The sequence below is a fragment of the Bartonella sp. HY038 genome, from assembly GCF_014117425.1.
GTDB lineage: Bacteria > Pseudomonadota > Alphaproteobacteria > Rhizobiales > Rhizobiaceae > HY038.
The window spans coordinates 807400-865070 of record NZ_CP059725.1; the positions used below are offsets into that span (position 1 = coordinate 807400).

The 57671-nt window shown below is 40.5% G+C and carries 55 protein-coding genes and 1 pseudogene (2 of these 56 only partly in view); 32 read left to right on the forward strand and 24 right to left on the reverse strand.

Features of this window, described 5'->3' with window-relative positions; all coding sequences use genetic code 11:
• Nucleotides 1-312 carry the 3' portion of an MliC family protein gene (locus H3299_RS03345; protein WP_182418907.1) on the forward strand. The gene continues 141 nt to the left of window position 1, outside the view, so 312 of the gene's 453 nt are visible here — the last part of the coding sequence; its start codon lies off the left edge, out of view; its stop codon occupies nucleotides 310-312.
• Nucleotides 313-540: 228 nt separating this feature from the next.
• Here the strand turns inward: H3299_RS03345 and H3299_RS03350 are convergent, their stop codons facing one another.
• A complete protein-coding gene (locus H3299_RS03350) occupies nucleotides 541-1035 on the reverse strand; it encodes a thermonuclease family protein (RefSeq protein WP_182418908.1) in 495 nt (164 codons plus the stop codon).
• 252 nt (nucleotides 1036-1287) lie between these two features.
• Entirely contained in the window at nucleotides 1288-3075 is a 1788-nt protein-coding gene (locus H3299_RS03355) for a glucan ABC transporter ATP-binding protein/ permease (protein WP_182418909.1), read from the reverse strand.
• Between the two features lie 567 nt (nucleotides 3076-3642).
• Between H3299_RS03355 and H3299_RS03360 the strand changes: the two genes are divergently transcribed.
• The 5 genes from H3299_RS03360 to H3299_RS03380 all read left to right on the forward strand — a co-directional run bounded on the left by H3299_RS03360 (nucleotide 3643) and on the right by H3299_RS03380 (nucleotide 6609).
• Nucleotides 3643-4632: an RluA family pseudouridine synthase gene (locus H3299_RS03360; RefSeq protein WP_182418910.1), complete on the forward strand. Its 990-nt coding sequence runs from the start codon at nucleotides 3643-3645 to the stop codon at nucleotides 4630-4632.
• Nucleotides 4632-5306, forward strand: coding sequence for an HAD-IA family hydrolase (locus tag H3299_RS03365; protein WP_182418911.1), 675 nt, complete (start codon nucleotides 4632-4634; stop codon nucleotides 5304-5306). Before H3299_RS03360 ends, H3299_RS03365 begins: the two co-directional genes overlap by 1 nt.
• Before the next feature lie 61 nt (nucleotides 5307-5367).
• Nucleotides 5368-6153 (forward strand): ATP12 family chaperone protein, encoded by a 786-nt coding sequence (locus H3299_RS03370; RefSeq protein WP_182418912.1) that lies wholly within the window; start codon nucleotides 5368-5370, stop codon nucleotides 6151-6153.
• Nucleotides 6154-6317: 164 nt separating this feature from the next.
• On the forward strand, nucleotides 6318-6464 hold the full coding sequence (locus H3299_RS03375) for a hypothetical protein (RefSeq protein ID WP_182418913.1): 147 nt from the start codon (nucleotides 6318-6320) through the stop codon (nucleotides 6462-6464).
• Nucleotides 6436-6609, forward strand: coding sequence for a hypothetical protein (locus tag H3299_RS03380; RefSeq protein ID WP_182418914.1), 174 nt, complete (start codon nucleotides 6436-6438; stop codon nucleotides 6607-6609). The genes H3299_RS03375 and H3299_RS03380 overlap by 29 nt, the downstream gene beginning before the upstream one ends.
• A gap of 12 nt (nucleotides 6610-6621) precedes the next feature.
• Here H3299_RS03380 and H3299_RS03385 read toward each other — a convergent pair whose 3' ends face one another.
• From H3299_RS03385 to H3299_RS03405, 5 genes are all read right to left on the reverse strand, one after another.
• The gene (locus H3299_RS03385) at nucleotides 6622-7239 is read right to left on the reverse strand and encodes a MarC family protein (protein ID WP_182418915.1); all 618 of its coding nucleotides are present in this window, start codon (nucleotides 7237-7239) and stop codon (nucleotides 6622-6624) included.
• A gap of 98 nt (nucleotides 7240-7337) precedes the next feature.
• On the reverse strand, nucleotides 7338-9311 hold the full coding sequence (gene fhuB / locus H3299_RS03390) for a Fe(3+)-hydroxamate ABC transporter permease FhuB (RefSeq protein WP_182418916.1): 1974 nt from the start codon (nucleotides 9309-9311) through the stop codon (nucleotides 7338-7340).
• A complete protein-coding gene (locus H3299_RS03395) occupies nucleotides 9298-10206 on the reverse strand; it encodes an ABC transporter substrate-binding protein (RefSeq protein WP_182418917.1) in 909 nt (302 codons plus the stop codon). Before H3299_RS03395 ends, fhuB begins: the two co-directional genes overlap by 14 nt.
• A gap of 73 nt (nucleotides 10207-10279) precedes the next feature.
• On the reverse strand, nucleotides 10280-12415 hold the full coding sequence (locus H3299_RS03400; RefSeq protein WP_182418918.1) for a TonB-dependent siderophore receptor: 2136 nt from the start codon (nucleotides 12413-12415) through the stop codon (nucleotides 10280-10282).
• A gap of 308 nt (nucleotides 12416-12723) precedes the next feature.
• The gene (locus H3299_RS03405) at nucleotides 12724-13596 is read right to left on the reverse strand and encodes an AraC family transcriptional regulator (protein ID WP_182418919.1); all 873 of its coding nucleotides are present in this window, start codon (nucleotides 13594-13596) and stop codon (nucleotides 12724-12726) included.
• A 296-nt stretch (nucleotides 13597-13892) separates the two neighbouring features.
• Here H3299_RS03405 and H3299_RS03410 point away from each other — a divergent pair, with 296 nt between their 5' ends.
• The 8 genes from H3299_RS03410 (at nucleotide 13893) to H3299_RS03445 (ending at nucleotide 23004) form a co-directional block, all read left to right on the forward strand.
• Complete coding sequence (locus H3299_RS03410) at nucleotides 13893-14672, forward strand: ATP-binding cassette domain-containing protein (RefSeq protein ID WP_182418920.1); 780 nt, start codon at nucleotides 13893-13895, stop codon at nucleotides 14670-14672.
• Between the two features lie 391 nt (nucleotides 14673-15063).
• Nucleotides 15064-17874 carry a DNA gyrase subunit A gene (gene gyrA / locus H3299_RS03415; RefSeq protein WP_256434230.1) on the forward strand — a complete coding sequence of 937 codons (2811 nt, stop codon included), beginning with the start codon at nucleotides 15064-15066 and terminating at the stop codon, nucleotides 17872-17874.
• Between the two features lie 254 nt (nucleotides 17875-18128).
• Nucleotides 18129-18626, forward strand: a complete 498-nt coding sequence (gene coaD / locus H3299_RS03420; RefSeq protein ID WP_182418922.1) for a pantetheine-phosphate adenylyltransferase — start codon at nucleotides 18129-18131, stop codon at nucleotides 18624-18626.
• Between the two features lie 154 nt (nucleotides 18627-18780).
• Complete coding sequence (locus tag H3299_RS03425) at nucleotides 18781-19341, forward strand: peptidylprolyl isomerase (protein ID WP_246708198.1); 561 nt, start codon at nucleotides 18781-18783, stop codon at nucleotides 19339-19341.
• A gap of 147 nt (nucleotides 19342-19488) precedes the next feature.
• Nucleotides 19489-19998 (forward strand): peptidylprolyl isomerase, encoded by a 510-nt coding sequence (locus tag H3299_RS03430; protein WP_182418924.1) that lies wholly within the window; start codon nucleotides 19489-19491, stop codon nucleotides 19996-19998.
• A gap of 160 nt (nucleotides 19999-20158) precedes the next feature.
• Nucleotides 20159-21241 carry a tRNA preQ1(34) S-adenosylmethionine ribosyltransferase-isomerase QueA gene (gene queA, locus H3299_RS03435; RefSeq protein ID WP_182418925.1) on the forward strand — a complete coding sequence of 361 codons (1083 nt, stop codon included), beginning with the start codon at nucleotides 20159-20161 and terminating at the stop codon, nucleotides 21239-21241.
• A 1-nt stretch (nucleotide 21242) separates the two neighbouring features.
• Nucleotides 21243-22373, forward strand: coding sequence for a tRNA guanosine(34) transglycosylase Tgt (tgt, locus tag H3299_RS03440; protein ID WP_182418926.1), 1131 nt, complete (start codon nucleotides 21243-21245; stop codon nucleotides 22371-22373).
• A gap of 148 nt (nucleotides 22374-22521) precedes the next feature.
• Entirely contained in the window at nucleotides 22522-23004 is a 483-nt protein-coding gene (locus H3299_RS03445) for a heme-binding protein (RefSeq protein WP_182418927.1), read from the forward strand.
• 150 nt (nucleotides 23005-23154) lie between these two features.
• On the opposite strand, the gene H3299_RS03450 is transcribed toward H3299_RS03445, so the two are convergent.
• Nucleotides 23155-24144 (reverse strand): hypothetical protein, encoded by a 990-nt coding sequence (locus H3299_RS03450; RefSeq protein ID WP_182418928.1) that lies wholly within the window; start codon nucleotides 24142-24144, stop codon nucleotides 23155-23157.
• 558 nt (nucleotides 24145-24702) lie between these two features.
• Here H3299_RS03450 and H3299_RS03455 point away from each other — a divergent pair.
• Nucleotides 24703-25689 (forward strand): LLM class flavin-dependent oxidoreductase, encoded by a 987-nt coding sequence (locus H3299_RS03455; RefSeq protein WP_182418929.1) that lies wholly within the window; start codon nucleotides 24703-24705, stop codon nucleotides 25687-25689.
• Nucleotides 25690-25813: 124 nt separating this feature from the next.
• Here the strand turns inward: H3299_RS03455 and H3299_RS03460 are convergent, their stop codons facing one another.
• Complete coding sequence (locus H3299_RS03460; RefSeq protein WP_182418930.1) at nucleotides 25814-27442, reverse strand: hypothetical protein; 1629 nt, start codon at nucleotides 27440-27442, stop codon at nucleotides 25814-25816.
• A 126-nt stretch (nucleotides 27443-27568) separates the two neighbouring features.
• Nucleotides 27569-28042, reverse strand: coding sequence for a PACE efflux transporter (locus H3299_RS03465; RefSeq protein ID WP_210276134.1), 474 nt, complete (start codon nucleotides 28040-28042; stop codon nucleotides 27569-27571).
• A gap of 172 nt (nucleotides 28043-28214) precedes the next feature.
• Between H3299_RS03465 and H3299_RS03470 the strand changes: the two genes are divergently transcribed.
• The 5 genes from H3299_RS03470 to H3299_RS03490 all read left to right on the forward strand — a co-directional run bounded on the left by H3299_RS03470 (nucleotide 28215) and on the right by H3299_RS03490 (nucleotide 32767).
• The gene (locus tag H3299_RS03470; protein WP_182418931.1) at nucleotides 28215-29711 is read left to right on the forward strand and encodes a CoA-acylating methylmalonate-semialdehyde dehydrogenase; all 1497 of its coding nucleotides are present in this window, start codon (nucleotides 28215-28217) and stop codon (nucleotides 29709-29711) included.
• Nucleotides 29712-29848: 137 nt separating this feature from the next.
• Nucleotides 29849-30190: a DUF1491 family protein gene (locus H3299_RS03475; protein ID WP_182419622.1), complete on the forward strand. Its 342-nt coding sequence runs from the start codon at nucleotides 29849-29851 to the stop codon at nucleotides 30188-30190.
• Nucleotides 30191-30385: 195 nt separating this feature from the next.
• Complete coding sequence (locus H3299_RS03480) at nucleotides 30386-30931, forward strand: hypothetical protein (RefSeq protein ID WP_182418932.1); 546 nt, start codon at nucleotides 30386-30388, stop codon at nucleotides 30929-30931.
• A gap of 102 nt (nucleotides 30932-31033) precedes the next feature.
• Complete coding sequence (locus H3299_RS03485) at nucleotides 31034-31828, forward strand: tRNA1(Val) (adenine(37)-N6)-methyltransferase (RefSeq protein ID WP_182418933.1); 795 nt, start codon at nucleotides 31034-31036, stop codon at nucleotides 31826-31828.
• An 87-nt stretch (nucleotides 31829-31915) separates the two neighbouring features.
• Nucleotides 31916-32767: a S49 family peptidase gene (locus H3299_RS03490; RefSeq protein WP_182418934.1), complete on the forward strand. Its 852-nt coding sequence runs from the start codon at nucleotides 31916-31918 to the stop codon at nucleotides 32765-32767.
• Nucleotides 32768-33046: 279 nt separating this feature from the next.
• Here H3299_RS03490 and H3299_RS03495 read toward each other — a convergent pair whose 3' ends face one another.
• Nucleotides 33047-33208: a hypothetical protein gene (locus tag H3299_RS03495; protein ID WP_182418935.1), complete on the reverse strand. Its 162-nt coding sequence runs from the start codon at nucleotides 33206-33208 to the stop codon at nucleotides 33047-33049.
• A 949-nt stretch (nucleotides 33209-34157) separates the two neighbouring features.
• Here H3299_RS03495 and H3299_RS03500 point away from each other — a divergent pair.
• Nucleotides 34158-34349 carry a hypothetical protein gene (locus tag H3299_RS03500; RefSeq protein ID WP_182418936.1) on the forward strand — a complete coding sequence of 64 codons (192 nt, stop codon included), beginning with the start codon at nucleotides 34158-34160 and terminating at the stop codon, nucleotides 34347-34349.
• Between the two features lie 117 nt (nucleotides 34350-34466).
• Nucleotides 34467-35432, forward strand: coding sequence for a 4-(cytidine 5'-diphospho)-2-C-methyl-D-erythritol kinase (locus H3299_RS03505; RefSeq protein WP_182418937.1), 966 nt, complete (start codon nucleotides 34467-34469; stop codon nucleotides 35430-35432).
• 106 nt (nucleotides 35433-35538) lie between these two features.
• On the opposite strand, the gene H3299_RS15765 is transcribed toward H3299_RS03505, so the two are convergent.
• Nucleotides 35539-35976 carry a DUF805 domain-containing protein gene (locus H3299_RS15765; RefSeq protein ID WP_182418938.1) on the reverse strand — a complete coding sequence of 146 codons (438 nt, stop codon included), beginning with the start codon at nucleotides 35974-35976 and terminating at the stop codon, nucleotides 35539-35541.
• A 128-nt stretch (nucleotides 35977-36104) separates the two neighbouring features.
• Between H3299_RS15765 and H3299_RS03515 the strand changes: the two genes are divergently transcribed.
• A complete protein-coding gene (locus H3299_RS03515; protein ID WP_182418939.1) occupies nucleotides 36105-36992 on the forward strand; it encodes a DUF4424 family protein in 888 nt (295 codons plus the stop codon).
• A gap of 252 nt (nucleotides 36993-37244) precedes the next feature.
• On the opposite strand, the gene H3299_RS03520 is transcribed toward H3299_RS03515, so the two are convergent.
• Entirely contained in the window at nucleotides 37245-37682 is a 438-nt protein-coding gene (locus H3299_RS03520) for a hypothetical protein (RefSeq protein WP_182418940.1), read from the reverse strand.
• A gap of 538 nt (nucleotides 37683-38220) precedes the next feature.
• On the opposite strand from H3299_RS03520, the gene H3299_RS03525 reads away from it, so the two are divergent.
• From H3299_RS03525 to smpB, 3 genes are all read left to right on the forward strand, one after another.
• Nucleotides 38221-38367, forward strand: coding sequence for a DUF4424 family protein (locus H3299_RS03525; protein WP_182419623.1), 147 nt, complete (start codon nucleotides 38221-38223; stop codon nucleotides 38365-38367).
• Between the two features lie 327 nt (nucleotides 38368-38694).
• Entirely contained in the window at nucleotides 38695-39579 is an 885-nt protein-coding gene (gene dapA / locus H3299_RS03530; protein ID WP_182418941.1) for a 4-hydroxy-tetrahydrodipicolinate synthase, read from the forward strand.
• 20 nt (nucleotides 39580-39599) lie between these two features.
• A complete protein-coding gene (gene smpB / locus H3299_RS03535) occupies nucleotides 39600-40073 on the forward strand; it encodes an SsrA-binding protein SmpB (protein ID WP_182418942.1) in 474 nt (157 codons plus the stop codon).
• Between the two features lie 139 nt (nucleotides 40074-40212).
• Here smpB and H3299_RS03540 read toward each other — a convergent pair whose 3' ends face one another.
• The gene (locus H3299_RS03540) at nucleotides 40213-40731 is read right to left on the reverse strand and encodes a DUF805 domain-containing protein (RefSeq protein WP_182418943.1); all 519 of its coding nucleotides are present in this window, start codon (nucleotides 40729-40731) and stop codon (nucleotides 40213-40215) included.
• A 305-nt stretch (nucleotides 40732-41036) separates the two neighbouring features.
• Here H3299_RS03540 and H3299_RS03545 point away from each other — a divergent pair, with 305 nt between their 5' ends.
• Entirely contained in the window at nucleotides 41037-42422 is a 1386-nt protein-coding gene (locus H3299_RS03545; protein WP_182418944.1) for an MFS transporter, read from the forward strand.
• A 323-nt stretch (nucleotides 42423-42745) separates the two neighbouring features.
• Here the strand turns inward: H3299_RS03545 and H3299_RS03550 are convergent, their stop codons facing one another.
• The gene (locus tag H3299_RS03550; protein WP_182418945.1) at nucleotides 42746-42967 is read right to left on the reverse strand and encodes a DUF2007 domain-containing protein; all 222 of its coding nucleotides are present in this window, start codon (nucleotides 42965-42967) and stop codon (nucleotides 42746-42748) included.
• Between the two features lie 189 nt (nucleotides 42968-43156).
• On the opposite strand from H3299_RS03550, the gene H3299_RS03555 reads away from it, so the two are divergent.
• The 5 genes from H3299_RS03555 (at nucleotide 43157) to H3299_RS03575 (ending at nucleotide 51110) form a co-directional block, all read left to right on the forward strand.
• Nucleotides 43157-44137 carry a polyprenyl synthetase family protein gene (locus tag H3299_RS03555; protein ID WP_182418946.1) on the forward strand — a complete coding sequence of 327 codons (981 nt, stop codon included), beginning with the start codon at nucleotides 43157-43159 and terminating at the stop codon, nucleotides 44135-44137.
• A gap of 354 nt (nucleotides 44138-44491) precedes the next feature.
• On the forward strand, nucleotides 44492-46360 hold the full coding sequence (locus H3299_RS03560) for a tetratricopeptide repeat protein (RefSeq protein WP_182418947.1): 1869 nt from the start codon (nucleotides 44492-44494) through the stop codon (nucleotides 46358-46360).
• Nucleotides 46361-46597: 237 nt separating this feature from the next.
• Complete coding sequence (locus H3299_RS03565) at nucleotides 46598-47569, forward strand: glycine--tRNA ligase subunit alpha (RefSeq protein ID WP_182419624.1); 972 nt, start codon at nucleotides 46598-46600, stop codon at nucleotides 47567-47569.
• Nucleotides 47569-49851 (forward strand): glycine--tRNA ligase subunit beta, encoded by a 2283-nt coding sequence (gene glyS, locus H3299_RS03570; RefSeq protein WP_182418948.1) that lies wholly within the window; start codon nucleotides 47569-47571, stop codon nucleotides 49849-49851. The genes H3299_RS03565 and glyS overlap by 1 nt, the downstream gene beginning before the upstream one ends.
• Before the next feature lie 188 nt (nucleotides 49852-50039).
• The gene (locus H3299_RS03575) at nucleotides 50040-51110 is read left to right on the forward strand and encodes a S9 family peptidase (protein WP_182418949.1); all 1071 of its coding nucleotides are present in this window, start codon (nucleotides 50040-50042) and stop codon (nucleotides 51108-51110) included.
• A 78-nt stretch (nucleotides 51111-51188) separates the two neighbouring features.
• Here H3299_RS03575 and H3299_RS03580 read toward each other — a convergent pair whose 3' ends face one another.
• The 9 genes and pseudogenes from H3299_RS03580 to H3299_RS03620 all read right to left on the reverse strand — a co-directional run.
• Complete coding sequence (locus H3299_RS03580; protein ID WP_182418950.1) at nucleotides 51189-51743, reverse strand: copper chaperone PCu(A)C; 555 nt, start codon at nucleotides 51741-51743, stop codon at nucleotides 51189-51191.
• Nucleotides 51744-51771: 28 nt separating this feature from the next.
• Nucleotides 51772-52251, reverse strand: a complete 480-nt coding sequence (locus tag H3299_RS03585) for a hypothetical protein (protein WP_182418951.1) — start codon at nucleotides 52249-52251, stop codon at nucleotides 51772-51774.
• A gap of 89 nt (nucleotides 52252-52340) precedes the next feature.
• Entirely contained in the window at nucleotides 52341-53189 is an 849-nt protein-coding gene (gene panC, locus H3299_RS03590; RefSeq protein WP_182418952.1) for a pantoate--beta-alanine ligase, read from the reverse strand.
• 85 nt (nucleotides 53190-53274) lie between these two features.
• On the reverse strand, nucleotides 53275-54006 hold the full coding sequence (gene recO, locus H3299_RS03595) for a DNA repair protein RecO (protein ID WP_182418953.1): 732 nt from the start codon (nucleotides 54004-54006) through the stop codon (nucleotides 53275-53277).
• Nucleotides 54007-54167: 161 nt separating this feature from the next.
• Nucleotides 54168-55079 (reverse strand): GTPase Era, encoded by a 912-nt coding sequence (gene era, locus H3299_RS03600; RefSeq protein ID WP_182418954.1) that lies wholly within the window; start codon nucleotides 55077-55079, stop codon nucleotides 54168-54170.
• 8 nt (nucleotides 55080-55087) lie between these two features.
• Nucleotides 55088-55787: pseudogene (gene rnc / locus H3299_RS03605) on the reverse strand (ribonuclease III).
• Nucleotides 55788-55808: 21 nt separating this feature from the next.
• Nucleotides 55809-56648 carry a signal peptidase I gene (lepB, locus tag H3299_RS03610; protein ID WP_182418955.1) on the reverse strand — a complete coding sequence of 280 codons (840 nt, stop codon included), beginning with the start codon at nucleotides 56646-56648 and terminating at the stop codon, nucleotides 55809-55811.
• Nucleotides 56649-56829: 181 nt separating this feature from the next.
• Entirely contained in the window at nucleotides 56830-57249 is a 420-nt protein-coding gene (gene acpS, locus H3299_RS03615) for a holo-ACP synthase (protein ID WP_182418956.1), read from the reverse strand.
• Nucleotides 57246-57671 carry the 3' portion of a DUF2062 domain-containing protein gene (locus H3299_RS03620; RefSeq protein ID WP_182418957.1) on the reverse strand. The gene runs 177 nt beyond the window's last position, so the window shows 426 of its 603 coding nt (coding positions 178-603); its start codon lies beyond the right edge, outside the window — the gene reads right to left on this strand; it ends in the stop codon at nucleotides 57246-57248. The genes acpS and H3299_RS03620 overlap by 4 nt, the downstream gene beginning before the upstream one ends.

Genomic DNA, 57671 nt, shown 5'->3' on the forward strand with positions numbered 1-57671 from the left:
CCATCTGGTTTTGCCATTTCTGTGACTGGAAGCGATGACTTTTCGTCGGAAAAAGTAAAATATAAGTGCGGCGATCAAGATGTGGTAGCAACTTATATCAATGCGAATGATATCTCCCTTGTGCAGCTTGATTTTAGCGATAAAACGATTGTTGCTGCTAATGTCCTTGCTGCCAGCGGTGCTAAATATGCTGGGGATCAATTTATCTGGTGGGAAGATCAAGGCGAAGTGAGCCTTTATAATATCATTGATGATCCAGAGCAGAAAAAGCCAATTGCGTGCCTTGAGGATGCAAATGAAACGGGCGAGTAAATTGTTTCTAATAGGCTAATGTCTTTTATAAAACGACTTTGTTCAATTTTGAGTAAAGTCGTTTTTACATTATTTATAAGTTTGTATTTACCCCTTAAATATTTTAGTGTTTTTCCAATTAAAGAAAGAGCTTTTTTGCTTTTATAACAATATGTTATTTTAAATTGTTTTATTAATGGTTAAAATAATGTTAAAGTAAATTATTATTTTATTAAGTTTTGGTCTCTTTTAATTGATTTTATTAGATTTTTTATTCCATCGCCACTGCCAAGGCTCTAAAAAACTTCCTGCCCACATTCCTGATTTTTTCTGTTTGGCTTTTTCTTGGGCATTGCTATAATATCCTTGTGAATAGCGGGGCCAATCAAGTGCTTGGCCATTGGAAACCATGTAGTCGCCAAGATCTCTATTGTCAGCTCTCACACATTTAGCAACAAAACGCTTATATCTATCCTTATATTGTACATTACATTGTATAGGTTGCGATTTATCAAGCCAATCAGCTAAAGCAAAGGATGCCTTTTGCCCACAACGGTAATTTTGGCCTTTATTATCTATACATAATTGCTTGCTTTCAGGGGCATCAATTCCCCATATGCGAATGCGCGTGTTGTGAATAATAATGGTGTCGCCATCAATTACAAATGCGCGTCCAGTTATAATATCATTTGCAAATGTTGGGGAACTTAACAGTAAAAATAATGAACAGAGAAAAATACGCATAATGCAGCTCGACCTAACTGAATAATGCCGAACAATTACACTTATTGATATATATGTATATAATAAAATATTAAATTATAGAATTATTGATTGAAAGGAATTTTTAGCCTTGTAATAAGGAAATTTAATGCCAGTTAAATTAAAATTTTTGAACTGAATCATTTAAATAGCTCTACAAAAAAGGGAGCACTGAGGCTCCCTTTTTTGAAATAATTTTGAATGTCGGCTTTAATTTGCTTGAGGGTGAAAATCTTAAGCAACTTCGCGGTTTGGAAACTTTGTAACATTGCCCGAATAATTATCTGGCATTTCTTGTTCTATAGTTAAGCCGCCCGCACGTAGTAATTGGGTGAAGCGACCACCTTTTAGTGAAAGCTCGCGGAACGAGCCTTGTTCAATAATGCGTCCCTGATCCATGAAAAGAACAAGATCAGCATTGCGTACAGTTGATAGGCGGTGAGCAATCACAAAAGTTGTGCGGTCACGGCTAACCTGATCAATTGCATCTTTAACTTTAGCTTCGGTTTCAACGTCTAAGGCACTTGTTGCTTCATCCAGTACCAAAATAGGTGCATTCTTTAAAACAGCGCGGGCAATTGCAAGGCGTTGACGCTCACCACCTGAAAGACGTGAGCCACGTTCACCAACTTTGGCCTGATAGCCATTGCCCTTTACCAAAATAAAATCATGGGCAGCAGCGCTTTTAGCGGCATCTTCAATTTCTTTAACGCTCGCACCTTGCTTACCAATACCGATGTTTTCAAGGATTGAACGATTAAATAGCCCAGCATCTTGGAAAACAGTGGCAAGACATTTACGCAATGAATCGCGTGATATTTTACGCGTATCAGTACCATCGATAGAAATATTACCAACAGCTGGATCATATACCCGTTGTAAAAGGTTGATCAAAGTGGTTTTACCTGCCCCTGTTGGACCAACGATGGCAACGGTCTGTCCAGCTTTTGCTTCAAAGCAAACATCATAAACGCCCTGGCCGGAATTCGCAAATTCGAAGGTTACATGATCAAACTTAACGGAGCCTTTTACATTTTCCAATGCTGGTAGATTTTGTGGCTCTGCTTGGGCAATGGTTGAATCTTCCATTTCATAGAATTCATCAAGCTTAGCGCGTGAAGATACCGCAAGGTTGATAAAGGCAGTGATTTGGTCAAGACGACCAATCATCAATTGTGCAAAGCCAACAAAGGCAACAACATTGCCAACAACCATTTGGCCGCGTGATACAAGTACTGCGCCAAGTAGAAGTACAACTACCATAGAAATAGTGGACGCCATACGATTTAAGCCACTTGCTAAAGCCCACCAATTTAAAACGGGATATTGGGCGCCAAGTAAACTCTCAGTATGCTGACGCAATGCTTTAGATTCTGCTTGAATGCGGTTATAGCCCTGAACAACCGATACGTTGGAGATTGAATCTGAAACATGTTCAAATAATGTATGGTGGTGATGTTCAATAGCTTCTTGGCCATCCTTGGTCTTTTTCATAACCAAGCGCGCAATCATGACATATACAACGCCGAGCACAGCAAGCACCATAGTCAAACGCCAATCCATTGATAACGCAGTTGGTACCAACATAACTAGAACAACAATAGTTGAAAGATGTTGGCGCATAAATTCAAGCCAAATGGCAGAAAGTGAATCTGTTGCGCGAATAAGTGTATGCAAAGCGCTAGAGGTACCGCGCCCCTGATGCCAAGATAGCGGCATAGCAATGATGCGCTCATAGGATTTGGTTAAAGTATCAAGGCGTAAGCGATGAGCCAAGCGGTCGGCTCCGCGCGCAACGAGTACATAAGCAACAATATTAAAAATACCAAAGCCAACCCATAGGCTAAGATTGGTGAAAACATCACCCTTATCAGCAATAGCACCGATGATGCGGCCAAACAAAATAGGTTCGGCGATAACAATTATCGACAAAATCACATTGGCTAGACAAATCGATATAGCCGATTTTTTTTCTCCGCCAAGATAGGAAAGCGCACGCATATAAGTTTGAAATATTGACACGGTATTCGTGCTCCATAAAATATAGCTAGAAATTAAATTCTCTTTGCCTTATTTCATGCCCTAATGACTAATATGTGTCAGGGAAAGCCACTTTTGGAATCGCATTGTAACCAGTCGTGATAATTAGTTTTTTTAAAAATGTTAAAATTTATTTAAAAAAAACTATCGATCGAACAGAAAGTTCTCGAATTTTTAAAATTAGTGGGATGATGAAACTTTATCATTTTGATAACATATTGTTATTTAGTGATTTTTATTGTTTTAGTCGCGTGCTAATGTGCTTAACTAATCGATTTAAATGCAAATTTAGCTAGATGAAAAGTACGGTTTTGTTCTTGAAATCGGTAAGGCATGGATACAATTAAAAACAAAATGTGATTTATAAGTTTTCACCAAACTATCAGGATGACGGTGCTTTTTGATGGATAGGCGTTACTTTGATGATGGTGATTCTAGAAAATTTAGCTAAAAGATGCGGAAAAGCAAATATATATTGCATTTGATAGTGGTAATATTGCATTAAGGTGCAAAGAAGATACGACTGCCATTGGGCAAGGAGATAAGGGCATGACCGGACAGAAAACGGTTGAGTTAAAAACTGTTGAAAATGATGAAGCGGGCATGCGGCTTGATCGTTGGTTTAAGGTTCATTATCCTGGCTTGGGTTTTGGTGCGTTGCAAAAGCTTTTGCGTTCTGGGCAAATCCGCTTGGATGGCGGGCGGGTTAAATCTGATACCCGTCTTAATGCTGGGCAAACCATGCGTGTGCCGCCATTAAGTGTTGACGAAAAAGCCTCTGGCCCGTTAACTGGTAAAACCATACGCGGCCAAAATGATGGCGATGTTTTAGCGCAAATGCTCATTTATGAAGATCCAAAGGTTTATGTATTTAATAAACCATCTGGACTTGCAGTGCAGGGCGGCTCAGGTGTTGCACGCCATGTTGATGGCATGCTTGAGGCTTGGCGCAATAAAAAGGGTGAAAAGCCACGCCTTGTTCACCGTATTGACCGTGATACCTCTGGGGTTTTGGTTGTTGCCCGTACACGTAGTGCCGCTCAAAGCTTAACGGCAGCTTTTCGTGAGCGTGAAACTAAGAAGACCTATTGGGCGATTGTGCGTGGTGTGCCACGCCGCCGCCAAGATAAGATTTCAACTTGGCTGGTGCGTGAAACAACTCCCGATGGCGACCGTATGCGGGTTTGCGAACATGGCGAGCCTGATTCCGATCACGCGGTTTCTTATTACCGAGTTATTGAAACGGTAGGCCGCGATATTTCATGGTTGGAGATGGAGCCATTTACGGGGCGTACGCACCAATTGCGCGTGCATGCGGCTTTTATGGATAATCCGATTTTAGGCGATTCAAAATATTTTTATGCGGATCAAAATTGGGTTTTCCCAGGTGGTATTCAAAACCGGTTGCATCTTCATGCGCGCCGTATTCGTATTCCAAATCCTGCTGGTGGCATGATTGACGTTAGCGCGCCATTGCCACCCCATATGGTACAGACATTCAATCTTCTTGGGCTTGATGAAGAAGATGGTAATGAATAATGCCAAATGATTTACGCCTTGTGCTTTTTGATTGTGATGGCACTTTAATTGACAGTTTCTCAACCATCAAAAATTGCATGGTGAATGCTTTTGAGGATTTTAATTTTCCTGTACCAAGTGATGCAGCTATAAAATCAATCATCGGGCTATCGCTGCCAATTGCTATTGCAAGATTGGCGCAAGGGGTTGATTTGTCTAGTAATGTAACAGTTCCAACCGATGAGATGACGGCTTGTTACAAACAGCATTTCAATCGCTTGCGCGATGACAATCGGGTATATGAGCCTTTATATTCAGGCATTAGCGAATTGTTAAAACAGCTGTCATCTATGGATGATATTATCCTTGGCATGGTAACCGGCAAATCACGGCGCGGCGTTGATATGGTGATGGCTGAGCAAGGATTTGACTGCTTTGTTGCTAGCCGCTGCGCCGATGAATGTCCATCAAAGCCGCATCCTGCGATGGTGCTTGAATGTTGTGATGAAACTGGTGTTACACCAGAATGCACCCTTGTTGTCGGCGATGCCATTTATGATATGCAAATGGCAAAGGCAGCAGGCGCCAAAGCGATAGGTGTTGACTGGGGCTATCACAAGGCTGAGCAATTGCTAAAGGCTGGTGCAGATTCATTGTTGAAGCAACCATTGGACTTGCTGAAATTGCTATCATAAAAATAGTACTTTTGATATAAAGTGCTTATGAGCTAGATGACCAAAATATAGGAATAAAATTATGCGTAATGTTTTTACCGACATAGAGCCTTGGGATGATGAAAAAGACCCGATGGTATCAGCTCAGGAGAAAATGAAACATAAATTGCCCAAGCGTTTTTATGAAAAAGCTGAAAGCTTGGCAAGCGAAAATGGCGTTGAAATACGTCTTGATGGTCGTTCGGTCAAAACGCCCGCCCGTAAAATTTTAGAGCTTCCAAACCAAGCATTGGCAGATTTAATTGTGCAAGAATTTAATGCGCAGGTTGATGTAATTGATCCAGCCAAAATGCCAATCACTCGTCTTGCTAATACGGTTATCGATGGCATAGCCGAAGATAGTGAGCCGGTAGTTGAAGATCTATTACGCTTTGGTCTTTCTGATTTACTTTTTTACCGTGCATCCGCGCCAGTAGAATTGGTGGAGCGGCAACAAAAATTATGGGATCCTATACTTGATTGGGCAGAAACACGCTTAACCACCCGCTTTACTTTAGGTGAGGGGGTAATGTTTATTCCCCAGTCTGATAATTCAAGTTGGGCAATTCGCAGCTATTTACAAAATTATTTTGCTAAGCCTTTCGAATTGGCAGCTCTTCATATGTTGACAACTTTGTCTGGTTCAGCATTGATTGCTTTTGCGATAAATGATGGTCATTTAACTGTCGAAAATGGTTGGAGGATTGCTCATCTCGATGAAGATTGGACCAATGAGCAATGGGGTGAGGATGAAGAAGCGATGATGCGGCGCTCTAACCGAGAAGCCGAATTTTATGCTGCATCTGCAGTGCTTACGGCATTAAAATAAAATCTGACTTTAGGGACCTTTGTATTAGAGCTTTTTTTAGAAAAGTGTGAAGCGGTTTTCGGCCAAAAACGCGGTGTAAACAATGGATTAGAGCGCCGATCTGATCTAATCAGATCGAAATGCGCTCTAATTTTAAAAGTTCAATAAGTTTTGGGGAGAAATTTATGAAAGCTATTTTTTATGATGCTTTTATGCAAAGGCCACAAATAGCCAATTTACCTGATCCAACACCACATGATAATAGTGTGGTTATTGCCGTTAAAGCAACGGGGGTTTGTCGCCTTGATTGGCATGCAGGCTTGGCGTTATGATGCTATGCTTGATATGATTTTGGCTGGAACGATCAAACCACAACAACTCACTGGTCACTTTATCACCTTAGAACAAGGTATTGATGCCTTGAGATCTATGGATAAATCAAACAATATTGGTATGAGCATTATCAATAGCTTTTAATTGTTTTTAAGTTCATAAAAACAGCGATTTTATACCATCGGCCACTAATTGTACCGCAAGGGCTGCGAGGAGTAGTCCAAACAAGCGTGTAACAATGGAGCGACCAGCAACACCAATTAAATGGTCAATTGCTGGTGAAAGCCGCATGAAAAAATAACAGCATATAACTGCGATAAAAAGCACGCCAAGGGTGATTGCTTTGCCGCTCCAGCCAGGATTATTGCCGGCCATTAAGATGGTTGCTGAAATAACGCCAGGGCCGGCAATCATTGGCATAGCAAGGGGAAATGCAGCAATATTGGTAATGTGATCCTTGGTAATAATGATTGCGGCGGTTTTTTCCTTACGTTCGGTGCGTTTTTCAAAAATCATTTCAAAAGCGATGAAAAACAGCAAAATACCACCAGCTATTCTAAAAGCACCAAGCGATATACCTAGGGTTGTTATGATCTGCGTACCAACAAGGGCAAAAAATGCCAATATCACAAAGGCAATTGTTGCAGCAATGATAGCTGTTTGCTTTTGTTCCTTACCATTCATGCCGACACTAAGCGACAAAAAGATTGGAATAAGACCGGGCGGATCGATCGTTACCAATAGGGTAATTAATGTATTTAGAATCTCAATCATTGCTACTTCGCTTAAATGCTTTGTGGTTTTTGTTATGCACTAAAATGCATAATGCATCTAGTTGAAATTTTAATTATATGCACTCGCAAAAATAATTTTTACAGTTTAGCATTTTTAGAGCGTTGCGATAAAATCAAGATAAGACAAAATCCACCAATCAGCGAAGCAAAAAGCCCGGGCGGTAAATTATAAGGAAACGCTATTATGCGTGATAGCCAATCGGTTATTGCCATAATCACCGCACCTAATAAAGCTGAAGCAATCATAAAACTGCGTGTTTCATTAATACCATAATATCGAGCAATATGCGGAGCAATTAGCCCAACAAAGCTTAATGGCCCAATCATTAAAGAGCCTATCGCTGTTAAGCTTGTGGCGGTAACAACAATTATCGCGCGTACCAAACCATTTGGAAGACCTAAGCTACGCATTGCAACATCACCTAGCGGCAAAATGGTTATCCAACGGGATAGGGCAAATATAATGAAAAGAGCTACAACAAGTATAACGGTGGCGAAGGCAATTCCCCAGCTAGTTGCTTGCGTCGTTGTACCACTTAACCAGCCTAACAAAGCATAACCTTGTGGTGTGCCTGTCGCAATTAATGCGGTTAAGACAGAGCTTGCCATAGCGCCAAAACCAACGCCCGCTAAAAGTAATTTTTCAGAGCCGAATTGCCCACGCATTGCCAACAGCATAATAAATAGGATTGAAATAAATGCACCAATGGCAGCACCCATCCATTGTTCGGCAAGGCTTGGGCTTGCAATAGTTAATAAAACAAGGGCAAGACCGACGCCTGCGCCAAGACCAGTTCCTAATATTTCAGGGCTGGCGAGTGGATTAGCGGTGAGACGCTGCAATAATGCACCTGCTAGCGCAAGACATGCTCCCGAAATCATCGTAAAAAGTAGCCGCTCAAAGCGCAGATCAATAAAATCATAAAAAAGCGTGCCGGTTGCCACAAATATGCCTTGTGTCCCACGTCCTAAAGTCAAAGCACTGAGGGTGACCAACATCAAAATAATTACAAGTATAGCAATAAAGCTGAAAGGATGACGGGCGCGCCTAACAATGTCGCCAGTTTGACTGTTTGGCCATTCAAACATTCTTAATTTGGGTAGCATCCATAATAAAAGTGGACCGCTAAGCAAGGCGGTTGCTGCGCCAACAGGAATATCGGTATGAGTAAGGGTTTGAATTAAATATGTTAGGCTATCGGTTGCCCATAAAAGAATTGCGCCAATGATTGGGGATGCAACCATCATTTGTTTGAGTGATCTTGCTCCCGAAAGTCGCGCCAACGCAGGTCCTACCAAACCGACAAAGCCTAATATGCCAACTTCTGCGATAATAAAGGCGGCTATCGAAACACTAATCATAATCACAAGCAATCGAATAGCTAAAAAGGAAACGCCAAGGCTTCGCATATTAGCATCATCAACATTAAATAATGTCAAAGGGCGTAATAGAAAACTCGCAAGAATAACGCCGATTATAATCTTTACTGATAGCCAAAGAAACGGTGTCCAACTTAATTGTTCCAGTGAGCCGCCCCCCCAAACAAATAGGGAAAAAACATAATCACCATTGGCAAGAATAAGCGCAGTTGAAGCAGCTGTCGCGGTTAATGAAATAATCATTCCACTTAAAATAACCGATGCAGGCTCAAGCTGTCTTTTACGGTTCAGCAATAAGACCAATAAAATAGCACTAAATGCACCAATAAGTGCTAGCCATTCGCGGCTTAACCAAGTGGCAGGCATATATAAAATACCTAGCGTCATAGCAAGCTGCGCACCTGATGCGATGCCAAGAGTAGTTGGCTCAGCAAGGGGGTTGCGCAATATTTGTTGCAAAAGCAGCCCCGATAATGCAAGGCCAGCACCGCAAATTATAGCCATAGCGCTGCGGGGCAAAATCATATTAAGCGCAATGATATGCTGTAGTTTTTGCATATCCATATTGCCGGTTGCGCTGTTCCACGCATTTAAAAATTGCACCAAGGTAATGATCGCTGCAAAAATACCTAATGCCGACCAAAATATTATGATTTTTCTATTTTTCACCATCGGCCTCGAACCAGTGTTTTGCTAAAAGCGAGATAAAATGTTGTGCTGTTGGCAGGGCGCCAAAATGATTAAGTGGTGGCAAAAATAGAAAATGACCTTGTTTGATCGCTGGTAATTCATTCCATAATTTATTGTCAGGCAGTGCTTGGAGGGTTTGCTCTTCCGTTGGCCCAATAATGATAATTCCGGCATCAGGCTTTTGAGCTAATTTTTCAATGCCAATATGGGCATAGGCTGAATAGCTTGTATCGCTGCCCCAAGCATTATTCAAACCAATATCCTTGAAAGCTGCACCAAAAATACTGTCATTACCAAATGCACGAAAATTGCGACCATTGCCAAGATTGATAATGAAATAATCACGCCGTAATAATTTTGCAAATTGAATGCGCTTTTGTTGAATAAAAGCGTCATATTTCTTTATAAATTGTTGTGCCTTTTCAAAGCAGCCAAGGCGTTGCCCTAACTCTAAGGTTGCTTTGGTAAGGGTTGGACGGGGCGAAAGACCCTGCCCAAAGACAATAGGCGCCCAAACTGGCGCAATTTTTTCCAATGTTGGACGCTGATATTCATAAAAATTAGATGCGATAATGAGTTTGGGGGCTAAAATACGCAGGAGTTCATAATTGGGGCTGCCACGCAAACCAATATCGGCTACACTGCCTGGCATAGGCGGTTGAATTTGCATTTTTTTATATTGGCGCAATTCCGTTGCCGCTAGAGGTATTGTGCCAATGGCTAGGGCGGTTTCAAGCATAGCCCAGTCGATTATTGCAATATCGCAAAGGCAATATTGCAATGCAGCATTTTCTGCGATGCTATGGGTAATATTAAAATGGCTCGAAAAAAAAGCCGCGCAGGACAGCGATAAAAAGTGTCGGCGGCTTAATTCCATATTGTGTTTCCATATCATCGTGTTGAGGTAAAAGCGCTTTATTTTTTGTAGTCAATAAAGCGCTTATATTATCTTACCATTTCGTATGCATGCGTAAAAGGGTTTTACGCCCCTCGCCATAGCTGCAAACAAAAATGCCTTGGCAACCTGATACATAGCCCTTGTTGAACAAGTTGGTGACGTTAATATCGACGCCCCAATTATCTTTTTCATAACCAAGTTTTAAGTCGGCAAGAGTAACTGCTGGTACTTTAAGGGTGTTTTCTTCATCTGCAAAAGTTGAGCCAACATAGCGCACACCGCCGCCTAGGGTTAGACCTTCAAGCTTGCCACTGCTAATGCGATATTCTGTAAATAAGGCTGCCTGTTGTTCTGGAATAAGGTAAGGACGGTTGCCAATCAGGCTCGGTGTTGTTTCATCGTCCTTGATTTTGATCTTGGAGGTGGTGAAATTGCCAATGAGTTTCCATGATTGCGTAATATTGGCTTGTACTTCTAATTCAAAGCCGCGTGAATTGACTTTGCCAAGCTGGGTGCGTGCAAAACTTGAACCAGTTAAGGAATTTTCCTTGGTTAAATCAAACAATGATGCAGTGATTAAGCCATCAAAGAATTGTGGACGGTACTTCATGCCGATTTCATATTGCGTTCCGGTTTCAGGCTTGGCGTAGCTGTTGTCAAAAAGCGTATCAATGATTGGATTAAAAAATGTTGCAACGCTAGCATAGGGTGTTAGCCCGTTGTCAAATTCATAACCAAGACCAGCACGACCAGACCAGCGTCCCGTATTATACTCATATTCAGGTAAGCCTTTGGCTTTGGTCCAAACATGGTCATAACGGCCATTTAAAGTTAAAATCCAACCTTCGCCAAACTCCATGCGGTCTTGGGCATAAATACCAAACTGGTTGCGAGTTAATTTTTGATCAATATAAGGATCCCACATTGGGCCCTGTGCTGCGCCATAAACAGGATTATAACCGTCAATAACAGTTGCGCTGCCGGTTTGTTGCATTTGGTTGATTAAAAAATACCGATATTCAGCCCCAAATAATAAATTATGAGTAATTGCTCCGGTATTTACACTACCTTCAAGCATATTGTCGGCAACAAAAGTGTTTACTTCCGTATCATGTTTAAAATTTATACGTGCAACATTGGGATTATTTAAACTAGGCTGTGATAAAAACCCCTCATAGCCATATGCGTAAAGGCTATGTTCTTTAACATGGGCATAGCCATAACGTACATTTTGGCGGACAGTCCAATCATTGTCAAAGCGGTGCTCAAATTCATAGCCAATACTAGCCTGCTCACGGTCATAAGAATCGACAGAGGGCTCAGTATAGTTGATAGTTCGTGGAATTTTGCCAAATTGTGTTGGCACCACCGTGCCATAATAAGGTAAGAAGCCGCCGCCATCATGGGTTAAGTCTAAATGGGTGTAATGGCCTAAAATTGTAAGCCGCGTTGCTTCATCGGGTTTAAATTCAATGCTTGGAGAAATGACACCGCGAAATTCCTCTGCATGGTCGGTATAATTATTGCCACCTTGAATTTTGCCATTAACACGATAGCTTAAAGTATCCGTAACCTTGTCACCCATGTCAAAACCAATATAGGCGTTACCATAGCTGTTTACGCCAATTTCAGTTTCGCGGATACGGTCAAATGTCGGGCGTTTGCTAATGTAGTTGACAATGCCGCCAGGGTTTGCACCGCCATAAAGGGCTGCTACAGGTCCTTTTAATACTTCAATGCGCTCGATATTATAACTATCAATTAAAAAGCCACCAAAACCGTAGCTAAAGTTTTGCAAACCATCAAGATAGGTTCCAGTTTGGGTTGCATCAAAACCACGGATATATATCCAATTGGTATCATTATCGACGCCAAAAGGTTGGGCAAAAACCCCCGCTGTATAGCGTAGCGCCTCATCAAGCTTTTGTGCGCCAGTCGCATCCATTTGGTCGCGGCCAACAACCGAAACTGATTGAGGAATTTTACTAATATTCACAGCCGCTTTTGAGCCTGTAGCGGTTACTTGGGGCACAAAACCATCGACTGGGCTTACGGCTGTATCATCATTATTTATAACTACGGTTTCTAGAGTAGTATTGGAATTTTGTTGGGCATTTGCATAAGTGTGACTAAGCGATGTACTTGCTGCTAAAGCAAGTAAAAATGTAAACAGACGTGGTGATGCCATTGATTGAAACCCTTTAGGCTATAAAATAACAATTGTTGATTTGAGTGTATAAAGCCGATTTAGGTGCTATAACTAGTATGGTTGCAACTGATTGCTAGACCGAACTAAATGGCAATATGAGAAATATGATTTTTTAATTCATATTTTAATAAAAAGCTTGTCTGATATTTTGAATTTTTGAATGATATTGCTTAAAAAGCTAAACACAAAAATCAAATTGAATTAAAAAAAGCGTCAAAGATCATGGGGAAATGCGAATCTATAAATAAAAGGTTCGATTATTTCCCTTGTCTCAATTTCTTCATCTTTCAGTTAAATATTTTTACCCATTCCTTTGGTGTTGTGCCATTTATTTTTTTAAACACGCGTGTAAAATGAGCTTGGTCAGAAAAGCCGATTGTTGTTGCTATATCAGATAAGGGACGTTGTTCGCGCTCTAATAATAGTTTAGCTTTTTTTATGCGGCGCTGCATTTGAAAACTTAATGGCGAAATACCTGTAGTCATTTTAAAGGCTGTACAAAAATAGGATTTAGAAAGACCGCAAATGTTGGCAAGTTCTTCAATCCTTATGATACGATCGTAATTATTTTCAATAAATTGAGTTACTTGTTTTAATTGGCGTTGGCTAAGGGTGCCAGAGCGCTTTAAAGGGATGTGGGTTATTTGAAAAAGTTCTGCAACCAGTGCGTGTAGTAAGCCTTCACTAAATAAATTGTGCAATGGTGTTTGGTTGTTGCATTCTTGCGCTAATAGATTTGCAATTTGTGCAATGCGTGGGTTTTGAAAAAATAAATTAGGCTGATTGATGAGTTGGATATCGATGCAACCTTCAAAATGTTGTTGTAAAAGATCAATATCGAAATGAATATCAAGATGCTTTAAAAAGCCAGATTTTGTAAGATGACTTGATACTGGGAAATTAGCTGGAATGTAACATAGATCCAAGGCATTCAATGGTTGGTTTGGTTTGTTGTCATGATTATTAAAAAAGCTAATCTCTGCACTGTTTTCCAAAACAAAAAATAAACGTGGTGCTTGTGAAAGATAATGTCCTTGCATGTTAGGGCTGCATTCAACCGTCCATACATCAATAATTGCGCCTTCTAAAATGCGATATTTTAGTTTATCAATTAACTTAATGCCGTCAATTTGGCATTCCATTTGGGGATGAAAGCTCAAAAAGCTTGCTCCTTTAGTTTTAAGGCTTATTAACTTTTAACTTCGTAAAAGATATAAACTTAAGCACCACCTTGCATATGACCCTAGTTGTTCATGCTCGAAATGATATTTGCTGATGTGTTTGATTTAGGCGTAAAATAGCCATTGCAATCGCATGATCTATATCCTAAACTCTTTTAACTTGTTTATAACAGTCATGTTTACTATGCAATGTTTAATCTTTCTTTATTCAGATAAGTTTGTTTTACTAAGCTTGCAAATGGGCAATTGCAAATAACCTTTTTTGAAGGATCTTTATGACAGACTTACTATTTAAATTGGAAAAGGCACGTTTTACAGTGCAGGATCGTGATCTTTTAGCGCCGCTTGATATGGAGATAGCGGCGGGTAAAGTCACGGCGTTAATCGGTCACAATGGTTCTGGCAAGTCAACTTTGTTAAAAATTTTGGCACGTCAGCAGGCCGTGACCAGTGGAAATGTTGTTTTTTGCGGTCGGCCGCTTGATCAATGGAGTGGTCGCGATTTTGCCCGTCACCTCGCTTATTTGCCGCAACAGCCTGCAGTTGCTTCTGGCATGTTGGTGCATGAATTGGTGGCCTTGGGGCGCTATCCTTGGCATGGTGCGCTGGGGCGTTTTGGTGAGGATGATGCGAAAAAAGTAGCAAAGGCCATGGAGGCGACAGGTGTTTTACCTTTTAAAGATCGCTTGGTGGAAACCTTATCAGGCGGCGAGCGTCAGCGGGTGTGGATTGCAATGCTAATTGCACAGGATGCCCGTTGTTTGTTACTTGATGAACCAACCTCTGCCTTAGATGTTGGGCATCAAATTGAAATATTGAGTTTGGTACGAAGCTTATCGCTTGAGCATAATTTAAGCGTTTTTATGGTTTTACATGATATTAATATGGCTGCGCGCTTTTGCGATTATGTTTTTGCTTTAAAGAGCGGAAAACTAATTAAGCAAGCAAGTGCTCTTGATATTATGACGCCAGAAACCTTGCAAGAAATTTATAATATACCAATGGAAATATTAAAGGATGCCCATGCGCAGCAGAAGGTAGCGGTTCCGCTTTAGTTGTATATAGGCGCGAATATTTGGGACATAAGTGATTTTGTTTATTGCTTGAGGCTTGCAGGGTCTTTTAATATTGCCAATATGTGGCGGTTAAATCGTTTCATGGTGATGTTTTAAAATGATAATAAATTTATCATCCAATGAGCAAACATATGCTCATTATTATAATTTTGCCGTATTTTAGTCTGTATTTATGTGTTTTCGATAAAATATAAGCTTTGTTTTATGCTTTATAATTATTCATCCACTGATTTTTCAGTTGATTTATTTAAGTTGCTGAATTTATAGATTTATTTATTCAAAAAAACAGGCGTCTAAATTGGCTTTTTATAACGCTTTCGGCTATAACAAATAGAATTTTGAGTCGTAATTTAACAGAATGGTTAAACACGTGAACGATCAGATATTGCCACCCGATAGCGGTGACGTACAAGGTATTGAACCAGTAAACATTATCGAGGAGATGCAGCGCTCCTATCTCGATTACGCAATGAGCGTTATCGTGTCGCGCGCTTTGCCCGATGTGCGGGATGGTTTTAAGCCTGTACATAGACGTATTCTTTACGCCATGAACGAAATGGGATTGGCTTATAATAAACCATACCGTAAATCTGCCGCTGTTATCGGTGAGGTTATGGGTAAATATCACCCTCATGGTGATGCTTCAATCTATGATGCTTTGGTGCGTATGGCGCAAGATTGGTCATTGCGCGATCCGTTGATTGATGGGCAGGGCAATTTCGGCTCGATCGATGGTGATCCACCAGCCGCTATGCGTTATACTGAGTGTCGCTTGGAAAAGCTTTCCGATACTTTGCTTGGCGATATTGATAAGGAAACTGTTGATTTTCAAGACAATTATGATGGTTCAAAGCAAGAGCCTGTTGTTCTTCCAGCACGATTTCCTAATCTATTGGTTAATGGTTCTGGTGGTATTGCTGTTGGTATGGCCACCAATATTCCGCCTCATAATCTTGGTGAAGTAATTGATGGCTGTGTTGCCTTAATCGATAATCCTGCCATTACTTTGGAAGAAGTGATGGAAATTATTCCAGGCCCAGATTTTCCAACCGGCGGCATTATTTTAGGTCGTGCTGGCATTCGCTCCGCTTATGAAACTGGCCGTGGCTCGGTTGTTATGCGCGCCAAGGTAGAAATTGAGTCTATTCGCAATGATCGTGAAGCGATTATTGTGACGGAGGTTCCCTATCAGGTCAATAAAGCGACCATGATTGAAAAAATGGCCGAATTGGTGCGCGATAAGCGCATTGAAGGCATTTCAGATTTGCGCGATGAATCTGATCGCGATGGTTATCGTGTGGTAATTGAGTTAAAGCGCGATGCGGTTGCCGATGTGGTGCTAAATCAGCTTTATCGATATACACCTTTGCAAACCTCTTTTGGCTGCAATATGGTAGCACTTAATGGTGGCAAGCCTATTTTAATGGGCTTGATGGATATTTTACGTGCCTTTATCACTTTTAGAGAAGAAGTAGTAAGTAAACGTACTAAATATTTGCTGCGCAAAGCACGCGAACGCGCCCATGTTCTCGTTGGTCTTGCTATTGCTGTTGCTAATATCGATGAAATTATTGCGCTTATTCGTAAAGCTCCGGATCCGGCGACTGCACGTGAACAGTTAATGGAACGCCGCTGGCCTGCAGAAGATGTGACATCATTGATTAAATTGATTGATGATCCGCGTCATATTGTGCATGAGGATAATACCTATAATTTATCGGAAGAGCAGGCGCGTGCAATTCTTGAATTGCGCTTGCAGCGTTTGACTGCCCTTGGCCGCGATGAAATTGCCAATGAGCTCAATGAAATTGGCGTAGAAATTGCCGATTATCTTGATATTTTATCTTCGCGTCTTCGTATTATGACCATTGTCAAGGACGAGCTTTTAGCCGTTCGTGATGAATTTGGTAATATGGATGATAAGCTTGCCAAACGCCGCACAACTTTTGGGCTTGGTGGCTCTGATGTTGATGATGAAGACCTTATCGCCCGTGAGGATATGGTGGTGACAGTAAGTCATACCGGCTATATCAAGCGCGTTCCATTATCAACCTATCGCGCACAGCGCCGTGGTGGTAAGGGGCGTTCTGGCATGGCGACCAAGGATGAAGATTTCGTAACGCGGCTCTTTGTGGCAAATACGCATACGCCAATCTTGTTCTTCTCATCGCGCGGCATTGTTTATAAAGAAAAGGTTTGGCGTTTGCCAGCAGGCACCCCGCAATCGCGTGGTAAAGCCTTGATTAATATGCTGCCATTGCAGCCTAATGAACGTATCACCACCATTATGCCATTGCCTGAAGATGAAGCAAGCTGGGCAGAACTTGATGTAATGTTCGCAACAACCCGTGGCACTGTGCGCCGTAATAAGCTATCAGATTTTGTTCAGGTTAATCGTGGTGGTAAAATCGCCATGAAGTTGGACGAGGAACAAGATGAGATCCTTTCTGTTGCCACTTGTACCGAAAATGATGATGTCTTGCTTACCACTGCTAAAGGTCAATGTATCCGTTTTGCGGTGACTGATGTGCGTGTTTTTGCTGGCCGAAACTCGGTTGGTGTACGTGGTATTAACTTGGCTGAAGAAGATACGGTAATCTCGATGGCTATTTTAGGCCATGTTGAAGCAACACCCGCAGAACGTGCAGCCTATATCAAACGTGCGATTGCTGAGCGCCGCGCCTTAGGTAGTGATGCGGAAGATGTTATTGACAGTGATGAAGAAGTAACAGAAAACGTTGATCTTAATGATGAGCGTTATCATGAGTTGCAACGTGCTGAACAAATGGTGCTTACCGTTTCTGAATTTGGTTACGGCAAACGGGCATCTTCCTATGATTTCCGTACCTCCAATCGTGGTGGTAAGGGTATTAAGGCAACCGATACATCAAAAACCAACGAAATTGGTTCATTGGTTGCAACTTTTCCAGTTGAAAGCTCCGATCAGATTATGTTGGTGTCCGATGGTGGACAGCTTATTCGTGTGCCGATTGACGGTATTCGCATTGCTGGCCGTTCAACCAAGGGCGTTACAATTTTCAACGTTTCTGGCGGTGAAAAAGTTGTGTCGGTTGAGCGTATTTCTGATCCTGAAGACGAGGTTGGTGACGAGGGGGAAGATAATGCTTCACCTGATGCAGCTGCCATTGTAGTGCAAGCTAGCGAACCAAACGCAGAATAAGGATTTTGCTATTTGGACGGTTCTAAAGTTTAAATAGCTAGAAAAATACAATAAAAGTCCTGCAAAAATGATAAAGGTTTTTGCAGGATTTTTTTTATGGTATATGGTTCCTAATATTATTGAAAATCATTGCATTAGAGCATATTTCAATCTGGTTGGATCAGATTGCCGCTCTAATCCATTGTTTACCTGCGTTTTTTATCCGAAATCCGCTTCACACTTTTCGGAAAGACGCTCTAAATGAAAGTTAAGCCATGAAGCCAATTGGCATTTATGCGGGGTCGTTTGATCCAATTACAAATGGTCATCTTGATGTATTGCGCGGCAGCTTGAAAATTGCCGATAGGGTAATTGTTGCTATTGGTATTCATCCAGGTAAACAGCCGCTTTTTTCCTTTGTTGAGCGTAAAGATCTTATTCATGCTGTTGCGAATGATGAATTTAAGTGCGACGCAAAACGTATCGAGGTTATTGCCTTTGATAATCTAGTTGTTGATAAAGCACGAGAATTAGACGCATCTTTGCTCATTCGTGGTTTGCGCGATGGCAGCGATCTTGATTATGAAATGCAGCTTGCCGGTATGAATGCGACTATGTCGCCCGATATACAAACGGTATTTTTACCAGCAAGTATTTCAGTTCGTGCTATTACTGCCACATTGGTGCGGCAGATTGCATCTATGGGCGGCAATGTTTCGCACTTTGTGCCGGAAATTGTCGCGCATGCTTTAAAAAATAAGTTTCAATCTTAATATGCTTTGCTTATTTCAAAATATAAATTTGCATAGTATTTAAGTTTTAGCCAAGCTTCGGCTTTTCATTTGATTTTCAATAGAAAATTAAATGTAGTCAAACACTATTGGAGTTTTTATCACTATGACTTTGTTTAAAAAAATTGCAGCAATTATGCTGTTTATTGCCGCGAGTTTAGCCTTTATCGCACCTTCGTCGGCTGCAGATAATGACAATATCCTTGTTCTTACATTAAAAGATGGTGATGTTGCTATCCAATTGCGCCCCGACCTTGCGCCAAAGCATGTTGAGCAAATTAAAAAGCTTGTACGCGATGGCGCCTATAATGATGTGGTTTTTCACCGCGTGATTGATGGTTTTATGGCGCAAACTGGTGATGTGCAATTTGGTAATTTGAAAAAAGGCTTTGATGCCAATTCTGCGGGTATGGGTGGCTCAAATTATCCAAATATTAATGCAGAATTTTCAAAAGAACCATTTGTGCGTGGTACTGTTGGTATGGCGCGGAGCCAAAATCCAAATTCAGCTAATTCACAATTCTTCATTTGTTTTGATTCAGCATCAAGCCTAAATGGTCAATATACTGTTGTTGGCAAGGTTATCAAAGGTATGAACGTGGTCGATAAAATTAAAAAGGGCTCTAGCAGCGATAATGGTAAAGTTGAAAATCCTGACCATATTATTAAGGCAGGTCTTGTATCTTCAGTAAAATAACCCAAATAATTTAATACGCGCTCATGACTGGGTGCTTTCTCATTTTTAAGCGGATAGTTTATTTTTAATTCTATTAAAACTCTATCTGCTTATTGACATAATTGGCCCTTTGCATAAAAAGGGAAAAAACAACAGGAGTAATGTCGAATGGCTTATAAAGATCCGGAAAATACCCTCATCCTTGAAACAACCAAGGGAAATGTAGCAATTGAGCTATTTCCTGATCTTGCTCCTGGTCACGTAGAGCGTATTAAGGAACTCGCTCGCGAGGGCGCCTATGATAATGTTGTGTTCCACCGCGTAATTGATGGTTTTATGGCGCAAACTGGCGATGTTGAATATGGTAAAACCGATTCAGCTAAGTTTAATGCAGCGCGTGCTGGCATGGGTGGCTCTTCAAAGCCAGATCTTAAGGCAGAATTTTCTAATGCTAAGCACGTTCGTGGTGCAGCTTCAATGGCGCGTAGCCAAAATCCAAATTCAGCGAATTCACAATTCTTCATCTGTTTTGAAGATGCATCATTTCTTGATCGCCAATATACCGTTTGGGGTCAAGTGATTGAAGGCATGGAAAATGTCGATAAAATCAAGCGCGGTGAGCCTGTGCGTGATCCAGATGTTATCTTGAAGGCATATGTTGCCTCTGACGCTGAGTAAATATTTGATTAGTCGAATAAAGCGGGGCATAGCAATATGCTCCGCTTTTTTATGTCATAAACTTGCATAGTAAGTTTAAAATATGACTATCAATCACCAACACAAAACCTTATGCTAAGTTTTACCCTTTTTATCCATGTTCCAATAGTTAGTTATTTCCATGAATGTAGACCTTTTTGATTTTGAATTGCCGGAAAGCCATATTGCTTTGCGCCCTTTGGTGCCGCGCGAGGCTGCAAAATTATTGGTCGTTGATGAAAGCCATATTCCAAGTGATTTCCATATTGGCGATTTACCGCAGCTTTTGCGGGCAGGGGACGCATTGGTTTTTAATGATACTAAGGTTATCCCAGCGCGGCTTGAAGGCACACGAACACGCGGTGAGGCTGTCGCCCATATTGGTGCAACCCTGCATATGCGCATGTCACCTAATAGTTGGAAAGCTTTTGTGCGCCCAGCCAAACGGTTAAACGAGGGCGAGATTATTGTCTTTAGCAAGGCAGATCAAAGATTGGAAGCGCAGGTTAGTGAAAAGGGGGAAGCTGGCGAAATGCTGCTTACCTTCGATAAGTCTGGCGCTGAACTTGATAGTGCGATAGCCTTTATTGGGCATATGCCTTTACCACCTTATATTGCGGCAAGGCGCGGTGAAGATGCACAGGATACCAAGGATTATCAAACGGTTTTTGCGCGTGAAGAGGGCGCTGTTGCTGCACCAACTGCGGGCTTGCATTTTACCAATAGCCTACTTGATAGTTTGAAAGAAAAAGGGCTCGAACAGCATTTTGTAACTTTGCATGTTGGTGCGGGTACATTTTTACCGGTTAAAGTAGATGATACGATTGACCACAAAATGCATTCAGAAATTGGTCATATCAGCCAAGAGGTTGCAGATCATTTAAATGCTGTGCGCGCACGCGGTGGGCGTATCGTCGCCGTTGGTACAACTGCATTGCGTTTGCTTGAAAGTGCGGCAAAAGATGATGGTAGCTTAGCAGCATGGTCTGGTGCTACCGATATTTTTATAACGCCCGGTTATCGGTTTAAAATTGTTGATCAGTTGATTACCAATTTCCATTTACCGCGTTCAACGCTGTTTATGCTGGTTTCAGCTTTTGCTGGATTAGATGTGATGAAAAACGCCTATATGCATGCAATTGATAATGACTATCGTTTTTATTCTTATGGCGATAGTAGCTTATTAACGCGCAATGATGATGCTTTAAAACTGCAGGATAAATAAAATGAGCGAAAATTTTACCTTTAAATTGATTGCAGAAGATAAAAAGGCACGGCGCGGCGAAATCACCATGCCACGCGGCACCGTTCGCACGCCGGCCTTTATGCCTGTTGGCACGGGCGGTACGGTAAAAGCCATGTATATGGATCAGGTTAAAGACCTTGGCGCAGATATTATTCTTGGCAATACCTATCATCTAATGCTGCGCCCGGGGGCGGAGCGGGTTGCAAAGCTTGGTGGCTTGCATGAATTTGCCCGTTGGCAAGGGCCAATTCTTACCGATTCAGGCGGTTTTCAGGTAATGTCCTTAGCGGGTTTACGTAAATTAGATGAAAAAGGTGTCACCTTCCAATCCCATATTGATGGCCGTCGCTATGAAATGTCGCCTGAACGCTCGATTGAAATTCAGGGCTTACTTGATTCAGATATCCAAATGCAGCTTGATCAATGTGTGGCATTGCCAGCGACCTTTAATGAAATGGAAAAAGCCATGGAATTATCCTTGCGCTGGGCACAGCGTTGTAAGGATGCCTTTGGGATTCAGGCTGGCAAGGCGATGTTTGGTATTGTGCAGGGTGGTGATAATGTGCCTTTGCGTGAACGCTCAGCAGAAGCATTAAAGGAACTGGATCTTAAAGGCTATGCCGTTGGCGGCCTTGCGGTTGGTGAACCGCAACAAGTGATGATGGATATGCTGGATGTTACTTGTCCAATTTTACCACGTGAAAAGCCACGCTATTTGATGGGTGTTGGCACGCCTGACGACATTATTAAAGCTGTTGCACGCGGTATTGATATGTTTGATTGCGTGATGCCCACGCGCGCTGGGCGCCATGGTTTGGCTTTTACGCGCTTTGGCAAGGTCAATCTACGCAATGCACGACATAATGAAGACCACCGCCCACTAGACCCTCAATCTTCTTGCCCTGCCGCGCGTGATTATAGCCGCGCATATTTACATCATTTGATAAAATCCAATGAGGCTTTAGGTTCAATGTTGTTAACGTGGAATAATCTTAGCTATTATCAAGACTTAATGGCAGGCATAAGGGCAGCGATTGAAGCTGGCCGATATGATGATTTTTGTGGTGAAACCAGCGAAGCTTGGGCCAAAGGTGATATGGCACCGCTTTAGGTGCAAGGGATAAACAATCAAAGCATTATTGTTTCTTGAAAGCGAGAAACGGTAATGTCATAGTAGTATCGTACTAAAAGTGACAATTTAAAAATATCATTTGCAGTTTACTGCATATAATCGATTACCCTTAAAAAGGATAGCTATTATGAAACGCATATTGATGATTTTATCTCTTGGTCTTTTGCCTAGTTTTGCTTTTGCACAAGATTTGCCAACAGCACCCTATTTACCATTAAGCCTTGCGGGAAAGGCAGCTCATGCAGCTCTTGATGCATGTGCGGCTAAGGGGCATAATGTTAGCGTTGCCATTGTCTTAAGAGACGGTTCAACCAAAGTGTTGTTAAAAGCAGATCAGTCGGGTCCTCATACGGCAGGCAGCGCGCAAGGCAAGGCATTTACATCGGCTGCTATGGGACGCGATAGCGCTAGCCTTGCGGAATTTATTGCCAAAAATCCAGAAAATGCAGGCCTTCGTGATATGGATGTGCGTTTTGTTATCCAAGGCGGTGGTTTGCCAATTAAAATTGGTGATGCATTGGTTGGTGGTATTGGTGTTGGTGGCGCGCCAAGCGGTGCTATTGATGCCGAATGCGCCCAAGCTGGCATTGATGCTATTGTCAAAAAATAATTAGGGATTAGGATATCTAGCAGTTTTTCAATCTTTGCTAGATATCCTTTTAAAGTAAAAATTAAATAGATAGTGATTAATTAACTGATTGTTTTATATAAGGTTTGTATAAATATCACAAAGCTCGTCTTCGTTGTTTTTGCGTGGTTTTTATTTGTTTTTACCAAGCAATTTTACCAAATCATCGCGAAAATCTTTGCAGTCACTTTCGCCTTTGCTAATCCCTAGATCATACCAAGCAATAATTTTGGTGTATTCCTCTTGATAATCTTGTGGTTTTTGTAGCATTTTGGGTGCCAAATCAGGATAGAGATAACTATGTCCAAGTAAGCATATTGACTTTTTGTTGCCCGCAATTGCGGCAGCAAGATAGTTGGCTTGGGCATCCTGTTTCTTTTTATAAAATTCTTTATCACCTAGTGCTTTTAAATGATCGCCACTGATGCGGATGCCATTTTGCAAAAGTGCCGCTTCATGTACTTCTTGGGCGGACTGATCGTCACCTAAAAGCCGATATAACTGTGTTAAATAGATAGGGCTACGTAAATTAAATTCAAAAATCTTAGCGTTTTTTACACAAAGATTTAATGCATTATTGAGTTTTTCTACATCTTCTGTTTGTTTGCTGGTTTGCATGAGAATGGTAGGTGAAATGCTAAATACCGCTTCATCGCATTCATTCCAACCCAATTGTTCTTCAATTTGCATTGTTGCATAAAGCAGTTGTTTTTCACCTTTTGCCGTTTGAACAAGGAATTTTGTATTCTTAATGACCATATCAAGTTCCTCGATATTAGATACTTGACCATTGGTTTGTTTTTTGAATCGTTTGTAATAATCATTACCGATTAGATAATTAGGTGTAAGGATGCCTTCTACCCCAGCAATATATGCTGTGCCCGCAATTTCAATCGCATCTAAATCGTTGTTTTGTGCTGTCTCTAACACTTTTAGCAATAGGGCTTTATCTTTTAGACAAGTCAAAATATCGTCAAACTTGCTAATTTCTTTTAACTGTAAAACGGTTTTATAGGCCTGCTCAGTGTCCGCAGGACAGCGTTCGTTTGTATTTTGTGCTACCGCGCGATAACTAGTAAGAGTTAAAAATACAAAAATAATAAAAGCAATAATATTCTTCATGATACCCCAAATCTAATTTAAAACTTTACCATATTCTGATCATTTTGGCGACGTTTACAACTTTAATTTAGCTTAAAATACTATTTGCCAACAATATAAATCACTGTAAATCATTGTAAGGCTATTTTTTTCATTAGTTTTATTTCACATGTAAAAGCTTTAGGGTCAGCACCGATTAATTTGAACGAAATGGTATGACGAAATTTTTGTGAGAACCCAAAGATTAAATACGAGAAGAGTTGCCGAGAAGTATGAATATTTTCAAAGCTATTCGACAAAGTTATCACGAAAATTTAACATATCCTGAAAGGACACCAAAACAGCTGTAATCACAGCGTCGTAAAGCTCAAATGAGTATACCACCCACTTTTCGCTTTCCTTCTTTTATATTTTTGCTGTTTATTGTGCCATTTCATGTAAATTAATGAGTCCTGACCCTAAGCATTTAGCTGCCTATGCGTTTATTTTCACTCTTGAATTTGTGCCCTCGCAAACCCAAATAATTTATAAATTAAGTTAAACACTAATGGCGCGTTGACGCGTGAAAAGATAGGGCAAATGAAACTTTCCGTTCTTGATTTATCCAATGTTCCTGAAGGGAGCGCGCCTAAAGATGCTTTGCGCAATTCTATAGACCTTGCACGCCATGTCGAGAACCTTGGTTTTAAGCGTATTTGGTATGCTGAACACCATAATATGACAGGTATTGCCAGTGCCGCGACTGCGGTTTTAATTGGTCAAGTAGCGGCAGTCACCAATAAAATTATTTTAGGATCGGGCGGCATTATGCTGCCCAACCATTCCCCTTTGGTTATTGCCGAGCAATTTGGAACGCTATCGGCGCTTTATCCAGGGCGTATCGAATTAGGTTTAGGGCGCGCGCCTGGCACCGACCAGCTTACTGCACGCGCCTTACGCCATCGTCACGATCTTGATGCCAATTCTTTTCCCCAAGATGTGGTGGAACTGCTTGGTTATTTTAAAGAGGCATCGCAAGGACAGCAAGTTCGTGCAGTTCCAGGAGCTGGAGAAAATGTGCCAATTTGGATTTTAGGCTCCAGCCTTTTTGGCGCGCAATTGGCTGCAATTTTGGGGCTTCCTTATGCTTTTGCTTCGCATTTTGCGCCAGCTGAGCTTGACAATGCGTTAAAAATCTATCGGGAACGGTTTGAGCCTTCAGAGACTTTAGCAAAACCACATGCAATGGTGGCGCTTAATGCCATTGTTGCCGATAGTGATGAAGAAGCCCAATATCTCTTTACTTCGTTGCAACAATCCTTTGTTAATTTGCGCACTGGCCGCGCAGGTCCATTACCGCGCCCGCAGGATAGTTTTGCTAAAACTTTGCCAGAGCAATTCCAGATGATCCTTGAGCAAACGCTTTCATGCTCGGTTATTGGTTCACCGCAAACTGTACGCGAAGGCCTTACTAAATTATTGGCGCGCACTAAGGCTGACGAGCTGATTGTTACAACAACGGTTCATGATCATGAGGCGCGCAAAAAATCGTTCACGTTGTTAAGTGAGATTATGGAAACGTTGTAGATTGAATTATTTTCTATTCTTTTGTTAGTTAGAAAATGTATGAGTGTTGGTATCACATGAAGCCATTTCATTGTTTATATTAAAGCCTATCAGAGAAAATCTTCTGATAGGCTTAAATTTTCACTTATGCGGATGGATATAGGGCTTCTAAAATAAAGGTCGCATTAAAACGTGGACTCATCATGCCATAAGTCGAGCGCCATTGCCCACCTAATCGGCTTTCAACAAAGGCGTTGGCTACCATGTCAATATCTAGGCGGCTTAAAGCGGCAGCAGCAGCAGTATAGGCAAATTGTTCCATCAGCAAAAAGGCCGATCCGCTATCATTAACGGCCATTTTAGCCGCCACTTGCAAGACTTCGGCAGTTCTTGGCCCGGCGGATCCAATATTGCCAGCAAGACCAATAATAATATTTTCAAAATGATCGGGGTATTTTTTTACAGCTTTTATAAAATCTTGAATATGATCATTGGGCGTTTTTTCAAAACTGCGATTGCGCGCAAAAAAACGTAAGCCGCGATGGGTACGTTCACCCTTTTGAAGTGGGAAATTAGTTCGGGTTGTGATGGCGCAATCGGTAATTTGGCGGGCGAGTTGTTCACTCCAATAGGCAACAACCGGGCGTAGAAGCTCTGCCCAAACTGCCTGAACTTCATTTTGTGCAGCAATGTCGATGGATTGGCCAAGCCGCAGGGTCAAAACTGTTAAAGCGGCGCAGTCGAGTGCGGCATCGGCCAACATGCGGCCATAAAATATATTTTCTTTGCCGTTTTCTTTTTCCATGCGCAATAAGTCAACTGCAACGCGCATGGCACTGCGAGCTATGCTGGCACTTATCACGGCATTATCATTGCCAAGATTGTCAAATACTTCGTTGATGATTGTTGTAAACTGATCTTCCTTGGCAACAAGCCAACCGGCACTCTGCTCAAAGATCATACTGGCAAAAGGTGCAGTAAGGATTGATGCATCTTGAATGGCAGGGCGCAAACTAATGCCATTTAATTGACCAGAACCAAGCAAACGTGGAACAAGGAAAAGGCATGGCTTGTCCTTAATGACAGCGCTTACTAAAAAGCCATCTGCAACTGGATTTATAACCCTTATTTTTTCGCCGCTGATGCGAAAAACGCTATCTGCGCCTTCGCCGTCTTCATACATGGCTTCAGCTTTTGCTGTGCAAGCTGATATAGTGCTTTTGCCTGATGCTAATTCTTGGATAGCAAGGGAAATACTTGCCCCTTCCTTGCGTGGAAAGGCAATACGGGCAGGGTCATGCATCGGACTTGCAAGTTGTGGCTGCCATTGTTCATAAAGCTCCTCGCAATGGCGAAGTGCGCCAAGGCCAGCGCTTGATATGCATAATTCTTGTAAATGGCCAGTTTCCAAGCCGCCAAGCAAAAACAACCTCATCATACGTGTTTGGGCACGTTTTCCTTCTTCTTCAGGATTATCCTCATAAAGCGAACCTGCAATGCCCGCCGCGCGAGACCTCGTTAATAGGCTATGATAGGCTGGGTGGATATCAACATCTTCAAGCAGTTCGCCCCATTGATTATAAAGGTTAAGCATTGGCAAGTGACGATGGGCAAGGCGCGCGCGCTCATCGGCCTCTATGCTTGCGGTATAATCGCCAAGATCAGAAAAGGATGGTAGCAGTGAAATATCAAGCTGTGATGCTGTTTGAAACAGGATAGGATCACTGAAGAAATAATTGTCACTGGTTTTTAATTTGCTGTTTTCTGCTTGCAACCGAATATTCCTTGAAAATTAAAGAGCCAATTAATCCAACTGATTGATAATTGCACGATATATAGTTTAAATGCACCATGCCATAGAAATTTTGAATATCAAGAGATAATCTTAGAAGTTAAAGATTTAACTTTTGGCAGTAAAGTGAAGATAAATCTTATCATAGATATAATTGAAAATTATGGAATAGGGGAGGAAGAACAGTAAAAGCCCTATATCTAGGACAAATGCATACCAAAGACTGATATTTAGATAGAATGCAATGCATGGCAATGTAAAGATTAATAAACCGCCTTCAAAGCCCAATGCATGTAAAAAGCGAACCAATTTGCTGCGTGAAAAGCGATATTTTTTTTGTAATTGGTCGAATGCAAAATTAAAAATACCATTCCAAGCTGTTGCTATAAGTGAAATGATTATTGATAATACGCCCATACTTACCAAGCTTTTTCCTTCTATAACGACAAGAAAAAGTGCAGTAAGAATAATGGCGATGACTTCAAAAATTGTGGCATGTAAAATGCGCGCGAAAAGACCGCGCTTTATCAGCCTGTCATCATGATTATGTTCTAGTACATCATTTGATGCCTGCTGTTGCAATTTTTGCTCCCAAGTAAAAATAACTTAACTACAATTTATTGTAATGGGTAGTCAATATTTTCTATTTTTAATCTATGCATAAATTTGCACAACAGATAAGGAAAAATGCTTGTTCCTTAAACGGTGTAAAGGCATTATTGTGCCTTAACGACATTTTTAGTGGAGGAAAAACATGCGAAATATTGGGCATTTTATTGGTGGTAAAAATGTGGCGGGTAAAAGTGGCCAAGAGGCTGATGTATTCCAACCGTTTGATGGCTCAGTCATTGGCAAGGTTGCCTTAGCAAATAGTGCTGAAATAAATGAGGCGCTAGAAAACGCAAAGCAAGCTCAGCCAGCATGGGCAGCTGTAAATCCACAGCGGCGCGCGCGCGTGATGCGAAAGTTTTTATCTCTTATTGAAGAGGAAATTGACAGCCTTGCAGAATTATTGGCAAAAGAACACGGCAAGACAATTGCTGATGCTATTGGTGATATTCAGCGCGGCTTGGAAGTGGTTGAGGTAAGCCTTGGCGTTCCCCATATGCAAAAAGGTGAATACACAGATGGGGCAGGACCTAGTATTGATACATATTCCATGCGCCAAGCCTTAGGAGTTGTGGCAGGTATTACGCCATTTAATTTTCCGGCAATGATCCCGCTTTGGATGTGCGGACCCGCTATTGCTTGCGGCAATGCGTTTATTTTAAAGCCATCAGAGCGTGATCCTGGTGTTCCTATGCGCCTTGCTGAATTATTTATAGAGGCAGGTGGTCCTGAGGGAATTTTAAATGTTGTAAATGGTGGAAAAGAAGCAGTAGATGCTTTGCTAGATGCACCGGGTATTAAAGCGATAAGCTTTGTTGGCTCAACTGCTATTGCACAATATATTTATGGGCGCGCCGCCGCAAATGGTAAACGGGTTCAAGCTTTTGGTGGAGCCAAAAACCACATGCTCATCATGCCAGATGCTGATATGGACCAAGTAGTTGATGCTTTGATTGGTGCGGGCTTTGGTTCTGCTGGTGAGCGTTGTATGGCCATTTCTGTGGCTGTGCCAATTGGAGAAGAAACAGCTGAACGTTTGCTTGAAAAGCTTATCCCACGCATTAAAGCGCTTAAAGTTGGCTCGTCACTTGACAAGCAGGCTGATTACGGCCCGGTGGTTACCAAAGAAGCCAAGGCTCGCATTTTGGATTATGTCGATATTGGCGTTAAGGAAGGTGCAAATCTTGTAATTGATGGTCGTGGTTTTAATTTGCAAGGCTATGAAAACGGTTATTATGTTGGCCCATGTCTATTTGATAATGTGACGCGCGATATGCGCATTTATAAGGAAGAAATTTTCGGCCCAGTTTTATCAATTGTGCGTGCTGCTAATTATGAAGAAGCACTTAGCTTGCCTAATGACCATCTTTATGGCAATGGCGTTGCAATATTTACCCGCGATGGCGATACGGCTCGTGATTTTGCCGCCCGCGTTGAAGTTGGCATGATTGGCATAAATGTGCCTATTCCAACACCGGTTGCTTATTATACATTTGGCGGCTGGAAAGCCTCGGTATTTGGTGATCTTAATCAGCATGGGCCTGATGCATTCCGCTTTTATACACGCACAAAAACTATTACTTCGCGTTGGCCTTCCGGCATTCGTGAAGGTGCAGAATTTTCTATCCCGACTATGGAATAAGCATGTTATAAGTTAATTTTTAAGGCGGGCTATAAGTCCGCCTTTTTTATTGGTATTTTTGTGCTAGATATTAAAACATGCGTTAAAGATTAATATCGCATTTATAGCTATTATAATATTGGAGTTATTTTATGGGATTGCGGCTGACATCTGATTTTTATGTGGCGCAATTGATACGCAAGATTAATGGTGCCAATGGCTTTGCTTATCTTGTGCGACGCGGCGCAATAGAGGCTGGTACAATATTTATCATGCAGCGTCTTAAAAATAATCAAGTTGACTTATTTGGACCGGCACCCCAAAGCTTTTACGAAGAAGCAGAAAATGACGGTGGTAGGTTATTTATAAAAATTTTAACTGATGCAGAAGAAGTAAATGCGATTGAAAAGCTAGAAAAAGAGCTTCGTTTTGATCCTGATATTTGGCTTGTTGAAGTTGAAAATATTAATGATTTGACAACTTATATAAATATTGTGTGATTAATTTGTGATTGTTAGCTTGGGTCACAACCCCAAGATAGCTATAAACTTATGTCTATTTTCAGCTTGATTAAAAATTTTGCGCTTTTATTCTTTTTTAAATTTAGCCAATAGAGTTTAGTTGGCTGCTTATATTAAAGAGATTTGATAAAATATTGAATGCAAAACTAAGTCTATTTAAAAGGAAATTAGCCAATGGCGCTAACGGCTGAGCAAAAAAAACTTATTTGGATGGCGGTAGTCTTTACGCCATTATTTGTGGCAATTGGTCTAACAATCTCGCCGTTTTTGTTTATTAATGAAATGTGGCAATTTACAAATGAAAGCTTGAAGAAGTTAAGCGAAATCTACGCTAAAGATGGTATGGCTATACCAACAAATTTAAGTACATTTACATATGACAAGTTTTTTTGGCGAACGATAACTGACGCTTATATGCAACTTCCTATTCGGCTTGTCATAAGTTACATTTTGGTCGCTATTCCTATTGCAGTTTTTTCTGCCCTTTATTCCTTTATATATCAAAAAAGTAAGTCAATTATTTTGATGGTCATTATTTGGGGTATTGCTGCTGCATGTCTTTCTTATATGCTAAATAAGTTCTTTTTCACCGATACTTTATTAATGATGGATCACTTTATTGGGCGTATTATTGCTGTAACTTTAATTTTTGCTATGACAGTTTCTGCCCTTATTATTGGTATTCTTATGCACAAATCTTCGAACAAGAGTGCAGGGTAGGGATTATCTTTGGTGTTGTAAAAGCGTTTTAATTTTACTTTAAAGCCTAAAAGTGTTTTAAACAATTTAAAAAGCTGTAACTCCGTTTCATGAATGCTGACAATGCCACTATCATTTGATAATACTGACGAAACGATTGACGTTTTTCATCGTGGTCGTTTTGCTCTTGTGCAGCCCCGCAATTTTGGGCATCGCTCCGGCATGGATGCCATGATGCTTGCGGCCTTAGTACCAACGGATTTTAGCGGCCAATTGGTTGATCTTGGTGCGGGTGCAGGCGCGGCTGGTCTTGCTGTTGCTTCGCGCTGTGATAATGCCAAAATAACTTTGGTGGAGCGCTCACTCCTTATGGCGCAATACGCAAAAAAGACATTGCACTTACCCGAAAATATTCAATTTAAATCACGGACATCATTGCTAAATGCCGATGTAACATTGCGTGGAAAGGCTCGTTTAGAAGCAGGGCTTATTGATAATAGCTTTGATTTTGCAATTATGAACCCACCATTTAATGAACAATCTGATCGCGCAACGCCAGATAAGGAAAAGGCCGATGCGCATGTGATGACAGAAGGCATGTTTGATGCTTGGCTTCGCACTGCCGCCGCACTGTTGCGCCCGGGTGGTTTTATAGGGTTAATTGCGCGCCCAACCTCGCTTGAAGATATATTGCCTGCCTTGCAGGGGCGATTTGGTGGTGTGGTTATTATTCCTATTTATCCACGCCCCCATCAAGCAGCAATTCGTATTTTGGTTTATGCAAAAAAGGGTAGCCGCGCTGCATTGTCTTTTGCTCGCCCAATATTATTGCATAATGCTGATGATAATAAATTTTCACCTAGGACCGATGCAATCTGCAACGGAATATTGAGTGTTTGGGATAAATATGATGAATAGTCGCAGAATAATTGTGTCGCTACTTGCGAGAGCCTATCCAAAAACCTATTAAATAAGTCAATATAATTTTGAAAATGGAGATGTAGCTTGGCTAACTGGATTAAAAAACTAATTCCTCGTAAATTTCGTTCTGAAGGCGTAACTATTCCAGTTGTGCGGTTGCAAGGTGTCATTAGTTCTTCATCATCGGCACTTAAAAGCAATTTATCGCTTGCAAATTGTGCAGAGCAGCTTGAGCGCGCTTTCAATATGAAAGAAGCACCTGCCGTTGCTATTGTTATTAATTCGCCCGGTGGTTCGCCAGTGCAGTCGCGGCTTATTTATAAGCGTATTCGTGACCTTGCTAGCGAAAAAAACAAGCGTGTGCTTGTCTTTGTTGAAGATGTGGCGGCATCAGGCGGTTATATGATTGCTTGTGCAGGCGATGAAATCTTTGCCGATCCTTCATCGGTGGTTGGTTCAATAGGCGTTGTTTCTTCCTCATTTGGTTTTCCTGAATTAATGAAGAAAATTGGTGTTGAGCGCCGTGTTTATACCGCAGGTAAGAACAAGGCGACTTTGGATCCTTTTTCTCCAGAAAAAGAAAGTGATATTAATCATTTAAAAGAGTTGCAGTTGGAAATTCATGAAACTTTTATTAATTTGGTAAAAAATAGTCGTAAAACCAAATTGAGCGACAATGAAGATCTTTTCACTGGCATGTTCTGGACTGGTATTAAAGGTAAAGAATTAGGCTTAGTTGATGGGCTTAATGATATTCAAAGCGTGTTAAAAGACCGCTATGGCAGCAAAATGCAAATGCGGTTGATCAATGCATCAAAAGGCTTGCTTGGACGTAAATCGCCATCGGGAATTTATGCTGATATTGCTGGTCAAGCAATTGGCAATATTGTTGATGTTGCTGAAGAGCGTGCCTTATGGTCACGCTATGGGCTTTAAACCTATTACATAAAAGGGCGGCAGCAATGCCGCCTTTTCTTTTTTACTGCCAATTCTTAAATGACACAATATAATGCTATTATTGATGGTTAGGCAAATAACAGGTCAAAATTTATGTAGCCCAATCTATTAACATTTTTTTAAGTCAAGCTGTGCGATACCATATCCAAAATTGAAACCGCCAAGCATATATTTTTGTTGCTTTGGTTGCGATACCATTTGTATTGAGTGCTGCTGAGGGTAGATTTTCCTCGCCGAAATAATCAATTGGTGATTTCTTTAACTAGCCAAGCGAGGGCATTTTCGTTGGCTAGCACTGGTAATGTGCGTATGGGGGCCATTGAATTCTTCTTCGGTGAGCCAAAAAAGAGAGTATTGGCAACCTAAAAATTCTATATTAAACCAGTTTTCATCAGTAACTGGCAAACTATCCAATCCCAAGAAAGGCGGTCCCTCATTAAACATATCATCAACAAAAAAGTTTATGGCAACGAGTTCTAGCCCTTGCGTGCGGTATTGCTCTGGTAGTTATAGCGGAAAGGCATAACGCAACTGTGTTCCATAGACGGTACTGATCGGCATCTATAGTTGGTGGTAGTCCATAACACCCCCCATTTTATAAGGTCGCTCAGGTTATATAGCATTTGCGTCCGCAAGAGTTATAATTAGAATCTGATTATCCTTAATTCCAACTGTAAACTGCAAGCCCTCTTCGGGTCCGTCTTTAATTATTGCGCGTTTAAAACGCCACTTATAATCATTACACGCATTAGAAATACTTATAGATTGGTATAAACTTTATTGAAAGATAATGCGGGAGAATTAAAAGATAATGCGGGGGAGTTTCGCGTAATGACAGCTATAGAGATATTGGGAAGGATTGTTAAAACGTGATTTAGCCCATCTTATCATCAATTATTATGCGAGCGCTAACATCATCACATAAATGCCCTTCAGCGTGGCAATAAGGCTCCTTCCAACTGGAGCCTAACGCATTGCGTAACAAATACGTTCGATCTTTAGGACGCAATTTTGCTAACAATTTATTTTATACCAGCAGATAACCAACCCTCTTTAACCCTTAGCTTCATGCTAAAATATAATAAGGTTTTTAGTTCTATATTGTTTTGCTCGATTTTTTAAATTGGGACGATTGCTATTAAAAATATTAAATATTATTTATTTTAAAAATAATTGGCACTATGCCCTATTTTCGTTTCGATTTAATTCTATATTATAATAGATAAGGGGCAAATCACGCTCGGAAATGCGCTAATTTCACTTTTTTTATGGTATGGCGCTGTTATTTAGGGATATGTGTTCTATTGTGGAAGTCGGCTAACTTGTTTGCTAATGTAATTTGCATGCTGCGAAGAAAAGGGTTTTAAATATGTCTCGTTTTATCTTTTTGGCAATTGTCGTGGCTGGTCTTGTATATTTTTACAAGGTTTTAAAGCGTGAATCTAATCGCGTTGCTGTGCGGGTAAAAAGAGCTGAGCAAGAGCGCAAGAATGGCTCCAAAGGCACTTTGGTTCAAGATCCTAAGACGGGTGAATATCGGGTAGAAACTAATCAATTTTGATTTAATCTCTTGATCGCAAATGTTGGTTGCTTTCTGGCTGTCTCAGCCTTATAGCCAGTAGATGCTTTAAAAAGCAGATTATGTACTTTCTGTGTAAATCTAATGTATCGATTGGTTATGGCTCCATATTCTTTAAATGAAAATTTGGCTTTAAAAGACAGTTTAGTGAGTGAACAACATCACGAAATTATAGAAGAGATTGCGCCGGCAAAACTTAATTTGTCGCTACATGTCATTGGACAGCGCAGTGATAATTATCATTTGTTGCAAAGCCTTGTTGTTTTCATGAATAATGGCGACATGATAAAGGTACAAGCGGCAGATAGCGATAGTTTTGCTATTTCTGGCCGTTTTGGTGGCGGTGAAGATTTTGGCGCAGATAATCTGGTTGTTAAAGCGCGCAATTTTTTACGTGATCTTATTGGGCAAGAGCGCTGTCCGCCAGTTGCCATTCATTTGGAAAAAAACTTGCCAATTGCATCGGGGATAGGTGGCGGTTCTTCTGATGCAGCAGCTACATTGGTGGCATTAATCCGACATTGGAATTTAATACCCGATGCCGATGATCGAGAAGCTGAATTGCAATTATTAACCAATAAGGTGCAAAGCCTTGGCGCAGATGTGCCAATGTGTTTGCATGGGGTGCTCTATCGCTCACCCCTGATCGCCACCGGTATAGGCGAAATATTAAAGCCGCTTGATGAATTTATTCCTTTGGATATTTTATTAATCAATTCAGGCGTGGCAGTTTCAACCCCGCAAATATTTGCCAAGTTAGAGAACAAAAATAATCTAGAGTTTAGCTGGACTGATGGTGCAGGGGCGCAATATAAGGGGTTGATTGAAAAATTGAAGACCATGCGTAATGATCTTTATCAGCCTGCATTACATCAATATCCAGCATTGAAAACCATATTGCATACATTACAAGACCTTGGCGCCGATTTTGCTGCAATGTCAGGTTCTGGCGCGACATGTTTTGGTATATTTCCCAATGCCCAAGCGCTGCAGCAGGCCTATTTGGAAGCGCAGAAAATCTACCCCAATTATTTTCTCATGGCTGGAAAAAGCTACGGCGTTTAATGCACATATCTGCTAAATTTGCTCTTTTGCTATTTACAGCTCATAGTCTTTTTAGTCATTTTTCATTTGTTTTTGCGCTACCACATGTGGGGTAAGTTTTGGAAAGTCACTCAAATATTTTTTGATATTCTATTTTAGGAAATGGATTTTTACCATAGCGATTTGAATCAGGTGATCCTTCTTTGCAAAGTAGATAAATATAATAAAGCCACGGGGCCAAACCGACATACGGCATTTGTAACGCAATTATAACAAACCAAAAGTGCCAACCAGCCATGCCGATATCGTGAAAACGGCGTATGGATACACTTGCAAAAGGAATAAAGAAGATAACAAAAGGGATAAGCAATAAGGGTAGGCTTAACCAATAAATTGGCTTTTGCGGATCCATTGGCTCGATAAAATATGTTAATGTCAGAAAGAGAATTAAATATATTATATTGAAGACAAGTGCAAACCACCAATATTCTGAGCGTGATGCTCTGCCAGAGGTGGATGCATATTTTAGCATAAAACATGTAAGGAGTGAAGTTTGGAAATTCATTTTTGTGTCTTTATTTGTTTCTATTTTTATTTAACGAAATAAAATTTAATTTTCTAGATTAAAGTCGTGTGCTTAATGGTTTTTATCTAAAAAAATGCTGCAGTATTTTAAAAAATATTGGAGATATTATGCAAATTCAGTTTTTAAACAATACATGCTGGCGCAATATTGGTAAAAGCTTTTTGCTATGCTTTAGTTTAGCCATGACTTGCGAAATAACTTTGGCTAATGATAGTAGTGCAGGATTAGCTGCAGGTGGGCTTGTTCTTCAAAAGTTAGAAGATATAGCAATGGTATCAGAAGAGTTATATATTTCAGTTGATAAAATTGAAGTGAATTATATATTTGAAAATCGCAGTAATAAAGATATTACGACTATTGTTGCTTTTCCAATGCCTCCTTTTGAATTTGATGCAAATGGTGAACCTTTTGACGATCAATATAATAGGCCCTACATTGATGATAAGCATCTCGATAATTATTTAGATTTTCATAGTTTTGTTGACGGTAAAGCTGTCGCAACAAAAAGCACCCGTAAAGTGGTGAGGGATAGCGGAGATTTCCCATCTGAAGCTACGCTTTATGTCACGTTTTATTGGCAACAAACTTTTCCTGCGGGTAAAAAAATTAAGGTTCGCCATTCTTACACGCCCAGTACAACTACTGGCATTCCACAATCGGTAAATTGGATAAAAGAAAATTATTTAAATAACGACACTTATTGCCCAGATAAAAACTTCATAGCAGCCTTAAACAAATATGAAAAAGCTAATTACGATAGTGGTTATCATGGGATTGACTATATTTTAACTTCCGGAGCCAATTGGGCAGGCGGTGTTATTGAAGATTTTCGTCTTATTATTGATAAAGGAAAACCGGATGCATTTGTAACATTTTGTGGTGATGGTGTTCAAAAAATAAGCCCAACCCAATTTGAAATGCGCAAAAAAAATTATGTTCCTAAAGAAAATCTTTCGATTTTTATTCTGAGTGATTTTTGCAATCCTAATCAATAGGTAATTTGAAAAGTTGACTGCTATATAACTTAGGGGAAGCAACTATTTAAACGTCTTACAGTTTCTAAGATTTGCTTTTTTGCTATTAAAAGTTTTATTCTATCAGAAAATTAAATGCGTTTATTATATTTATCTTGCTATGCTTTAATGACAGGATAATGTTGGTAAAATTAGGCTAGATTGCCAATGCGGCTATTCAAATATTGATTTGACGCCCTTTTCACTCTGTTGCTAACTTTCCCATGTCCTATCTTAATTATTTAAACGACGTTGTTTATTTTGTTCTTTAATTTCTCTATATTTTATGACTTCAGTCATTCTGTTGCGAACAAATTCTGATTTATCGTTTAACAACCTTTCAATCATCTTATGCGGTAAAGCAGGATTACCGCATAATGATGCACGAACATTTTCATTCTGTTCAATTAAATATTGGTAAGTGCTAGGTAACAAAGGCCATTTCGTGCATACTATAGATTTTATTCTATCATCTCCTCGCCTAGCAATTTTATCGATAATATCAAATGGTAAATTTTTTATAAACATTAATATATCGTCGTATTTAGGATCTGTATTAAAAATATTTTCAATATCATTCCTATTTAGATTTAAAGATTTAATTTGATCTTTTGTAATATAATCATTCGTTTCATATAAATTTAAGAAAAATTTTGTTTTATTTTCTTCCATAATTAGATCTCTCTAACAGCACTTGCTAACCTTGCAGTCATTAACTGAAGATAATATGTTTCCCCAAAGACAGAGCGCTCAAGGCCTAAATGCGTCAAATTTAAACTTTGCTACACGGCCTTTTAATATCATGTTTGAACAACGAGTGATTAACTATATCTATATCGCGTTTCACAGATTAGTTTAAAGGCTCTTGTCTTTCTATTATTCGTCATCTTTGTTCCGCTATTATTTTGAAAAGCATATATATCAACACCATTTGCCCCAAGATAATTGCTACATTGACGGGCAATTGATCTACTTAACATGACTTTCAATGGGCGCAATACAAGTAAATAGTCTTACCTGAGTATTCTCAACTATCAAAAAATGAGATTTATCAATTACTTTTCTAGTGTTGCAAATTTTTTATTCTATAGTAATAGACTTACCACTATATTCGGGATTTTTGCTTATCTAAGTTAGCGTTTCACTTAAATTACCATGTTCTACAGCATCATTATGTATAAGCAACGCTCTAGGACGTTTATAATATAATATTTCATTTTGGGCAGGCGGTGTTATTGAAGATTTTCGTCTTATTATTGATAAAGGAAAACCGGATGCATTGGTAACATTTTGTGGCGATGGTGTTCAAAAAATAAGCCCAACCCAATTTGAAATGCGCAAAAAATTATGTTTCTAAAGAAGATCTTTCGATTTTTATTCTGAGTGATTTTAGCAATTCTAATCAATAGGTAATTTGAAAAATTGACTGCTACATAACGGGGAAGCGACTATTTAAACGTCTTACAGTTTCTAAGATTTGCTTTTTTGCTATTAGAAGTTTTATTCTATCAGAAAATTAAATGCGTTTATTATATTTATCTTGCTATGCTTTAATGACAGGATTATGTTGGTAAAATTAGGCTAGATTGCCAATGGGGTTATCCATATATTGATTACCGCACATATATGGCTAGTTAGTCGCTAAAATAATAGCAATGTTAAAAATTAATTTACGGAGTTTACCATGCTCAAGGGAGCCATTACCGCACTTATTACGCCATTTTCTGAAACTGGAGAGGTTGATGAAAAAGCGTTGCGTGACCTTGTGGAGTGGCAAATTACCGAAGGTATACATGGGCTTGTGCCGGTTGGCACTACAGGTGAATCGCCCACTTTAACCCATGAAGAGCATAAGCGTGTTGTTGAATTAACAATTGAGCAAACGAAGGGGCGTGTGCCTGTTATTGCTGGTGCTGGTTCAAATAGTACGGCTGAAGCCATTGAGCTCGTTCAATTTGCTGAGACTGCGGGTGCAGATGCTGCGCTTGTTGTGACACCATATTATAACAAGCCAAATCAACGTGGTCTTTATGCGCATTTTGCCGCTATTGCCAAAGCAACGATTTTGCCAATTGTTATTTATAATATTCCCGGTCGCTCGGTTATTGATATGACATCAGAAACCATGGGACGTCTTGCCAATGATTTTGATAATATTATTGGTGTAAAGGATGCAACTGGCAAAGTAGAGCGTGTATCAGAGCAACGCATGACTTGCGGTGATGGTTTTATCCAATTATCGGGTGAAGATGCAACTGCCCTTGGTTTTAATGCGCAAGGTGGTGTTGGTTGTATTTCGGTTACATCCAATATTGCGCCACGCCTTTCATCTCTCTTTCAAGAAGCTTGTCAAATAGGTAATTATGAAAAGGCAAGAGAAATTCATGAAAAGTTAATGCCATTGCATAAGACTTTATTTCTTGAGCCAAATCCAACGGGTGTTAAATATGCGGCTCATCAATTAGGGCTTTGTGAAGCGCATTTGCGTTTGCCTTTGGTTGCAATCGAAGCTGAAACTGCCCACAAAATTGATGCGGCAATTGCCCATGCAGGGCTTGTAAAACGCTAAAAATATAGTATTTAGGATTTATGACAAAAAAAGATAAGCCAGAGCGTAAGATCATTGCCGAAAATCGCAAGGCACGCTTTAATTTTGAGATATTGGATACATTAGAGGCGGGTTTAGTGCTTAGCGGCACTGAAGTAAAATCTTTGCGCGCTAATCATGCCAATATTGCGGAAAGCTATGCTAGCTTTGAAAATGGTGAATTTTGGCTTATTAATTCTTATATTCCTGAATATAAGCAGGGTAATCGCTTTAATCACGAGCCGAGGCGTTTGCGCAAACTGCTTGTCAGTAAACGTGAAATGTCCAAGCTTTTTCAGGCTGTATCGCGTGATGGTATGACAGTTGTGCCATTGCGACTTTACTTCAATTTACGTGGTCGCGTTAAAATAGAGATTGCTGTGGCACGTGGTAAGAAGAACCATGATAAGCGTGAAACTGAAAAGAAGCGCGATTGGAACCGCGAAAAATCAAGATTGTTGCGTGATCGCGGTTAGGTTTTATAGTTTTTTAATTTATAGAATAATCAAAGGCTTGGATCTCTTGAATGGATTCAAGCCTTTTTATTAGCTTGTTGTGAAAGTTTTTTATCACCTGATTTGATAGTGATTTATGTAGTTAGTCTATATAGAAATTTCACGAAAAAACATCCGTATCAACGTCTTTACTAAGCGGGTTGGGTCCATATTGATTCAAGCCATCTGTGCCTTTGAATAAAAATGGAATGTGTAAAAGAAGCTGCAAAATGATATTAAGTCCCAGTAAGATATACATGTCATCGTTGTAAATAATCCTATTTATGACTAAAAAAATTAGAAAATAAGGAATTAACATTGTTATGATGAAGGGGCTTGCCCATATTGATGATATATTGCGATCATGGAGGCGACGAGACGCTGCAGCTAAAAATGGAGTAAATAGTATTATCTCAATAATAAAAGCTATAATGATACTAAGAGCAATGCGGTTTTGCGAACCAGTAAATGATGATGAACTTGTAAAATGCAGTATAAAAGCTTTTGAAGCTTGAGTGGCGATATAATATGCGATTAAATTTGCCAGTCTAAACCACCAAAATTCTGATCGGCAAGCGCGCCCGCTAAATGTTGCATATTTCGTGATGAATGCACTGCGAACTGCTTCAACAAATCCCATCGGACACCCTTTATAATTAAATCTTTTCAATAATTAATTCTATTACTTACTTTGTTTCAAATTTGTAATGATTAAGTCGATTTAGTCAATGAATATGTGGCAATAGATTATTGTAATTTAACTTATCCGGCAAATAATGTCGCTTAATTGGTGCGCAATATTGAGCGGGTTTTAGATTGTGGAATAGTTTTAAATAATTCTCGTTCGCTGTTGTTATTCTTGTGCTTCCATTGCAAGACTGTGCTTCGCAAATGGCAATGGGGCATTATTGATAGAATATCAATGGCATGGGAGTGAGGAAATAAATGGTGAGTGATAAAAGCTTACAGGTACAATTGAGCCGTAGCAAACAGGTTGATATTGGTGAAATTCTTGATAATGGATCCTTTACACCATTGCAGATTTTTATTGTGGTTATTATTGCTCTTGCAATTATTCTTGATGGTTTTGATAGTCAGCTACTTGCCTATGCCATCCCAACAATGATGAAAGATTGGGGGTATAGCGAGCGCAGTGTGTTTACTTTTGCTGTTGTTGCAAGCTCGGTTGGCATGGTTATAGGTAGTCTTGTTGCTGGCTATTTAGCCGATAAAATTGGTCGCCGCCGCCTTATTTTGATAACATTAACACTATGTGGTCTTTCCACTATGCTTATAGGTCTAGCAGGCAATGTTCATCATGTGATGATATTTCGCTTTTTTGCTGGCATTGGCATTGGTGGTGCTCTACCTGTTTGTACAACTTTGTCGGCTGAGTTTTCGCCACTGCGTTATCGTACGATGATTATTACCGCTTCTATAGTTTGTGTGCCACTTGGCGGTATGCTTGCAGGTTTTTATTCCAAGCTCGTTCTTGTTGAACTGGGCTGGCAAAAGACCTTTTTTATTGGTGGCTTCTTGCCGCTTGTCTTATTGATTCTTCTTTGGTTTACGTTGCCAGAGTCACCTAAATATATGGCTCGCCATAAAGTGCGTTGGCAAGAGCTTCAAAAACTCTTATTAAGATTAAAGCGGCCAACAGTTTACGATGTCGAATTTGTTGAAAAAAATGACGCTGGTTCACCATTAGCAAAAACCAGTTTTGGTGCTTTATTATCACATGGGTTTGCGCGTAATACAGTTGCTATCTGGTTTGCGTTTTTCTTCTGTATGAGTGCGGTATATTCGGTTTTTGGTTGGTTACCAGCTATTCTCGCCTCTCATAATATAGATGCAAGCATAGCAGGTGATGGTCTCACTGCTTATAATATTGGCGGTATTATCGGATCGCTGCTTTGCGCTTTTGCTATTTCCCGTTTCGGATCATTCAAGGCGCTTGGAACCTGCGCTATTGGTGGCGCGCTGTCGATACTTGCCCTTTTGTTGTTTAATGTTAGCGAGCATATCAGCTTATTGTTAATTTTATTAACTGTTCATGGCTTTTTTGTTAATGCTGTTCAGTCACCACTTTATGCTTTGGCAGCATTTTTATATCCAACTCAAATGCGTGCCACCGGAACTGCAACCGCTGCTGCTTTTGGGCGTTGTGGCGCTATTTTAGCAGGTATTTGTGGTGGATTTATTGCTGGGCTTACGAGTTATATCTGGCTGCTAGGATTTGCGATGTTTGGCGTATTTATCGCACTTATTTCCCTCAAAAACCATATTCCTGCAGTTAGAGGAACAAAAAGCAAGTTAACCACTATTGTTTAAAATAATTGTGCTGCCTCGCCATAAGAGAGACAGCAACTGGTGGGGGTTATAGATAAAACAGGAGAAAAAGCTTTAATTATAGGCGCTTATATATCTTAAAACGATAGCTAATTTAAAATTTAGAAGATTTGTTTTTAGGGGATAGTATTTCAGATGCAATTCTTGCTTTAATAAAATGCAGGTATTTATATTCAGGTGGTTGATGTGCAATTGGCTAGTGTTCAATTGATTTATGTGTTGTCACGATTAAATTAATTATGTTTTGACCTCATTGCAAAAAATATTGCACTGCGTCATTCACTATATTTAATTATCTGGTTCGTTTAATTGCGTAATTCATTGCCAAGATCAGCATCGATAATTAATTGACGAGCTTCTTGCACCTGATCTAATTCCACCAATATGCGTTTTTGGAGAAAGCCAAGCGATCCTTCCAACACGCTCATATGGGTGTCTGTAACCATGTAATAAATACCAGCTTCTTTTAATAAAACTTCGATAGCCGATATAATAACTGCATCATTGGTGCGTATAATTTCTATCATGCCAAATAATTACATGAAATTTACGTCTTGCAAAGGAAAATGGCGAAATTTATCTGCTTTTTTTCAAAAAAATAATTTAATAAATGCAGAAATAGCTATTTCGCGCTTGAGCAAGTCCAAAGCCTCCCTTATGGTGGCGCAAAATATGCTTGGCTAAAGTGCCAATTGGCGTCAACCGGGAAAAATAACATGCAAGCTTCTATTCAGCCGCTTATCGACCTTACTCGCTCCGATATGGAAGCAGTTAATCAGCTTATTCTATCGAAAGCTGGTTCAGATGTTGAAATGATTCCCGAAGTTGCTAATCATTTGATTTCTTCAGGTGGTAAAAGATTGCGGCCTATGATTACCTTGGCAAGTGCTCGTATGTTTGGTTATGAAGGTAACCATCATGTGGCTTTGGCAACCGCAGTTGAATTTATGCACACGGCAACACTTCTTCATGATGATGTGGTTGATGAAAGTGATTTGCGCCGTGGTAAATCTACAGCTCGAATGATTTGGGGCAATCAGGCAAGTGTGCTTGTTGGTGATTTTCTTTTAGGACAAGCTTTTAAGATGATGGTTGATGTTGGTTCATTGCCGGCATTGGATGTTCTTGCGCAAGCCGCTGCTGTCATTGCAGAAGGTGAAGTCATGCAGCTTGCGGCGGCAAAGCATATTGGTACCACGGAAAATGAATATCTTGCGGTTATCAATGCCAAGACTGCAGCGCTTTTTTCTGCAGCTGCCGAAGTGGGGCCGATTATTGCTGGCCAAGACGATAATTGCCGCAGAGTGCTTGCCTCTTATGGTACTAATCTAGGTCTTGCTTTCCAATTGATTGATGATGCGCTTGATTATGGTGGCAACTCTAAAGATCTTGGAAAAAATGTTGGTGATGATTTCCGTGAAGGAAAAATTACTTTGCCTGTCATTTTAAGCTATGCTCGTGGTAATGCGGAAGAAAAGCAGTTTTGGAAAACTGCAATGGAAGAGGGGGCAAATGATGATAAATCCCTTGAAAAAGCAATCCTACTTATGAAAAAGCATGACAGTTTGCACGATACTATCGTTAAAGCCCGCGAATTGGGTGAAAAAGCAAGGCAGGATCTTGAAACCATAGCTGAAAATAGCGAACGTCAAGCTTTGATTGAAGTGATCGATTTTTGTATATCGCGGGTTAATTAATATTTGCCGTTAAAAGGGCTTAATCATTACTTAATGATAGCTTATATGATTTTGATATGGTTAATGGAACTTGGTCTTTATTATTGATTAAATTGTTCGCGTATTCGATTTTAAACGTAAATGAAAAGGCGAACAGCAATATTTGTGAATTTTGGGATTTTGTTTCGTAAATTCAACCCATTTTAGTTAGCCTTGATGAAATTGATTTGAATAAAATAGTTCAAAATGGCAAATTTAATTATCTTTTTGATAAGTTTTTATTTGCATAGTTGAATATTTGAGTTTGTATATTTGGCAGCAGTTTAAAAATTGATAATGCTTTAATTATCAATATTGGGAAACAGGGAAAATTCTATGCGGCGTAACATCCTTTCTCGCTCCTATAAGGCGGTTTTAGTTAGTGCATTCTTGTCTAGCCTTTCACTTCCTGCTTTGGCAGCAACGCAGCTTCCCCCTGCAAGATCTTTTTCTGGTGCTTATTTGGCCGGGCGCATTGCAATAAGTGACCGTCAGCCGGATATTGCCATTAGCTATCTAAATCAAGCGCTTGATTTTGATCGTAATAGTGTAATGGTGCAACGCGATTTATTCCTCACCTTGATGGCAAATGGTAAATTTAATGAAGCTGTTCCTATTGCTATTTTATTGCGCAATAATAAAGAATTAGAACGTTTTACAAAGCCAGTTATTGCGGCTGATGCTATGAACCGCAAACATTTTAAGCAAGCAATTAGTGTGATGAAATATTCAAATCCTGATTCGCTTGATACCATTACTTGTGGCACTTTTGTTGCTTGGGCAAAATTTGGTCAAGGTCAGCGCCGCGCTGCAATTAATGATATTGTTGGGTTTCAAGGACAAGAATGGTTTCCTTTTTTCAAAAATTACCATTTGGCTTTAATGTATAGTTTAAACGGGCAAAAGGTTGAAGCTGAAAAGGCATTTGCTGCTGCATTAAAGGATCAGGAAAGCGGTGCTGCCTTTCCAGATACTTATGAGCGGGTTATTATTGCCTATGCTAATTTTCAATGGCGCAATAAAAATATACGAGGTGCGATTGAAACCTTATCTAATGGTGAAAAACTATTATCTGGCCGTGATACGCTTACTAATATGCGTATAGCGGCACAAAATGGTCAGCAGCCTACAGTTATTGTCCAGTCTGCTAGTGATGGTGCAAGTGAAATTATTTATAATATTGGCACTGCGCTTAACCGCGCTAATGCTGAAAATGTAGCAGCTCTTTACTTACAAATTTCACTCGCTATGCGTCCTAATAGTGAAGCAACATTATTTCAACTTGGTGACTTATCTGCGAAGACCGAGGATCATAAAAAGGCCATTGAATATTATGGGCAGATTAAGCAAGGCTCGCCTTATTATCGCGATAGCCAATTACGCTTAGCGTTAAATCTTGCCGATTCAGGACAGGAAGATAAAGCTGTTGAGCTTTTAAATAGTTTGGTCAAACAGTTTGGTGCAGATGAACGGGTCTATACTGGTCTTGCTAGCATTTATATGCAAAAGGAAGATTTTGCCAATACTGTGCAAATATTGGATCGATATTTAAATCAGCTCACCACAACACGCCCCGAAAACTGGCCATTATTTTATCAACGTGCTATTGCCTATGAACGTTTAAAGCTTTGGGATAAGGCTGAACTGGATTTTAATAAAGCATTGGAATTGCAACCCAATCAGCCACAAGTGTTAAACTATCTTGGCTATTCGCTTGTTGATCGTGATATGAAGCTTGAAGAAGCTTTAAAAATGCTCAAAAAAGCGGCTGAGTTGCGCCCGCAAGACGGTGCAATTATTGATTCTCTTGGCTGGGCTTATTATAAGCTTGGTCGCTTTGATGATGCTGTGCGTGAGTTAGAACGCGCAGTAAAATTGCGTCCGGAAGATTCAGCAATTAATGACCATTTGGGGGATGCCTATTGGATGGCTGGGCGCAAGCTTGAAGCAACCTTCCAATGGCACCATGCGGCCGATAATAGTAAGATTGAGCCAGATGAGCTAAAAAAAGTTGAACAAAAATTAAAGCACGGCTTAAAGGCTGATGGTAGCATTAATGAAAAGCCCGATGAAGAACATGCGTCCAGCGATAAGCCAAAAGATGAGCCAACAGATGCAACCTCAACGAAAGGTACCGCGCCGGCTCAAAGCCAAGGCGAAGATGCGCCTTCTCAAGAGCCTTCTAAACCTGATGCAGCTGAATAGTTGCCGGCAAATTTGCTTTTGTTCAATTTAATAGATTGAGATGGGCAAAAAAAATAATTACAGAATATAAAGCCTCTTATTTTCAAAATAAGGGGCTTTTTTGTTTCGTAATCGCTCTTTTTTGAAATATCTAAAGTCCCATTTGTCTTTGATATTGTATTGCTTCTATAATTGCATTATGCCAAAAACATTAAGGCGAATTTTATAGCAGTTTTTAAAAGGGGTTTTGTTGTGAGCCTGCCCAAAAGTCTTGAACCAAGTCATCAGGATCAAAATTATCTTGATCCAAGCCGGTCCTTTCAGGGACTTATCTTAACGCTCCAAAACTATTGGGCAAAATATGGCTGTGCCATTATGCAACCCTATGACATGGAAGTCGGCGCTGGAACATTTCATCCAGCGACAACCTTGCGCTCTTTAGGACCGCGCCCTTGGAAAGCTGCTTATGTACAGCCATCACGCCGCCCAACCGATGGGCGCTATGGCGAAAATCCCAACCGCTTACAGCATTATTATCAATTTCAGGTTTTGTTAAAGCCATCACCACCAGATTTGCAAGAGCTATATCTTGGTTCCCTAAATGCTATTGGTCTTAACACCAATTTGCATGATGTGCGCTTTGCCGAGGATGATTGGGAAAGCCCAACGCTTGGCGCTTGGGGACTTGGTTGGGAATGCTGGTGCGATGGCATGGAAGTATCGCAATTTACTTACTTTCAGCAAGTATGTGGCGTTGAGTGTTCGCCGGTTTCAGGCGAGCTCACCTATGGTTTAGAGCGTCTTGCTATGTATCTGCAAGGGGTTGAAAATGTTTATGACCTTAATTTTAATGGTCGTGAAGGCGATGAGAAAATCACTTATGGTGATGTATTCTTGCAATCGGAAAGAGAGTTTTCAAAGTTTAATTTTGAAATAGCCGATACTGAAATATTGCATCGCCATTTTATTGATGCCGAAAAGGAATGCGCGGCTATTCTTGACGCCGGTAAGCCTTTGGAAGAGGGCGGTTTACATCGTTGTGTTTTCCCAGCCTATGATCAATGTATCAAAGCCAGCCATATTTTTAATCTCTTACAGGCGCGCGGAGTTATTTCTGTAACCGAGCGACAAAGCTATATTTTGCGTGTACGTGATCTTGCTCGCCGGTGCGGCGAAGCATTTTTGCAAACCGAAGCTGGTGGCGCCAATTATAATCGTGGAGATCTATAATGCCCGACTTATTAATTGAATTATTTTCTGAAGAAATTCCTGCGCGCATGCAAAAAAAAGCAGCAGCAGATTTGAAAAAAATGGTGACTGACCGTTTGGTTGATGCGGGTCTTACCTATGAAGCCGCGCGTGAATATTATACGCCGCGCCGCCTTGCTTTGGATTTGCGCGGCCTTACCGCAAAATCACGAGATATTGCTGAAGAGCGTAAAGGTCCATCGGTTAAAGCACCAGAGGCCGCCATTGCTGGCTTTTTACGTTCCAGCGGTCTTGATGATATTTCACAGGCGGAAATTGTTAATGACCCTAAAAAAGGCGATTTTTATGTTGCCAAAATCAACAAGCCCGGCCGCAAGGCCGAAGATATTATTGCTGAAATAATGCCTGATATTATTCGCAATTTCCCTTGGCCCAAATCTATGCGTTGGGGTAATGGCAATTTGCGTTGGGTGCGGCCTTTACATTCGATTATTTGTTTGTTTGGCCCTGAAATTGGCGAAACAGAAATAGTCGATTTTGAAGTTGATGGTATTAAAAGTAGCAACTTTACCTATGGCCACCGTTTCTTAAGTGACGGTGAGCCCATCACTGTGCGCCGCTTTGAAGATTACGTCACCAAGCTTGAAAATGCCAAGGTTATTCTTGATGCCGAGCGCCGCCGCGAAATTGTTTTGGCAGATGCTCGTAATCTTTGCTTTGCTAAGGGGCTTGAGCTAGTTGAAGATGAGCAACTTGCTGATGAGGTTGCAGGTCTTGTTGAGTGGCCAGTTGTTTTGATGAGTGAGTTTGAGCCTGAATTTTTGGCTATTCCGCCAGAGATTGTTCGCCTTACTATCCGTACCAATCAAAAATGCTTTGTGACCCGCCCTCGCGGCGAAACGGAAGCTTTGTCTAACCATTTTATTCTTGTGTCCAATATTGAAGCGAGTGATAATGGCCAAGAAATCGTTAAGGGCAATGCACGTGTTGTGCGCGCTCGCCTTTCCGATGCGCTTTATTTCTGGCACACGGATCAAGCTGATTTGCCAGATTTAAATAAGCTTAGTTTATCAGCCAACCGCTTAGGGCTCGACCTTCAAAAGCCGCTAGATCAAAGAATGGCGCGTCTTGACCATTTACATGTGACTTTCCATGCAAAACTTGGCACGCAAGGCAACCGTGTTACGCGCATTGCCGCGCTTGCGCAGGAAATAGCACCATTATTGTCGGCTGATCCGCAAACCGCTCGCCGGGCTGCTTTGCTAGCGAAAGCAGATTTGCAAACCGAAGCCGTGGGCGAATTTCCAGAATTACAAGGCGTTATGGGGCGTAAATATGCAACCTTGCAAGGTGAGAGCGAAGAAGTTGCCCGCGCTATTGAAGAACATTACAAACCGATTGGTCCAACAGATAGCGTTCCCCACTCGCTTATATCTATTGCGGTAGCGCTTGCTGACAAAATTGACACGCTTTGCGGTTTTTGGTTCATTGATGAAAAGCCAACAGGCTCAAAAGATCCATATTCATTGCGTCGTGCAGCAATTGGTGTGATCCGTTTAGTTTTAGCTAAAGAAAAGCAAATCAATCTGTTACCTTTGCTACGCTTTGCTTTTAACTTGCATATGCGCTCCCATATTGAAAATGCTCTTTTTGCCTATGAAGCCAATTTGCGCAGCGAAAAATCTGGTGAGATTGATGGTAACCAAGACTTTGACAATGCGTTGCGCATGGAAGAAGATCGCATCACCCAAGATTTAAATGCCAAAATTGAGCCAATCATTGTTGATCTACATAGCTTCATGCATGAGCGTTTTAAAGTCCATATCAAGGATGAAGGCGCACGTTATGACGCAATTGATGCGGTGTTAACTCCACTTGCTGATGACTTATTACAGGTTGCACGCCGTATTGAATCGCTTATCGTCTTTATCAATACTGATGACGGTGGCAATTTGCTAGCAGGTACTAAGCGTGCTGTTAATATTCTTGAAGCTGAAAAGAAAAAGAATACTCAAATTGCCGATCATGTGGACCCAAGCTTGTTGATTGAGAGCCAAGAAAAAGCACTTTATCAAGCGGTGCAAAAATGTGAACAAGAGGTTGCCCGCTTCATGAGTGAGAATAACTATGCCATGTCTTTGGCAAGTCTTGCTCAACTCCGTGCGCCAGTTGATGCGTTCTTTGACGATGTTTTGGTCAATGATGAAAACACTGCCATTCGCGCTAATCGCCTTGCCTTGCTTGAGTGCATTCAAAAATTAACCGCGCAACTTGCTGATTTTAGCAAATTGGTTATTGCTTAAAAAATGCGCAACGCATGAACTAATAAAATATAAACTGGATTAGTTGTAAATTATTAAATCGAGTTTACAATAAAATAGGCCGTTTTGTTGATATTCTAATAATATTGTAATGTAATTAGCCTATCTATTGCATCATATAAAATAAGCTATTAAAAATCTCTCAAGCTTTAAACTTGAGGGATTTTTTTATGAAAATTATAAAAAAAATATTTTCTATAATCTTGGTAATTTGTGCTGCCATTTATGGTGCTGCTTATGGGCAAAAAATAGCTCATGGCGATTACTCATTGCCAACACGCGATGAAATACCATTTTTAAATCAAGGGTTGGATTATGTAACCCAGATTGTCTCGGCAGATCATTTGTCTTATAAATTATCACCAGTTAGTTTGCGTGATGCTCATAAGAATTATCCTGCAACAACTTATAAAAAAGTGTTTCAACCAGAAGATACTGGCACGCCTCCAGCAGATATTTTTAATCTAATTAATTATCCTGCTAAAGATGGTAATCTTGCCGCTTTTCTTAGTCCTGATCCTAAGGATGGTAAAAAACATCCCGCAGCTATTTGGTTGCATGGTGGCTATGGTGGTATTGGTGATTTTTTCTGGGAAGATATTGAAGCAAGCAATGATCAAAGTGGTAAAGGCTTGCGCGATGCTGGCATTATTATGATGGTACCATCATTTCGCGGCGAAAATCATAATCCTGGAAAATTTGAAATGTTTATGGGTGAATTGGATGATCTGCAATCAGCGCTTGATTATTTAAAAAGCCAACCCTATGTCGATACAGATCGTATCTATCTTATCGGCCACAGTACTGGCGGTACAAATACTTTGCTTGGTAGCGAATATATTGATGGTTTTCGTGCAGCATTCTCATTGGGCGGCATTCCAGACTTGAAACTACGCTTACAATATGGCCGCATCAGTGTTGGCTTGCCATTTGTTAAAACAGATGAAGCCTTGGCCATTCGCTCGCCGCGTCTGTTTATAAATGATATAAAGTCACCAACTTTTTATTTTGAAGGCAGCGAAGGCTGGTGGGAAGAATTTGAAGAAGTGGCGCGTTATGCCCAAAACAAACAAATTCCATTCTTCATTAATAAAGTTCCCAATGCTGATCATTTTAATTATCTACAGCCAGCCGTTGCATTAATTGCACAAAAAATTAATGCTGATACAGGTGAAGTCAGCAATATTTCATTTTCTGAAGCTGAATTAAATGAAATTTCAAAAAATATTGTGCGGGAATAAATAGACCTATTATGAAAAAACGCGCCGAATGGATTTTTCCATTGGCGCGTTTTTACAAGGTGATAAAAGCAAAAATTATTAATGCTTGTTATCGTGAGCTTGTTCAGTCTGATCGTTATTTGGGGTAGGGTGATCGTGGTTCATGCTTTTCGTGTCCATTGCTTCCACTTTAAAATCGACTTCCACTTCACCAGCTTTTTCAAAATAGAGTTTGCCTTTAAATTTTTCGCCTTCTTTCAAACCATTTTTTAAATCCATGAACATGATATGATAGCTGCCAGGCTTAAACTCAATATCGCCGCCAATTGGGATATCAATTCCATCAGTTAAATGGCGCATTTTCATAACGCCATCTACCATAGCCATTTCATGAATTTGCACATCATCAGATAGGTCTGCGGTTACTTTAACTAGCTTATCTGCAACATCACCCTTATTGATAATTTTAAAATAACCACCTGCAACCTTGGCCGTTGGTACTGTAGCGCGTGACCATGGATGGATTATTTCAAGATTACCAGCTTTGTATTCATGTGCTTGCGCCGATACAATTGTAAAAAGGCCTAAAATAATTGCAGCAATGCTACTAAATAGCGTGGTTTTGTTGGCGCTAGCCTTACATAAAAATGTCATTATATTCTCCATAAATAGTTTATTTAATTTAAGTGCTTATATTTATGAAGACGGGCGGTGCACGGGCTTGATTGCTGGCATAATGTATTTCTACGCTATTTGCTGTAATAGGCAGCCATGTAATGAGATGGCCATCAATGTTGTCATGGGCGCAACTGCCTTTGACAGTTTGATAGCTTAGGCAAAATGCACATAAAAAGCAGCCCTGCAAACAATGATCAGATTGACTTTGCTGTTTATGACTTTGTGGCGAATGAATATGCGTTGCTGTATTTTTGTCTATATCTTGGCTGCAAATGCTGGTTGCCAAAAACTCTAGGCGATCAAGTTGGCTTCTATGACCAAGTGCTCCGTAGGCCATAAAAATAGCTTGCAATAAAACCGACAGCACTAGCACCATAGATAGCAAAAAATGGTGCTGCTGTTTCATATTAAATCTCGGCTTTGGTGTGCTGTTAATAGGCAGCCTTTTATTCCTTGCCAGCTTTTGCCATAATAAAAATGGCAAGTCTTAAAATTCAACTTAAATCAAGCTTGTCAGCCCTATCTCTCTTTAAGCGAAATAAACACACTTAAGCAATGCGACAAAAAAACACGCTATAGGGTGAGGATATTTTGATCAATGAGGCGCACTGATCCGAAACGAACGGTTAGCAACAAAACAGCTGCACCAGTCACATTCCCTTCAACATCACTTAACGATTCGCAATCGCGTAAATCAATCGCTTCAATGATACCACGTGGTTCCCTTTCCAATATATCACGGGTTATTTCTTTAAGCTTTTGGGCACTACGCTCGCCATTTTTAAAGGCCATATCAGCCGCTTGCCAAGATTGTGGGATGATAGCTGCGGCAATACGGTCTTCTGGGGTTAATAATGTATTGCGTGACGAACTTGCCACCATATCGCTATCACGCAAGGTAGGAACGCCGATAATTTTAACTGGAAAAGCAAGATCTCGCACCATGCGTTTGATGATGGTGATTTGTTGATAATCCTTTTCACCAAAATAAGCATAATCGGGTTGGATAATGTTAAATAATTTAGCAACTACAGTGGTTACACCGCGAAAATGCAAAGGGCGCAAAGCTCCCATAAGCATATCAGATAATCCTTCCACCTCCACATGGCTGCAATTGCCACTTGGCCACATTTCCTCAACACTTGGTGCAAAGCAATAATCAACGCCTTCTGCCTCGAGTAAAGTTGCGTCCTTGGCCAAATCACGAGGATAGGCATCAAAATCTTCTTCCGGCCCAAACTGTTTGGGATTAACAAAAATTGACACAACAGTTTTATCGCATTGTGCGAGCGATTGCCGCGCAAGGGTTAGGTGGCCAATATGCAGTGCACCCATTGTTGGCACTAAGCCGATAGTTTGAAATGCATTGCGATTTTGTTGTAAGATTTCGCGTAATTGCATGATTGTTGTAATAATTTGCATATTTGTACTTTGTTCTAGAAATTAAAATTATGGCGCATTTAGTACTGTATTCATCAGTTAAATGCGTTCAAGCCTTGGTAATACTTTATTTTTCGAAAAAACGGTGCAAATGGGTTTGGAATTTTTCGCGCACAATTGGCGGTGCTATGCTGCGTGGTTCCCAAACATGACGGGTTAAAAAAAAGCCAGTTAAAGCAAAACCACTTTTGAAATCGGCTAATTGTGAAGGACGCTTTTGCAAGGAGCATAAAAAATCTGGTAAAAGCAGCAGTTTATCATGCCATGGTAAGCCTGCCTCGCGGCAAACAGCGCGCGCAGATTTGGGGGATACATAAATGAGATCTTCTTTTTGTCCGGTAGCTGCACAGGATAAAAGATCAAGCCCGAAGCCAACGTCTTCAAGTAAGCGCAACTCAAAACGCAATAATATTTCAGCGAGCATTAAGGGATCATCAGCATAGGATAATAGAAGTTGCAAGGCTTCATAAAGACCGGCATGGGGATCGCGTTCGGGCAAAAGCCGTAAATGTGAAGACACAGTTTGTAAGCCATAAAGGGCAAGCGGCAAATCAATTAAACGAGCAGCGGAAAAATCCAATGTTTCTATCCGAAAACTACCCATATGCTCATTAAGGCGCGCCCACCATTGCACGCGTACTTTATTGCCCGGTTGTAGCATTGGCTGCATACGTTTGGAGCGGCCGCCTTTAACCACACCCAAATGGCGACCATGATGCGGTGTCATGACTTCAACAATGGCGCTGGTTTCACCATGTTGACGCAAGCCCAAAATAATTGCTTCGTCATGCCATTCCATTGGTCATTTAACTTTCGTCATTGCGACTTTGATCTTGCTAATCTTGAAGCTTTTAAAAAATATCAAGCTAGATTTTATATAAAAAAGGCGTAATTAACATCACGCCCCTTTATTCCAATATATAAAGATTTGAAAATGATTTTCCAACTAACGAGCCTTTATTATTTTGAAAAATCAAGACCCATTTCGCGGTAACGTTCAGGATCATCACCCCAATTTTCACGCACCTTAACAAAAAGGAAAAGATGGACATTTTGTTCTAAAATTTGTCCAATTTCCTTGCGTGCCGACTGGCCGATGGATTTGATGGTTTCCCCCTTTGCGCCAAGCACAATTTTCTTTTGGCTTTCACGCTCAACAAAGATAACCTGCTCGATTTTTACCGAGCCGTCCTTGCGCTCTTCCCAGCGTTCAGTTTCAACGGTGGAAGAATAAGGGATCTCGTCATGTAGGCGCAAATATAGCTTTTCGCGGGTAATTTCAGCCGCAAGTTGACGCATTGGCATATCTGAAATTTGATCTTCAGGATAATACCAAGGACCCTCGGGCAAAGATTCTGCTAAATAATTCAAAATATCCTTACAGCCATAGCCTTTAAGCGCTGAAATCATGAAAGTACGTTCAAATTTTACCCGTTCATTAATTTGTGCGGTTAGCTCCAACAATCTTGGCGGCGGTACACAATCAACTTTATTGAGAATTAGAATTTTTGGGCGATGAAAATTTACAAGACTATCAATTAAAGCTTCATTGTTTTCATTAAGACCCGCTTGCGCGTCAATTAAAACAAAGGTCATGTCAGCGTCTTTGGCGCCGCCCCAAGCGGTGGTTACCATTGCACGATCTAAGCGTTTTTTGGGTTTAAAAATACCTGGCGTATCAATAAAAACAATTTGTGCATTATTATGGATAACAATGCCGCGCACCATAGCACGGGTTGTTTGCACCTTATGGGTAACAATTGAAACCTTTGTTCCGACAAGCTGGTTTAAAAGTGTCGATTTTCCTGCATTTGGCGCACCAACTAAGGCGATAAACCCCGAACGTGTCACGCCCTTATCCATATTATCCATTTTTTACTCTATTCTTCATCGTTTTTATTGGTCCACACGCCTTCACGGCATAATAAGCTTTCAGCTGCTGCTCGTTCCGCTAATCGTTTCGAGCCACCCTTGCCACTTGCTGGTGCAAAGCCTGATATACGTACTTCTACCTCAAATATAGGATCGTGGTCAGGCCCTTTACGCTTTAATACACGGTAAAGGGGTTGCGCACCATTTTGTTGGTGCGCCCATTCTTGCAATTCGGTTTTGGCATCGCGTCTTTGCGTTTCGCTTTGGCGCATGCGCTCACCCCAATAACGGTCAACGAAAATCCGTACGCTGTCAAGACCACCATCAAGATAAATACTTGCAATCAAAGCTTCTACCACATCGGCATACATATTGGTAAGGCGGCGGCCCTCAAGCACTTTCATCTCTGCCCCCATATGGATAATATCGGGTAGGTTAAGCTCAAAGGCAATTTCACAGCAGGTTTCGGCGTTAACCAGCGAGTTTAACCGCACTGACAATTCTCCCTCAACTGCTTTGGGAAAAGTTTGACAGAGCATTTCTGCAATAACAAGTCCTAAAACGCGATCGCCCAAAAACTCTAAGCTCGTAATTGCCAATTTCACTGCTTTGTACACTGGAATGGGTGAGCGCCTTGGTTAAGCGCTCCATATCAGTAAATTTATGTCCAGTAGCTGCCTCTAGGGCAGCAATTTCTTTTTTATTCATTTTGGTTATCCGAAAATGCACCTATTTTTGACCCGTAGGCACATTCTTTATTGTTTGAACAAAGCTAAACATTCGGCTCCAGCGCACATCAAATGGCCAATTCCAAATTTGCCATGCTGATGCACCATTACCAATAGAGAAGAAGATAATATTTGCCCGCCCTACAAGATTTTCATATGGCACTTGTCCTACTGAAAAGCGGCTATCTTCTGAGTTATTACGATTATCACCCATCATAAAATAATGTCCAGGTTGGATGGTAAATACTCTATCCGTATCGCGCCAATAAGGAGAGCCCAGATCAAACGTATTATATTGAACACCATTGTCCATTTTCTCGCGATAAACGCTTACTGGTAGATCCGAGTTAGGGTCGTATAAATGACTTTCTTTAAAAGCCGTGTTAGGCATATCACCAATCACATCAACATCGGTTGTTTCACCAATTTTTGTGCGCTCGACTGGTTTTCCATTGATAATTAGTTGGCCATTTAACACTTGAATGCGGTCGCCGGGTAAACCAACAACGCGCTTGATATAATCATATGATGTATTGCTAGGAAGACGAAATACCAATACGTCACCGCGCTTTGGTTCACTACCCCAAATACGCCCAGAAAAAAGATTGGGGGAAAATGGCAGTGAATATTTGGAATATCCATAGGAATATTTAGAAACAAAGAGATAGTCCCCAACAAGCAGCGTTGGGCGCATGGAGCCAGATGGAATGGTAAATGGTTGAAACAAGAATGTTCTGATGACAAGAGCTATTAGAACAGCTTGCACCACAATACTTAAAATTTCAAAAAAGCCGCCAGATGCTTTTTTATCTGGATTTACCGGCACTTGTTTTTGCGTCATATCTCGCCTATCCGCTCTTGTTTATACCAATAAAGCATTTCATATACCTTGAAAAAGTCGAATGCTTAGCTGTCAATCACACATGATTTTTAATAAAATAATTTTATTTTCAACTAATGTTATTTTTGTTGGTTTAGCATGTAATGCAGAGTAAATTAAGTTAAAAAAGTTATAAATTTTTTTAACTTTTTATATTGCTATCAGTCGAAGGAACCGCCTCAATTATTACAAATGCTTGAGCCCAAGGAAAGTCATCGGTTATAGTAAGGTGTATCACTGCTTCATGGCCAGCTGGTAGAAGTTTTTGTAAAAAATTTGTTGCATTTCCAGTTAAGTTAATTGTTGGCTTACCAGATGGCAGGTTAATAACACCCATGTCTTTCCACCACACTCCGCGTGATATGCCAGTGCCAAGGGCTTTGGCGCAGGCTTCCTTGGCGGCAAAGCGCTTGGCATATGATGCAATGCGTTGTTTACGCCCTTCAGATTTTTTCTGCTCAATATCGGTGAAAACACGGTTTATAAAACGCTGTCCATGGCGTTCTAAAACTTTTTCCACCCGTCTTATGTCAATAATATCATTCCCGATACCGATAATCATGGCAAGTAATCCTCTGGAAACGCCTTTATCTCGTCAAAGCCTGTCATTTGCTTTGCACGTATTTTATCAGCACGGCGCTCTGCTTGTCTTTTACGGAAACGAAATGTTAGCCAATAAACCGCAGTATAACTTATTGTTGCACAAATAGCACCAATTAATGCCGAGCCTACCAAAAGCTGGATAAAAACATCCCATAATTCGATGAAATTCCATGTTCTTAAATGGTGTGAAAATTCTTCAAAAGACAGTGCAACATCATTGCCGCTTGCTTGCATTACCATGCGTCCTACAGCATAGGTTGACGCAAAAAAAGCAGGAATAAAAGGTGTTGCAAAGGCTGTACCAATAGCTGCGGCTGGAATATTAGCTTTTAATATCCATGCAAAAATTATAGCAATAAAAATATGCAAGCCGATAAATGG

Bases quoted from the DNA above. Each gene is read 5' to 3' on its own strand.
- H3299_RS03350 (WP_182418908.1), bottom strand. From the start codon at position 1,035: ATGCGTATTTTTCTCTGTTCATTATTTTTACTGTTAAGTTCCCCAACA.
- H3299_RS03360 (WP_182418910.1), top strand. From the start codon at position 3,643: ATGACCGGACAGAAAACGGTTGAGTTAAAAACTGTTGAAAATGATGAA.
- H3299_RS03365 (WP_182418911.1), top strand. From the start codon at position 4,632: ATGCCAAATGATTTACGCCTTGTGCTTTTTGATTGTGATGGCACTTTA.
- H3299_RS03370 (WP_182418912.1), top strand. From the start codon at position 5,368: ATGCGTAATGTTTTTACCGACATAGAGCCTTGGGATGATGAAAAAGAC.
- H3299_RS03375 (WP_182418913.1), top strand. From the start codon at position 6,318: ATGAAAGCTATTTTTTATGATGCTTTTATGCAAAGGCCACAAATAGCC.
- H3299_RS03385 (WP_182418915.1), bottom strand. From the start codon at position 7,239: ATGATTGAGATTCTAAATACATTAATTACCCTATTGGTAACGATCGAT.
- fhuB (WP_182418916.1), bottom strand. From the start codon at position 9,311: ATGGTGAAAAATAGAAAAATCATAATATTTTGGTCGGCATTAGGTATT.
- H3299_RS03395 (WP_182418917.1), bottom strand. From the start codon at position 10,206: ATGGAATTAAGCCGCCGACACTTTTTATCGCTGTCCTGCGCGGCTTTT.
- H3299_RS03400 (WP_182418918.1), bottom strand. From the start codon at position 12,415: ATGGCATCACCACGTCTGTTTACATTTTTACTTGCTTTAGCAGCAAGT.
- H3299_RS03410 (WP_182418920.1), top strand. From the start codon at position 13,893: ATGACAGACTTACTATTTAAATTGGAAAAGGCACGTTTTACAGTGCAG.
- coaD (WP_182418922.1), top strand. From the start codon at position 18,129: ATGAAGCCAATTGGCATTTATGCGGGGTCGTTTGATCCAATTACAAAT.
- H3299_RS03425 (WP_246708198.1), top strand. From the start codon at position 18,781: ATGCTGTTTATTGCCGCGAGTTTAGCCTTTATCGCACCTTCGTCGGCT.
- H3299_RS03430 (WP_182418924.1), top strand. From the start codon at position 19,489: ATGGCTTATAAAGATCCGGAAAATACCCTCATCCTTGAAACAACCAAG.
- queA (WP_182418925.1), top strand. From the start codon at position 20,159: ATGAATGTAGACCTTTTTGATTTTGAATTGCCGGAAAGCCATATTGCT.
- tgt (WP_182418926.1), top strand. From the start codon at position 21,243: ATGAGCGAAAATTTTACCTTTAAATTGATTGCAGAAGATAAAAAGGCA.
- H3299_RS03445 (WP_182418927.1), top strand. From the start codon at position 22,522: ATGAAACGCATATTGATGATTTTATCTCTTGGTCTTTTGCCTAGTTTT.
- H3299_RS03450 (WP_182418928.1), bottom strand. From the start codon at position 24,144: ATGAAGAATATTATTGCTTTTATTATTTTTGTATTTTTAACTCTTACT.
- H3299_RS03455 (WP_182418929.1), top strand. From the start codon at position 24,703: ATGAAACTTTCCGTTCTTGATTTATCCAATGTTCCTGAAGGGAGCGCG.
- H3299_RS03470 (WP_182418931.1), top strand. From the start codon at position 28,215: ATGCGAAATATTGGGCATTTTATTGGTGGTAAAAATGTGGCGGGTAAA.
- H3299_RS03480 (WP_182418932.1), top strand. From the start codon at position 30,386: ATGGCGCTAACGGCTGAGCAAAAAAAACTTATTTGGATGGCGGTAGTC.
- H3299_RS03485 (WP_182418933.1), top strand. From the start codon at position 31,034: ATGCCACTATCATTTGATAATACTGACGAAACGATTGACGTTTTTCAT.
- H3299_RS03500 (WP_182418936.1), top strand. From the start codon at position 34,158: ATGTCTCGTTTTATCTTTTTGGCAATTGTCGTGGCTGGTCTTGTATAT.
- H3299_RS03505 (WP_182418937.1), top strand. From the start codon at position 34,467: ATGGCTCCATATTCTTTAAATGAAAATTTGGCTTTAAAAGACAGTTTA.
- H3299_RS15765 (WP_182418938.1), bottom strand. From the start codon at position 35,976: ATGAATTTCCAAACTTCACTCCTTACATGTTTTATGCTAAAATATGCA.
- H3299_RS03515 (WP_182418939.1), top strand. From the start codon at position 36,105: ATGCAAATTCAGTTTTTAAACAATACATGCTGGCGCAATATTGGTAAA.
- H3299_RS03520 (WP_182418940.1), bottom strand. From the start codon at position 37,682: ATGGAAGAAAATAAAACAAAATTTTTCTTAAATTTATATGAAACGAAT.
- dapA (WP_182418941.1), top strand. From the start codon at position 38,695: ATGCTCAAGGGAGCCATTACCGCACTTATTACGCCATTTTCTGAAACT.
- smpB (WP_182418942.1), top strand. From the start codon at position 39,600: ATGACAAAAAAAGATAAGCCAGAGCGTAAGATCATTGCCGAAAATCGC.
- H3299_RS03540 (WP_182418943.1), bottom strand. From the start codon at position 40,731: ATGGGATTTGTTGAAGCAGTTCGCAGTGCATTCATCACGAAATATGCA.
- H3299_RS03545 (WP_182418944.1), top strand. From the start codon at position 41,037: ATGGTGAGTGATAAAAGCTTACAGGTACAATTGAGCCGTAGCAAACAG.
- H3299_RS03550 (WP_182418945.1), bottom strand. From the start codon at position 42,967: ATGATAGAAATTATACGCACCAATGATGCAGTTATTATATCGGCTATC.
- H3299_RS03555 (WP_182418946.1), top strand. From the start codon at position 43,157: ATGCAAGCTTCTATTCAGCCGCTTATCGACCTTACTCGCTCCGATATG.
- H3299_RS03560 (WP_182418947.1), top strand. From the start codon at position 44,492: ATGCGGCGTAACATCCTTTCTCGCTCCTATAAGGCGGTTTTAGTTAGT.
- glyS (WP_182418948.1), top strand. From the start codon at position 47,569: ATGCCCGACTTATTAATTGAATTATTTTCTGAAGAAATTCCTGCGCGC.
- H3299_RS03575 (WP_182418949.1), top strand. From the start codon at position 50,040: ATGAAAATTATAAAAAAAATATTTTCTATAATCTTGGTAATTTGTGCT.
- H3299_RS03580 (WP_182418950.1), bottom strand. From the start codon at position 51,743: ATGACATTTTTATGTAAGGCTAGCGCCAACAAAACCACGCTATTTAGT.
- panC (WP_182418952.1), bottom strand. From the start codon at position 53,189: ATGCAAATTATTACAACAATCATGCAATTACGCGAAATCTTACAACAA.
- recO (WP_182418953.1), bottom strand. From the start codon at position 54,006: ATGGAATGGCATGACGAAGCAATTATTTTGGGCTTGCGTCAACATGGT.
- era (WP_182418954.1), bottom strand. From the start codon at position 55,079: ATGGATAATATGGATAAGGGCGTGACACGTTCGGGGTTTATCGCCTTA.
- lepB (WP_182418955.1), bottom strand. From the start codon at position 56,648: ATGACGCAAAAACAAGTGCCGGTAAATCCAGATAAAAAAGCATCTGGC.
- acpS (WP_182418956.1), bottom strand. From the start codon at position 57,249: ATGATTATCGGTATCGGGAATGATATTATTGACATAAGACGGGTGGAA.